Here is a 47067-nt window from a genome sequence, read left to right as displayed (position 1 = left end):
AACAAACGGTTACTGGAACGGCTGGGTCATATCCCACCGGCAGAAGCGGAAAAGGCCTGGTACGCTTCCATCGGGAATAAGGATCTGGCAGCCTGAGTTCACAGACAAAACACTCTCCCGGAAAACCGGGGCGGTTCACTCCTTGAGATAGAGGGCATCTTCTGCGGAGCCTGGGTTTGAAGCACCCAAAAGCAAACCAACATTGAGATTGCTGCTGTCTATCTCGCTGGCTCGCTTGATAGCAACTTTTGATTCACTCATGTAGCGAGGCTGGCTAAACATAACCAGATAAACGGTAAGCAACGCCATCGGGGCTATCACAATAATTTTGCCCAAATGGTGCTGAATAACAGCCAGCTTGAGCCGTGGCAGGCGTTTTGAGGCAAGGGATAACCAGGTTTTTATTTTCTTAATCAACATACAGCTATCGTCACTTACAGAAATGGTATCGGCCCTTTGAGGGGCAATGGTCATCGTCGCTGTGATTTTTGTCAGAGTCGCTCAGCGCTTAGTCAAAAATACGCACCAGCCCTAACACCGCCTGGCCACTTTCTTCCGTCACCAGAATTGCGGAAATACGGCGCTGGTGCATGAGTGCTTCCGCATCTACCAGCATCGTCGAGGCTGGAATTGTCAGGGGCTGGCACACCATCATTTGCTCGGCAATTGCGGTCTGGCAGTCGGCATGTTTTTCCATATAGCGCCTGAGATCGCCGTCGGTAATAATGCCCGCAAGCAGGCCGTCTTTTGTGACCATTACCATGCCCTGGCGGCCACTCGTTATCTCCTGGATAACGCGACGGAAATCAGCCTTAACATCGACTTGTGGAACCTGAAGATTCATCACGTCACTGACGCGGGTAAGCAGGCGGCGGCCAAGTGAGCCGCCTGGGTGATAGCGCGCAAAGTCGTCTGGTTTGAATTTTCGCTTTTGCATGAGTGCGAGTGCCAGCGCGTCGCCTATTGCCAGCGTTAAGGTGGTGGACGTCGTGGGTGCCAGATTATTAGGGCAGCATTCACTGATCATATGCAGTTCCAATACTGCATCAGCATGCTTAGCCAGCGTTGACTGCCCGTTATTGGTTATTGCAATAATCTTGTTACCAAAGCTTTTTAATGAAGGGATCAGTTTTAGTATTTCATCGGTCTCACCGCTCGCCGAGATGAGCAGCAACAGGTCTGAAGGCGTGATCATGCCTAAATCGCCGTGGAAGGCCTCTGCCGGATGAATAAAGAAGCTGGGTGTGCCCGTTGACGCCATCGTGGCAGAGATCTTTCTGCAAATGTGCCCCGATTTCCCCATCCCAGATGTAATAACGTGCCCTCTGCATTCCTGCATCAGGTGAAGCGCTGCGGCATACTGTATTGGCTCGAACTGCTGTGCGATGTGTAATAGCGCCTGCCCCTGTTGAATAAGCGTATCACGTACCACTTTAATGAACGTTGACTGCATTAAGTCCAAAGAGGTTGCAGCCTGATTATATTCCGTCATTTACATTCCTTTGAGTGATGTTTTTCCGTTAAGCATGTAGCAGAGCAATAAATTAATAACGAAACGGGTCACCTTTCTAACGGTGTTTCTCTATGCAATAAACAAGCGTAAATACTAAATAAAGCCATTCCCCCTTGATGGGGGGATTCATCCACCAGAGCATTGAGGGTTAATTAAAGTTATGAGGGGTTTGTATAAGATAATTTTTAACATGGTTTTACTTTTAACACAAATCATTGAGGCTAAAATTTAATTGAATTCATTATATTTACACCGTGAATGTTTGGTGGGGTGTTATTTGCGTATTTTATTTTCTCGGTTATATCGAGGTGGCTTTATGAGAATAATCGCCTAAATATAATGTTTCGTTTTTATCTTGGTGGGGTATTTAATCGCGTGCCAAAAGTGGACGTACCGATAAATAAAAAGCCCGTTCTGGCGGACGGGCTTTTTAACACGGAGTGGGAAATTACCACCAAACCTCGGCCTGTACCCCGGCCATAAACTCGTTTTTGCTGTTTTCGTTAAAGCGGAAGTCAGACAGCTCGTTATCCAGGATATTCAGGTACGTGCCGTAGAAACGAATCTCAGGACGCGAGCCGAGCAGGCTTGGGCCAACCTTCAGAGCATGATAGAGCGTGGTTTTGTAGCCAGACTCTTTCAGGTTCACGCCCTGCTCGGTTTTGTTTTTCTGGGTAAACCAGCTCAGCTCCAGGCCGGTCTGGTTCCAGGTATCCCAAATCCACGCCGGGCGAATAACGGCTCGAATGCTGCTGAAGTCGCTGTGGGCGCCGCTCTCATAGCTGTAGACATCGCTACCCTGGGAGTAAACCAGCGCGTTCGCCATGATGATTCTGTCCGCGAGGTACATTTCGCCCTGCGAAATCAAACGCCACGCCACGCCGTCAGTCTGGTCGCCATAGTAATAACGGCCCGGTGCCATTGAGTTGCTGGCCCCCGAGAAGTTCGCGAAGCTGCTGGCATAAGAGTTATTGGCCACCTGCAGGGTGAACTCGTTGAAGGTGTCACGCGGCAGATCCTGACGCACAATGGCCGTCGCCATCCAGGTATCCTTCAGCTTAAAGAAGGAGCCGTTATTTTCGTTGTCTTTCTGGTCGTCGGTTTTATTGGCAAAGGCGTATTTGCCCATCAGCGACAGCGAGCCTTTTTCCCACAGCGGAATGTTGCGGTAGCGCAGGTCAACCGAGTTGGTGTTCATCTGCGTGGTGTGGCTGAAGTCGCGGGAATAAACGTCGACGTCATTACGGCTGAGAGAGGCGTCAAGCTGGCCCACGCCAAGGTTCCAGTTCTGGATACCCACGGCGGCGGCCACCTGGGTCGTTAATGACTTCCAGTCGAGCATCTGGATTTCGTATTCTGGCAGCTTGTGTTTACCCACCCAGAAGTCAGCTTCCGGCGCAAACGGCAGGAAACCTCTGGTGGTCAGGAAAATATCGCTGAACTGCATGATATTTTCGTTGCCGTTGTTATCGCCAAACCAGGCGTCGTTATACTGCTCGCCGACGTTACCATCGTAGGTCACGATGGCGTTGGCGGTCTTGCCGTCTTGGTTGTAGACGCGTTGGTTCAGCGTTAAGTCGAACCAGCCGCTCATCTCGTTCCCGAAACGCCCGAGCGACCCGGCGGCGTAGGTTTGCGCTGACCCGTGGTTTGCCGCCGCCCAGCCGGAGCGGAAGTAGCCTTCGTAGCTAAAGCCAATATCGTCTTTAATGTATTTGCTGATGTCTTTCAGGGTGACGTTTTGTACGCTGGTTTTGCCGCCTTCATTATTTACAACGGCCACTTTCTGCGTGCCTTTAACCGGCGTTGGTGGCGATTTGGTGTCGAGATGATTATTTTCATTCTCGATGTTGTCTGCTACCGGAGAATAGACCGTCGGGTTAACCTGCGCCGTTGTGGACTGAACGTTGTTGCCGGTTGGCTGCAGTTGAGCGACCTTGTCTTTATATACGGCTAACTCTTTCTGCGTTTTATTTAATTCGGATTTGTTCTCTGATAATTGTCTTTCAAGCAATTCCAGACGCTGCTCAACCGTTAATTTTGCCGCCATTACGCTGGTTGAGGATAACGCCAGAAGGATGGATGAAGACAATAAGCTAACCTTCAATAAACTTGAATTCATAGAATGTCCCAGAAGTATAATTATTATTTGCCTCCGGTTTGAATAACCGGAGGCGGGTGAAAATTACATTGCTATCATCGGTAGATGTTTACTGCGCCGCCTGCGCTGCATTTACCTTATTGGCGGCAATAACGAACGGTAAATAGATTAACGTGGAGATGGCCAGACACAGCAGCCCGACAAACAGCGCCATCCAGTTCCCCCCGGTGCCGAAGAAGGCGATGAGCGGCCCCGGTGTTGTCCACGGAACGGCGTAGGCAATCGGCGGAATAATCTCCAGCGTCACGAAGGTGTAGCCAACCAGCGAGTTTACGAACGGCACCATAATAAATGGAATTATCAGAATCGGGTTCAGGACGATTGGCAGGCCAAAAATCACCGGTTCGTTGATGTTAAACAGGCCGGGCACGAAGGCCATTTTTGCCAAATCGCGATAGTCGGCGCGGCGGGAGGCGATAAAAATAGCCAGCAGCAGGCCGAGCGTCATCCCCGAGCCGCCGTAGTTGGCGAAGGCGTCGTTGATGCTACCCCAGGTAATAGGGTATGGCGCACCCCACGTGGTACCGTTGGAGGCGGCGAAAGAGAGGTTTTCGAGGTTAGCTTCGGAGAAAATAGTCTCACGAATAGCTGCCGTGGTGTTCGGTCCGTGAATACCCAGCACCCACAGGAAGTTGGTGACCAGGCCAAGCACCAGCACCGCGACGATATTGGTGCCCATGTTTTTCAGCGGCGCCTGAATCAGGGTATAAATCAGCTCGTTCAGGCCGTTAGGGGAGATTTTCGTCAGGCAGTAGTTCAGCACCGAGAAGAAAATCATCACGAAGAAGATAGGAATCAGTACTTTAAAGGAGCGGGCAACCGCCGGCGGTACGGCGTCCGGCATGGTGATAGTAATTTTTGGGTTGCGCGCCAGACGGCAGAAAATTTCCCCGGTAATCAGCGCGACAATCACCGCAACAAACAGTCCCTGAGGCCCCAGATACTGGGTCGTCAGGTATGCCTGTCCGCCCATCATTTGATACGGGGTATAGACCACAAAGAACGCGCCGATAGCGGTCAGACCGCACAGCAGGTCGTCCTGCTGATAGCTGATGGCGATATTACGTGCGACCAGGAAGGCTATCATTATCGACATAATATTCACCGACCCGTTCATCACCGGGGAGAATATCTTTTGAGCTTCGGCTAAATTAGGAAACAGAGTTCCAAGATGAAGCAGTGAGGCAATAAAACCATCCGGAGAAAGAATGGCAAAGTTAATCAGCACGATCAGCGAACTGGCCATGACGATCGGGAACGACAAAATAAAAGCATCACGGATGGCCGAGACGTGTATCTGAGAGTTTAATTTAATCGCAATAGGAACAAGAAGTTTTTCCATACCGCGTTCAAAGGCATTCATTATACTCATGATGCGCCCTTTATAATTAGAGAGATATTGACTGGTGATTTAAATTTATCGATAAAAAACCTTCCTCTAATCAGGAGGCGTGACGATAAACCTAATCAATTAATCAGTGAGTTATTATTTCGACCAGAAAGAATTAATGGCCGCCAAGCAGAGTTAACGCAGTATCCAGAACGGACTTTCCGTCCATTTGCCCATAATGCTTCATATCGATTACCGACACAGGAATTTTTCCCTGAGCAATTTCCTCGATTTCGCTTTTTTGAAAACGAACCTGAGGGCCCAGCAGGACCACATCCGCTTCATTTTTCTTTATTCTTTCTTTCGCTTCAGCAATCGCCAGTGCGTTAATATTGACCGAAATATTTCCCGCTGCAGCATGATCCTGCATTCTTTTAACCAGCATGCTGGTGGACATCCCAGCCGCGCAAACCAATAATATGTTCTTCATTTTTACCCTTAACTATTTTGTCGATAATCAGTCAGCGGCTAACTTAATGAATATCAATTTATTCATCTGCCATTTCGATCACAGTTAGTGAGCACCGAGTGGTGCAAAAAACAGAATGAAAATGAACCTGTGTTGAACTTTCGGCACTAATGAGATAGTAATTGATTGTTTTTAAATGAATTAAGGAGGTTCAAAAGTGGTTTATAAAGATGTTGTTAACTTACTAAAAAGCCGAATCAGTAGCCCAACCTGCAATATCGGCGACAGCCTCCCGTCCGAAAAAGAGCTGGCTGAATTCTACAACGTGTCGCGCAATACGCTGCGCAAAGCCTTGAGGGTGCTGGAAGATGAATCTCTGATCGAGCGCAGGCACGGCTCCGGTACCTACGTGAGAAACAAGCACTTTCAGGCCTCGGTAACTCACCTGGATAGCTTTACGGAAATTGCTAAAAGTGAAGGTAAAAAACCCTCCAGCCAGGTGCTGAGATTTGAGCTGCAGCAAGCCTCCGAGGAGATAGCCAGCCGCCTGCAGCTGGCCATCGGCGAGCCGGTGTATTACGCCAAAAGGCTGCGCCATATCGACAATGTCCCTATGCAGGTGGAGGAAACCTGGCTGTCCGTTAATCGCTTCCCGGATCTGACGGTTAACCACATGAAGCGATCGAAATTTTCCTACATCGAGGATGAGTGTGGCGTAGAAATTCATGGCTGCTATGAGTCATTCCAGCCGCTGCTGCCGCCGGCCGACATTGCTAAATTACTGCATATCAGCGTACGCGATCCGATTATTCGTATGGAAACTCAGTCGGTTGACGAAACTCACAGTCCTATTGATTATTCTATCCTCTACACCAACGTGTTTGAATTTCAGGTGAAGTATTATCTGCCGCGTAAGGCGGGTCACAGTTCTACGCAAAAAAGAGGTTCATTAATCATCTGATAAATAAACCTGTTCCCCGAGTACTGTTAAAAATCTGTTTAACTCTATGTAAATAATGCATTTAAACAGGTTCAAAAGTTGTTCAATTCGTGTTTTCTCCCTGCTTGCCTGACAGGCTTTCGATTGATTAAGCTTTGAATCATTGTCGGCAAGAAATACGCCATCGCGAGAATAGCTGGGAGAAAGTAACGTATGAATATCGCCGCATTTGATATCGGTGGTACCGCCTTAAAAATGGGGATCGTCAGCTCACAGGGCGAGATCCTGGCCAAGGGCAAAGAGACGATTAACGACAGCGACGGCGAGCAAATCTTACAGGCTATTCTGGCGTGGATAACCGCTCACCCCGGCTGCGAAGGCGTGGCGATCAGCGCGCCTGGCTATGTGAACCCGCATACCGGATTTATCGAAATGGGCGGCGCTATCCGCCGTTTTGACAATTTCGCCATCAAAGCGTGGCTGGAAGAGCGCACGCAGCTGCCTGTCGCCATCGAAAATGACGCCAACTGCGTACTGCTGGCCGAACGCTGGCAGGGCAAAGCGGCAGAGATGAGCAATTTTCTTGTGCTCACCATTGGCACCGGCATCGGCGGCGCAATTTTCTGTAATAACCAGCTGGTACACGGCGCACGCTTCCGGGCGGGAGAGTTTGGCTACATGCTGACCGAGCGCCCAGGCCCGCGCGATGTTCGCCGCTACACCATGAACGATACCTGCACGCTGAGAACCTTACGCAAAGACTACGCTGAGTACGTCGGCAAGCCGCTTGAAGAAGTCAGTGGGGAAGAGATTTTCGACCGCTTTGATGCGGGCGACGTGGCCTGCCAGCGCATGGTGACCGCGTTCTTCAACGACCTCGGCACCGGCCTGTATAACCTCGTCAATCTGTTCGACCCGGAAAAAATTCTGCTCGGCGGCGGCATTGTGGAACGCCCTGGCTTCCTTGAGCTGCTGCGCGAACACCTGGCCTGGTTCACCATCGACGACTATATCGACACCGTCAGCCACGGCAACGATGCCGGGCTCATTGGCGCGGTCTACCATTTTAATCAGCACTATCGGTCGCAGCATGCGATCTCTAATTAAGGGAGAGAATATGTCTGGATTTAAAGAAGGTTTTCTGTGGGGCGGCGCGGTTGCGGCGCATCAATTGGAAGGCGGCTGGAAGGAAGGCGGCAAAGGCATTAGCGTTGCCGATGTGATGACGGCCGGCGCCCACGGCGTCCCGCGTGAAATTACCGACGGCGTGCTGCAGGGTAAAAATTACCCCAACCATGAAGCGATCGATTTCTACCACCGCTATAAAGAAGACATCCAGCTGTTTGCCGAGATGGGCTTCAAATGCTTCCGCACCTCCATCGCCTGGACGCGTATTTTCCCGCTGGGTGACGAGCTGGAGCCGAACGAAGCCGGCCTGCAGTTCTACGACGACCTGTTCGACGAGTGCCTGAAGCACGGCATCGAGCCGGTGATTACGCTGTCGCACTTCGAAATGCCTTACCACCTGGTGACCGAGTACGGCGGCTGGCGCAACCGTAAGCTGATTGATTTCTTCCTGCGCTTCTCAAAAGTGGTCTTCACCCGCTACCAGCATAAGGTGAAGTACTGGATGACCTTTAACGAGATCAATAACCAGGCGAACTACCACGAAGATTTCGCGCCGTTCACCAACTCGGGCCTCAAGTATCAGCCGGGCGAAGACCGTGAGCCGGTGATGTACCAGGCGTCTCACTATGAGCTGGTTGCCAGCGCCCTGGCGGTTCGCGCCGCTCGTGAAATCAACCCAGCGCTGCAGGTAGGCTGCATGATTGCCATGTGCCCAATCTACCCGCTGACCTGTGCGCCGGGCGACATGATGATGGCGATGAACGCGATGCACCGCCGCTACTGGTTCACCGACGTGCACGTGCGCGGCAAGTATCCGCAGCACCTGCTGAACTACTTCGAGCGCCGTGGTTTTGAGCTGGATATCACCGACGAAGATCTGGCCGCGCTTGCCGAAGGCTGCGTCGATTACATCGGCTTCAGCTACTACATGTCGTTTGCCACCAAGGCCAGCGCCGACAACCCGCAGTTCGACTACGACGAATCGAAGAGCCTGGTCTCTAACCCGTACGTGCAGAAGTCAGACTGGGGCTGGCAGATTGACCCGGTGGGCCTGCGTTACTCCCTGAACTGGTTCTGGGACCACTATCAGCTGCCGCTGTTCATCGTAGAAAACGGCTTCGGGGCGATTGACGTTGCGCAGGATGACGGCTTCGTGGATGACCAGTACCGCATCGACTATCTGTCTGCTCACGTCGCGGAAATGAAAAAAGCGGTGGTGGAAGACGGCGTGGACCTGATGGGCTACACCCCTTGGGGCTGCATTGACCTGGTCTCCGCCGGAACGGGCGAGATGAAAAAACGCTACGGCTTTATCTATGTTGATAAAGACAACGAAGGCCACGGTAGCCTGAGCCGCAGCCGCAAAAAGTCCTTCAAATGGTATAAGGACGTTATCGAGAGCAACGGCGAAAAGCTCTGATAACACGCGTGGTTACCTGAATGAGCGCTGGCTTAAAAACCAGCGTAGAGTCTGGGCAAAGTTCATTGTACTATCAGAGCCTGAACCTCGGTCTAATAAAAACAATGGATTATGTTCTCTGGTTTGCCCCAAACAGTCGAAAACCACGTTTTTCGACTGTTTGTCATCAATCTTACGCTGGCTTAAAAACCAGCGTTTTTTTATTTCAGCTTCGCCAGCAATTCGCCGGAGTTGACCACAAAACCGAAGCACTGCTGTACGTTATATAAGGTGGCATCCACGCAATATTCCGGCGACGTGGTGGCACTGCAATCCTCCAGCAGCAGGCAGTCGTAGCCGTGGAAGTTGGCGTCCTGCAGCGTGCACAGCACGCACTGATCAACGTTCACGCCCGCAAACAGCAGCGTGGTTACGCCCAAATTTCTCAGCACGCTGTCCAGCACGGTGTCCTGAAAGCCGGACATTCGGTATTTATCGATGCGAATATCGCTCGGGACGGGAGCAAGTTCCTCCACGATATCTGCCGCCCAGCTTCCTGCCTGGAGTACAGGCGCGCCGGACTCAGGCAGCGGGTCGCCCAGGCCCGTTTGGGTGCCGTCCGGGTTATAAACATGCAGCAGCGCGGGGCTAAGGTTGAGCCTGTCCGGGCGGTTGCCCCAGTTAAGCCAAATCACCGGCACATCGGCCGCACGTGCCGACGGCAGCAGCCTACGCAGCGGATCAATTGGTGCGCGGGCGGGCGTGACGTCCACGCCAATATGCGCCAGCCAGCCTCCCGGATGGCAAAAGTCATTTTGCATATCAATGACGATCAGTGCGCTATGTTCCAGATCGAGCGTGATCTCGCGCCCACGGCTTTCCAGAGATACCGGCCGTGAAGGGCGGCCCGCACGAACCATGTTCACGCTTTGCGGTGTCACCAGCCACTGATTGCGCCGGGCGCTGCCGAGGGGATAACCAGCCATTACTCTGCTTCTCCTTGCAGCACCAGGAGATCTTCTTCGTCCAGCGAGACCGGGCTCCCGCGGCGGATCAATTCGGCGAAGCCTTCGTTTGGCGTCATTACCGTTAACGTATACAGCTTGCCCTTGCCGGTATTGCGGATGGCGTGTTCATTGCCCGGATGCAGCAGCAGGGCATCGCCTTTACGAATTGCCGTCTCCTCATCGTTACAGCGCGCGATACCCTCCCCCGCGAGGACATAGAAAAATTCATGCGCTTCGGCATGCACATTAGGAGGTGTGGCGCCGCCGGGGGTAAATATTTCAACCACAAACACGTTTTCGATATCGTCCTGATGTTTGTCGAACAGCACGGCAAAGTAGTTGCTGTCCGTTGGGCTGATGCGAAAAGCTTGGGCGCTGGACACGTCGGTAAGGCGGAAATGTTTCATCGATTATGACTCCTTGCGATAAGGCTGCGTCAGGGCGCGGGGCTGGAGGGTTCGCCCCACCACGCCGGACATCGCCAGAATAGTTAACAGGTACGGCAGCGCCAGCAGAACCTGCGGCGGCAGCGAGCTTTCGAAGACTTGCAAAGAGAGCTGCAGCGCATCGGCAGCGCCAAAAATAAAGGCGGCCAGCAGGGCTTTTAGCGGGCTCCAGCGGCCAAAAATCACGATAGCCAAGGCGATAAACCCCTGGCCGCTGACCACGTTGTCGCGGAACAGGCCGATTTGCGCGGTAACCAGATAGCCGCCGGCAAGCCCGGCCCCGAGACAGGAAAACAGCACGCCCCAGGTACGCAGTTTCAGCACGCTAAGCCCGGCGGCATGGGCCGCTTTGGGGTTTTCACCCACGGCGCGTAGCGCCAGGCCAAAGCGGGTATGGAACAGGCCAAAGTGAGCGATAAACACCAGAGCCAGGGTGAGATAGAGCGGCCAGGGCTGGGTAAAAAGTACCGGGCCGATAAACGGCAGGGATGACAGCAGCGGCACGGGCCAGGCAGCAAACATCGGGATCGCCGCCGTTCCGCTGGTGCCCATTGCCAGGGAATAAATCCAGGAGGCCAGGCCCGCCGCAAGAATGTTAAAGACAATGCCGATCACAATCTGGCTGGCGTGGGCGCGTAAATAAAGCGCGGCCAGCAACACGCCAACGAGCAGCCCGCCTGCGCCGCCGGCAAAAAAGCCGAGCAGCGTCGAGCCGGTATACGCGGCCGCAAGATAGCTGCTGAGCGCCCCCAGCAAAATAGTGCCTTCCAGCCCGATGTTGAGCACACCTGCGCGTTCGGCGTAGATCTCGCCGAGGGCGGCAAGTAAGACCGGGCCTGCAAGGCGGATGGCCGCTGCCAGCCAGCCGATGAAAAAGGCGGCATCCAGATGGGTCATTGCGCTCATGATTTTTTCTCCACTAAAGCATCCTGCACGACTGTCCGGGCTGGCAGGCGCAGGCGGTAATAACGCAGCACGTCTCCTGCCAGAATCATCATGACCACCAGGCTTTGTAATATCAGCACCACCGAAGTTGGCAGGCCGGTTTCACGCTGCATGGCACCGCCGCCAACCTGCAGCCCGCCGTACATAATGGCGGTAGGGATCACCAGCAGCGGGTTCAGCCGCGCCAGCAGCGCCACAACTACGCCGATAAAGCCAACGCCGCCGGAAATGCCGTCCATTAATCGGTGCTGTACGCCAAGCACCGCGCACAGCCCGGCGAGAGCCGCAAAGCCGCCGCCCAGGTAAACCGCGCTCATTTGGCGACGGGCAACATCCACGCCGCCGTAGCGTGCTGCTTTCGGATTCAGCCCCGCCAGGTTGATTTCGTAGCCTGCAGGCGTGCTGCGTATCAGCCAGCAGGTGAACAGCGTGGCGATGAGCGCGATAGCGATACCCCAGTGCGTTTTTATGCCGCTGAGAACTATCGGCAGCCAGGTTTCCTGCGGCAGGCGGGGCGTTTGCGGCAGATCTCCCGGCGCACGCATCGGCCCAGAAACTAGGTACTGAACTAAAAAGATGGCGACATAATTCGCCATCAGAGAAGTCAGGACGTCGTTGCCGCCAAAGCGCACGCGCAGGGCGCCTACCCAACCAGCCCAGAGCGCGCCGGCGATAAACGTCACCAACAGCACTATCGGCCAGTAAAGTTCGGCCGGCAGCTTCCACGGCAGGCCCTGCGGCGTGCCGGAAAGCGCTATCCAGCTTGCCGTTGCCGCGCCAACCAGGAAGCAGCCTTCAAAGCCGATATAGCCCAGTCCCGCGCGCCAAATGACCAGCGTTGCCAGCGCGATAAGCATCAGCGGCGTGGCCTGCACCAGGCTAAGGCCAAACCCGCGAGCGGAGCCAAAAGCCTCGCTGAACAGAAAGCCATAAGCAGTTAAAGGGTTCGCGCCGAAGGGTAAAAACAGCAGCCCACCGACGATAAATGCGCCGAGAATGCCGCCGAAGCTGGTCAGCGCCAACGCTGAGGGCGACTGTGCCGGGGAGAGGCGTCGTTCAAGCCACTTTGTCATGCTGCTGTTCCGCGTGAGTCGGGCTGCCACCGGCCATCAGTTCAGAAAGGAGGGTCGGCGTGGCGTGTGCCGTCTCCATCTCGCCCGCGATCTGGCCGTTGTACATCACGGCAATGCGGTCCGAGAGGTTGAGAATTTCTTCGAGTTCAGCGGAGATAAGCACGATGGCGCAGCCGCTGTCTCGTGCCGCCAGCAGGCCCGCCCAAACGGCCTCAACCGCGCCCACGTCCAGCCCGCGAGTGGGTTGCTCAACGATCAGTAATTTCGGGTTCTGCGCGACTTCGCGCCCGAGGATCAGTTTTTGCAGATTGCCGCCTGAAAGCTTGCCGGCTTCGAACTGAGCGTCCGGGGCACGAACGTCAAAACGCGCAATGATCTCTTTGGCATGGCGGGCTATTTTCAGGCGATCCAGCAGCCAGCCTTTGGCTTTGGTGAAGCTGCTCTGGGAGCCGAGCATGGCGTTTTCTTCCAGCGAAAGGGTGACGAATGAGCCGACTTCCCGGCGGTCTGCGGGAATAAAACCGATGCCTTTCTGGCGACGCTGAGCGGGCGTAGCATCCGAAATATCTTTCCCTTCCAGCAGAATACGGCCGGCTTCTATCGGCATCAGGTTGAGCAGGGCGCTTGCCAGCTCCGACTGGCCGTTACCTTCCACGCCGGCGATGCCAAGGATTTCGCCCGCCGCGACCTTAAGCGAAGCACGCCAAATTTTTTGCTGGCCGGTTTCGTCGCGCAGGGCAATGCTGTCCACGTGCAGCACGTTGCGGCCAGGCCTGCTGGGCGTTTTGTCGACCCGCAATACAACATCACGGCCAACCATGCGGCGAGCCAGATCGGTTTCGGAGGTGTCAGACACCGCCACGGTTTCCACCATTTTTCCGGCCCGCATGACGGACACCCGGCGAGCGATCGCCATGATTTCATAAAGCTTATGGGTGACGATCACCACGGATCGTCCTTCGGCGCAGAGCGACTTCAGCGTGGCAAACAGGCCTTCTTTCTCTTTCGGCGTGAGCACCGCCGTGGGCTCATCCAGGATCAGAACCTGCGCGTCACGATAGAGCAGCTTGAGGATCTCAACCCGCTGTTGAACGCCAACGGAAAGGTGCTGTACTCGCGCCCAGGGATCGATGGCCAGGCCATGTTTGTCCGACAGCGCCTTCAGCCGGGCGGCCGCGGCCTTCAGGTTGAGCACGCCGCTGGCATTCTCTTTCAGGCCGAGCACCACGTTTTCGACGACCGTCATCGGCTGCACCAGCATAAATTCCTGATGAACCATGCCGATTCCGCAGGCGATGGCGTCGCTCGGGTCGCGAAACTTCACGCTTTTACCCGCTACCACAATATCGCCTTCATCGGCCTGATAAAGGCCGTAGAGAATTTGCATCAGGGTACTTTTTCCTGCGCCGTTTTCGCCCAGTAGAGCGTGGATCTCACCGGCTTCAATGGTCATCGAGACGTTGTCGTTGGCGGTGACGCGGGCAAATCTTTTGGTGATGCGATTCAACGCTACACGCGGCAAAGGCGCAGCTATGTTCATCTGTTAACTCCCGGTCAGGCGGTGGCGGATAACGCGCCGGTATCAAGCTGCTGCCAGATTTTCTGGAAGGCTTGCCAGGCGCCGTCGCTCACCAGGCTGGCGTTGTGGGATGTGCTGCCGTAGATAACCGACCAGGCTTTGGCGACGCTCGGCGACCACTCTTCGCCGCCCTTAAAGGCATGACCTGCCGCCGCGCTGCCCACCTGCTCCACAACCCAGTCCAGGTTTTGCTTAAAGCTGCAGGCGATGTGGCTGGGGGAGACCTCTTTCTGATCGGTGTAGCAGCCAATGGCTTTGACGTTCGCGGCAATCGCACCCTGAAGCGCCCCGAGGCCGGTGACGTCGGCGGCATGCCAGATAACGTCTGCGCCGTTGGTTATCATGGCCGTGGCGGCCTCACGCCCTTTTGCCGCGTTGCCGTAGTCGCCGGTGACGACGCCAAGGCCCTTAATGCCCGAGCGCGTTTTTTCCGCCCCGAGGATAAAGGCGCGCATCATGCCCTGCTGGGTCGGGTTATCGCCGCCGCCCACAAAGCCCACGGCTTTGCCTTTGTCGGAAATCAGTGCGGCCAGCGCGCCTGCGGCATACGCGGCCTGAATGTAGGCCAGATTGATGTATTCCACGTTTTTCGGTGCCGCTTCCGCAGGTTTAAACGTGGAGGCGAAAAAGTCGGTATCCGGGTAGTCCGGCGCGATTTCGGTGAACGCCGCGCCGTACTCAAAGCTGTGGCCGATAATCAGGTTGTAGCCATCGTCCGCGTAGCCGCGAATCGACTGTTCCATCTGTGCCTGCGGCACGCTTTCGCTCCAGGCCACCTTAATGCCGGATTTTTTCAGGCTTTGCAGGCCCTGATACGCCAGCGTATTCCAGCCGCCGTCGGAAATGGTCCCCGGCAGCAGCAGCGCCACCTTAAACTCTTTCGTTGCCGCCAGAGCAGAGCGTGACATTACGGGGGCAAGCGCGGGGAGTACCACGGCGCCTGCCAGCATTTTTGCGAAGTTTCTGCGGGTGATGCCTGCCATCTTTTCTCTCCCAGGATTGTGGATGGAGGATGATTGATGGCTTCAGTTATGCCGCGCTTAGCGATATCTTAAAAGCACGTATTTTCGTACTGACCGATGCCTTTTAGGCAACGCAGGAGCCCCAATGCTGAAATATCGTTTACTGGTTTATCTTGATGAGGTGGCGCGCAGTGGTTCGATCCGTAAGGCCGCGGAACGCCTGCATATTTCCGCTTCGGCGATCAACCGCCAACTGCTGGCGCTGGAGGAAGAGCTGGGCACGCCTTTATTCCAGCGTTTGCCGCGTAAAATGATCCTCACCGCCGCGGGTGAAACGCTGATTCACCACGTGCGCCAGAGCTTTAAAGAGCTGGAATGGGCGCAGATTAAAATTGAGGAGCTAAAAGGACTGCGGCGTGGGGAAGTGACGGTGGCAATGATGAGCGGGCTGGCGGCTAACCTGATCCCGAGGGCGGCAGCTGATTTCCGCCGTGCCAACCCACGGGTAAAGCTGCATCTGCAGCAGATGACACGCGGCGAGGATATCACCAGCGCGGTGGCTTCCGGCGACGTGGATTTGGGGATTGGTTTTGATTTTGAAATGCGCTCAGCGCTGCGCAGCATTGCCAGCGTGACGGGCAGGCTGGGCGCGGTCGTTGCGCCGGGGCATCCGCTGGCAGACAAAAGCAGCCTGCGCCTGAGCGACTGTATGCCGCATCCTATGGTCATCGCCGATGATTCCACGGTGATTCGCCCCTACCTGAACGATGTATTCGCTCGGGCGATGGTGGCGCTGCAGCCGGCTATCGAAACCAACTCCATCGAGGTGATGCGCCAGTCGGCGATGATGGACCAGGCGCTGACGTTCCTGACGCCGTTTGATATCGAAACCGACCTGAGGAGCGGGCGGCTGGTTTATATTCCGGTGCGGGAGCTGGGCCAGCAAACGCAAACCCTGATGCTGATAGGCCACGATCGCGGCACCAGCGCCATCGGCAGCGTGTTGGCCGAAACGCTTAAAGGCATGATGCTGCAGATGGAGTAGCGCCCGGCGGGAAGTCGGGCGGAGTATTCAGCGACTAAAAGCGGTGTGTGGGGTCAGCAGGCTGAGGTCGGCTTTACTGACCTCTTCTATTAGCTGCAGCAGGGCGCGGGCGGCGCGTTCGACCTCAATTTCACCTCTTTCGGCATCGGCGGCCGCAGCATTCCCCGTTGTGCCCGAAGGATGGAGATCCTGAGCCATCCAGCCAAAGCTGACGCCGCCTTCCGGTGTGAGGATACCTCCTTTGGCTTCCATCGCTACCGAAGCCGAGACAAAATTCTCCGCATGCTGCATGTGCACTAACTCCGGGTGGAGGTGCAGCATCACGCTGGTTTCTGATTCCCCGCCGTGAATGCCGTGCTGACGTTCCGCTTCGCTGTAAAGATCGGAAGTATCAATGGTGCGGAACCAGCTGGCGCCAACGGCCAGCATATCCAGCTCCACGCGCAGCTTGCGACACACCATTTCCATCAGCTGCGGCTGCCCGCCGTGCGAGTTCCAGAACACTATCTTGCGGATACCTGCCCGCCAGGCGCTTTTGGCCACTTCAAACCACACCTGACCGAGCACTTCGTAAGGCAGCGTGAGCGTACCCGGATAGGCGAGATGTTCGTCAGACTTACCGATGGGCAAAGCGGGCATAAATAGCACGGGCAGTCCAGCGGGGCGATGTTCTACCGCTCGCTGGATAATTCCGGCATTGATAGCGGCATCGACCCGCACCGGCAGGTGGGGGCCATGCTGCTCCACGGCGCCAACGGGCAGCACCGCGACAATATTGTGCATCTCCAGCTCGCTGAATTCGCGGGTGGAAAGATCCCACCACCAGGGGGAAGAGGGCAGTTTCATAGGGTGTCTCCTTTTCCTTCAAGCTGCCATACCCGGCGGCATCGTTAAAGCAGCAAAAATGGTGCATTGCGTTGCCTTTTTGAGAACGGACTCGTTGCTGAACGAATCAGGCGAATAACGTTTATCCCTGGCCATAAGCCAAATTCTGGTTATCACTGCCTGTATTTAGTTTATTTGGTTCTCAGTCATTCTTTTTTAGCTTAACGATAAGTGAGTTTGTGCTCGACTTAAATTAATGGTGGCGAAGAGAATCCCTTTTTAGGGCTGAATTATTTTCTTTATTTATATTTAATTTATTAACTAAATAAACTTGTGTTGTAAGCTGTTGACGAAATTCATCGCCTCTGATGTACTAATCCGACATTTATTTCTTAACCTCGCGATCTGTTACTCAGAGTATCTCTGGGTGAAATTAACTCTGGACATTATCATGAAAAAAATAACACGACTTCTGCTGGCGACCGCAGGTTTGTTGATGGCAATGGTTGGGCATGCAGAAGAGCCTAAAAAAGGCATTAGCGAGCACCGTATTCCAGCCGTGAAACTGATTAACACCGCGAATAATCACTCTGCATTTGTAAAAGGCTCAATTCCTTCCCTGGCAAAACTTTCTTCCGAGAATCTCTACTTCAGTAATACTTTTGAAGAGTGGCAGAAAGGCGTGCATCCGGCGCCGAAAAAACAGTACGTGGTGACCCTTAAAGGCAGGCTGAAGTTTAAGGTCAGCGACGGCTCAACTTTCATCATCGAGCCAGGTACGGTGCTGCTTGCGGCCGATACGGCGGGTGAAGGGCATAGCTGGGATATCATCGACGGGAAGGAGTGGGTTCGCGTTTATATCCCGGTAGGCGATGACGACCACTTTATTGCGGATAAATAATTATTCTGCCAGGGACTCATCAATTTCAGCTCCGTTAACCATAAAGTGGGGCGGGGCTGCCCCTCCTAAATATAGTAGTTTTAATTTTATCAAAAATATAAGTAGTGACCATCTGTTGTCATCTTTCTGTCATTGTTTCTTGTTGTAAGTTCCTGGTGAATATTAGCTAAAGAAGTCTCATAAGCTGCCGATAAAAATCCAATAATTCAAAATATACTGTCGCAACTGTTGATGTGATTTCTACCGATTACCTCCTCTTATTGCCTGCGATATAACCATAAAAGCTCAGAGGGATTTATGAACAAACTGAAAAATATGCGGCTCAGCACTATGCTTGGGGCTGGCTTTGCGCTGGTCATCGCCATTGGATTCTTTGTCGCATTATTTGCCAGAATGCAGTTGGTTTCTGTTGGAAATAACCTTAATTACGCAGCGAATGTCCGCCTGGTGAATTTACTGCTGATCGTAAAAATTAAGGACAATATTACGGACAACGCCCACGATATTCGTGATATGGCGTTGTTCACGACGCTGCCGCATACCGAAGCAGAGAGCCGGGACTACATTACAAAAACCAACCTGGTACTGGAAAAGCGCATCACCGATAACAATACCCTTTTAAAACAGCTGGATAAGGCGCTAAAACTTAAACGTTCTCGTGAGCTGTTCGACAATCTGAATAGCGTTCGCCCGGCCTATTCCCAGGCGCTGCGCAAGGTGATGAGCGTTAGCGCGGCAGGGCAGTACGATGCGGCTCGATCGCTGGTTATCAATGAAGTGGTTGGCCCGCAGGCCAGGGTACTGGACGCGCTGAGTGAGATGATTGGCGATCACTCCGGTACCACGGTGGCAATGTCGCGCAATTATGTCGATGAAGCGCACTTCTCGGGCAACCTGCTGCTGCTTATTACTATCATCAGCGCGGTGATTGGCTCTTTGATTGCCTGGGGCATCGGGCGAGCGGTTAAAGGCCAGCTTGGCGGTGAGCCAGCTTATGCCGTGTCCGTTGCCAAACAAGTTTCTGAGGGGCAGCTCAATACGGCCGTCGAGCTGAGGAACGGTGATACCCGAAGCCTGCTTGCCGCCATGGACGATATGCGCAACCGCCTTTTAGGCATCGTCCGTGAAGTGCGTGATAGCAGCCATTCTATCTCTGTTGGTGCCAGCGAAATTGCGGCCGGCAGCACCGATCTTAGCCAGCGTACCGAAGAGCAGGCGGCCAGCCTGCAGGAAACGGCGGCCTCGATGGAACAAATGAGCCAGACTATTCAGCAGAATGCCGAGACGGTACGCACCGCGACTCGCCTGGCAAACTCGGCAAGCGAAACGGCGACCCAAAGCGGCAATGCTGTGAATAACCTGGTGCTGACGATGCAGGAGATTAGCGACAGTTCGCGGAAAATTGGCGATATTATCGGCGTTATCGACGGTATTGCCTTCCAGACAAACATTCTGGCGTTAAATGCCGCCGTTGAGGCCGCCCGTGCGGGAGAGTCCGGACGCGGTTTTGCGGTCGTCGCCGGGGAAGTGCGTTCTCTGGCACAGCGTTCAGCTTCTGCGGCCAGTGAGATCAAAACCCTGATTGAGGACAGTATGCGAACAGTGACAAAAGGATCGGATATGGTTAACTCTGCCGGTACGACGATCGATGACCTGGTACAGCAGTCCCACCGCGTGGCCGGGCTGATCTCTGAGATTGGCGTGACCACGGAAGAGCAGGGACAGGGCATCGTCCAAATCAACGTCGCTATCACTCAGTTGGATCAGGTGACGCAGCAGAACGCTGCGCTGGTGGAGGAGTCAGCCAGCGCCGCCGAGAGCCTCCGCGATCAGGCCACCAGGCTTGTGCAACTGATGAGTATTTTCAATACCGGGCAGGCTATAGCGGCCGCTAACGCGCGGCTGATTCAGGCTGCACCCGTTTTAGCGACGCGTAAAACCGCGCTTGCCGTGAGCGGCGGGAGCTCAGATAACTGGGAGAAGTTCTAATCTTCAGCGGCTGCCTGCCGGGTGCAGAGCAGCCGCATCCAGATACTGATAAGGCGTCAGAGGCTTTAAACGTGACTGACCCTGAAAAAATGAAGTTTGATTAATGGTACATTTGATCTCGCGTGTCACAGTCTTATTTATTAAGCGGTTGATTTTAAGGATAAATTATGACAACAGCGATTGATAAAGCATTAGACTTCATTGGTGGTATGAACACCTCGGCATCCGTGCCACATCCTATGGACGAAAGTACAGCGAAGGGAATGTTTAGGTACCTGAAGCAGCTGGGCGTCCCGGCTAGCGCAGCTGAAGTCACCGCACGAGGCGTTCAGGAGGGATGGAACGCCGATTTCACGAAAAAAGTAGCCGAATGGGCGGAGAGAATCGAGTCCGGCGGCCGCGTGATTATTAAAAACCCTGAATACTTCTCTACCTATATGAAGGAAGAGCTCCGGGCGCTGGTGTGAGCTGAATACCCGTAATCTACAAAACAAAAGGGCTGACGAGAAATCGTCAGCCCTTTTTGTATTTGGTGGCCCCTGCTGGACTTGAACCAGCGACCAAGCGATTATGAGAAGCATGTACCAGCCTTATAAAACAATAACTTACTTTGTTTTCAGCAGCTTGTAAAACGAATGCTATCGGGTTTTATTGGTTGTTTGAGTCCTGAGGGGGCAGAAAGGGGGCACTTTTTGCCAGGGGGTTAAGCTCTATGGCCTCGTTAAAATGGTTAGGCGCGAAATGCGCATAACGCATTGTCATCTTAATATCTGTGTGGCCAAGTATGCGCTGCAAAACCAAAATGTTCCCGCCGTTCATCATAAAGTGTGATGCGAAAGTGTGGCGTAACACGTGCGAAAGTTGGCCGTCTGGCAGCTCAATATCAGCACGCTCTACCGCTTTGCGGAACGCCGAATAACATGACTTAAAGAGCCGCCCTGGTTTTTCTGGTTTCGGTAGCGCGTCATAAAATGCTTTGCTGATTGGTACCGTGCGGTTTCTGTTGCCTTTGGTCTTGAAGAAACTAACCTTGAGGTTTTTGATCTGCTTTGTCGTCAGTGACTCCGCTTCATCCCATCGTGCGCCGGTGGCCAGACAGACGCAGGCCACCCAGAATGTGCTTTCGTTACGGCTGGCTTTGCATTGTTCCAAAAGGCTGCTGATCTCGTCTTGCTCAAGATAAGCCAGCTCCGCTTCTTCAGACTTAAAGGCGCGAACCCCGGAGAGCGGGTTATCAAGCTTCCAGTGGCCGAGGCGTTTTAGTTCATTGAATACGGCGCGGAAATAGGCCAGCTCAAGGTTCATTGTCCTGGGTGATACTTGTTTGACGCGGGTGGTTCGGACGATCTCACCGGACAGGCGCTTTTTTCGGTACAGGGAAAACATGGTTGCATCAAACTCATGCGCCAGCGGTTCCCCCATGCTTGCACAGGCAAACTCCATCGCCCCTTTTCGCTTCTCGCCATCGTCCAGGGTTACGCCGTGTTCGTCGAACCACTGGCCTACCAGCTGGCGCAGAGTGCGCCGATCTTCTTTGCCGTCCAGCCACGGTTTAACGTGTATGTTTTCAAGGGTGTGGTTCTGGTATGCCAGCGCCTCGCCTTTAGTCGAAAACGTCTTACGAATGCGTTTGCTGGGCTTGCCCTTCGGTTTCCCCTCCGGGTAAAAGTCCAGTAACCACTTGCCGTCCGGCTGTTTTCTTATGCTCATATGCTTAGTTGGTAATCGTCATAACAACGCGGCCAATAACCTCTATATCATCAAGGCTGCAATCAAAAGCCATCACCACGTCACTCACGCGAACTTTTTTGATAGGGATGCGGGTTAGTGTCCGGACGCTGGTTTTACCTTCTATCACCACGAGCCATTCCCCGTCGTACACCTCTGCGAATGTCTGATCGATGATGTACTGGGCTTTCTCATCTTCCACGCATAAAGGATTTGCCGGGAGGGGAACGCCAGCCCGGAAAAAAACCTTGTCGAACATCACACGGCCCGAGTCGTAAAGCTGGCCATCCACCAATTTTTTGCGCGCAAATTTCATTATGTCCAGTTCGTCACTTTCAAACTTTTTGCCGCTTCCAGTTGCCAGCCATTCGAGGCTTACCCCAGTTTCAGCCATGCATTTAAGCATGATATCTGCGGGTAGCCCGCCGCGCTTGTACCGCGAAGAAAGCGAGCTTGCAGCCATATCAAGGTGCTCCGCTAGCTGCATCTTCTGGGTGAAGCCGTAAGCCTCAATGACTCTATCTAAAACTGGGGCGCTATCAGTGCCTGGGTCAATTCGGAATCGTGCCATTTGCGATCTTGGTAATTAGAAATTGTCTTAGTGGTGTTGACACGTAGAAAATATCTAAGTAACCTAGCTCCTGTTGTTTGCTAATTGCGAATACTGATGAACTTTGCCGAGTTCAAACGAATTGAGGAGTTTGCCTTATGCGTCCTAACATTACAATCACCATCCCTACGCCTTACCTACCTATTGATGAGTACTGCCGCCTGACCGGAACCCCTATGGGAACCGCCCGCGATATTAACCATTTGCCGTCTGGCTGCTTTCTTATGCTCATGCGCTTAGTTGGTTATCGTCATTACGACGCGGCCAATAACCTCAATATCATCAAGGCCGCAGTCAAAAGCCATCCCCACGCCACTTACGCGCACTTTTTTGATAGGGATGCGGGTTAGTGTTCGGACGCTGGTTTTACCTTCTATCACCACGAGCCATTCCCCATCGTACACCTCTGTGAATGTCTGATCGATGATGTACTGGGCTTTCTCATCTTCCACGCATAGAGGATTTGCCGGGAGGGGAACGCCAGCCCGGAAAAAAACCTTATCGAACATCACACTGCCCGAGTCGTAAAGCTGGCCATCTACCAGTTTTTTTCGAGCAAATTTCATTATGTCCAGTTCGTCACTTTCAAACTTTTTGCCGCTGCCAGTTGCCAGCCACTCTAGGCTAGCTCCTGTTTCAGACATGCATTGAACGACTAGATCAGCGGGAAAAACGCCCCTCTTGTAACGGGAGGATAACGAGCTTGCTGCCATGTTCAGATGTGCTGCAAGTTGCATTTTTTGGGTGAATCCGTACGCCTCAATAATCCGATCAAGTACAGGGGTGCCATCAACAGTTAGCTCAATTTTGAATCGTGCCATAGCTAATAGGGGTTTCTGCAATTCTAATTTAAATTGACAATTAAGATTGCGAGAATTAACCTATCTCCGTTAGTTAGAGTTAAGTGAATATCAATGAGCATTGCCGTGCTCAACTGAACAAAGGAGTTTGCCTGATGCGTCCTAACATTACAATCACCATCCTAACGCCTTACCTTCCTATTGATGAGTACTGCCGCCTGACCGGCACCGCTATGGGAACCGCTCGCGATATGGTTCGTGATGGTCGTCTTCCAATCCGTGGCAAAGGGGATAAACCCCGCGCCCGCGTCGAAATCAACATGGCCGCGCTGACCGTTCAGGCGCTGAGTGAATGCAACATCGCGTTGCAGGCCTGAGTTCATCCTAGCGATCACGTTGGAGATAACCATGTTTTATTATCAGACCTCCATACATTCCCACTTTGATGCAGCTTGCCGGGCATTCGCGCAAGCTAACAACCTGGAAGATGTGGCGTATGCCGTTGGTATGCGCGTTCAGGTACTTCGCAACAAATTAAACCCAGCCCAACCGCACCGCATGACTGTGGATGAACTGCTGGCCATTACCGATTACACCGAGGATGCCCGCCTTTTGGATGGGATGCTGGCGCAGATTAACTGCTTGCCTTCGGTGCCGGTGAACAATACTACGGAAAACAACATGCAGCTATGTGCGCTGACCGCCAGCGCCAGCGTTGGGGCGATTGCCGGGGAAGCTGTATCGCCTGAGAAAATGACCGCTGCGCGTAAAAACGCCATCCTTGACCGTGCAAACGAAGCCATCCGCAGTATTTCAATGCTGGTTTACACCGTTGAAGCCCGTTTTCAATCCGCCCCCGTGCTGGCTGCTGCTGTGGATCTCGTCACAGGCAACGCCGCTGGTCTCATGTGAGGGAAAACCATGCACAACAAACCTTTCGTTACTTACCTCAAAAACCAGTCGCCAACGCCGCAGTTTAATGCGCATGGCCACGGCTGGATTGAACTACCGAATGGCCAACTGTGGAACCCGGCTACCCGGTTCAATTTCGTAGCTAACAAAGCCCGCCGCCCTGGCTGGCGCGCATTCCTGAATCGGATCGGAGGGCTTTGCCGTGGCTGACCATAAAAAATGGCTGGCCACGCTACGCCAGCAGGTAACAGACCATCACAGCCGCGCCCGCGATGTGTGGAACGGCTTAACAAAAGAGCGTCGCGGCGTGGTGCTTCATGCTGCCGGGCTGGGGGGACGTTATTGCTCTTACTCCTGGTCTGAGTTTGATAACCGCGAATTGCTTCGCTTAAAGCGTGGTATTCAACGTCTGGATGCCCTGGTTAGTGCTTTTGGGGCAATTGGGGATCTGGACTTCGTACAGCCGGTAAAACTGGCAGCACCATCGGCAGTAAAACCGGGTGGCGACACCTCAAAGGCTTCGGATGTTGTGCAGGCAATACTTGAAGCCCGCGCCACGCTCAGGAATAACGTTGCTGAACGCAGACACTAAGGAGCAGTTGATGAAAATTATCTCAGTAGAAAAGCAGGGGTTGTTAGCGGATATGCAGAGCTGGGGCGTGAGCCCAAATTACGTTCACAAGTTCCTGACCAAAAACAACGATACCGGCCAGCACGTAGAGCTGACCGCGTTCCAGTTCAACGACACCGCGCACCTGAACAACCCGCAGCAGTGGCTTTCCGCTTATGCCGCTTTCTGGTGCCGGGTTTACCGGGAGGCCGAAGCGGTAGCCGATCAGGCGCAGGCCCTGGGGGCTATTCAGTCTCTTAATGTTGTGGCCGGGATGCTGGGGCAAAGCGCTGTTGTGCTCATGATTCACAGGTGGTGGGAACTGTCCCTGCCGCTTCACGCGCTGCCAGCGCCAAACGCTCGCTTTACCCCTGGAATGGCCACCGCCGCCATTCACTAACTCAAAAATTACGCAAAACCTTACGGCTCCCCTTCGGTGGCCGGGGGCTCACTTTTTCTAAATCTGGAGAAATACCCATGAAAATGGTTCGTCAAAACATCCCGACAGCAAGCAGTGCAGACCTGCCGCAACTACTGAGAAGAGCTACTGAAGCTGGCAAACGCGCCGCCGCAGACCTGTGCTCTACCCGTCTGGATTTGCTGGCCACTTACGCCGCCAGCAAAGAATTAAGCCCGGTTGAGATTATCGAACTTATTCGCCAGGAATCCGAAAACCTGAGTGGCAATGGTGGTGCTGTATGGAACTGAAAAATAAGGAATTAAAGTTGTCAGAGGCACAGGTGGATTTCATGCGCCGCGTGGCCGATGTGAAAGGTGGCTATGCCCTGCAATCTCCCTCCTGTCGCACGGGTACTGCGTTGGTTAAAAAAGGACTGGTGATGTTTCACTGGGGGGTTAACCGCTGGGCTTTAACCTTTGAGGGGGGGCAGTTTCTGAAAGATATGAAATCTCCGGGGAGGGTGAATAGATGACCATTAAAACCCCACTGAAATGGGCAGGTAACAAAACCTCCCTTATGCCGCAGCTGCTGGAGCACTTGCCGAAAGGTAAACGTCTGGTGGAGCCGTTCGGCGGTTCCTGTGCCGTAATGATGAACACTGATTATGACGAGTATCTGATCGCTGATGTGAACCCGGATTTAATCCATCTTTGCAAATATATCCAGATGGACGCCGGGCAATTCATAGCCGATTCAAAACCCTTCTTTGAGCGGTCAAACGAAGAACATCTGTACTATGACCTGCGCTTATCTTTCAATATTGAACCAGAATGGCAGTGGCGCGCTACGGTGTTCCTGTACCTGAACCGCCATGGTTACCGTGGCTTGTGCCGCTACAATCAGCGCGGCCATTTCAACATACCTTATGGCCATTATAAAAAGCCGTATTTCCCCGAAGCTGAGATCCGGGCTTTTGCTGAGAAGGCAAAACGAACAACGTTTATTTGCGCCGATTTTGAGGAAACATTGCGTATGGTGCGCCCTGGCGATGTTGTGTACTGTGATCCCCCTTACATCCCGGAAAGCGCTACAGCCTGCTTTACCCAATACCACACCGATGGCTTCACATCTGATAACCAGCTGCATCTGGCGCATTCGCTCTACAGGCTATCGCTGGAGGGGTATCCAGTTGCTGCCTCTAATAGCGATACCCAGGAAACCCGCAGCCTTTATGGCCGCTTTAATATTCATAAACTAACCGCGCCTCGCCGTATCGGCGCGGGTAAGGGTGGCGCTTCTTTAGCACCTGAATTGCTGGCGGTGCTCAAATGACAACTGGATTCCTGATTGGTGGGCACCTGCTGGGTGCAGCTGTGGCTTTGGCTGTCTCTCTTTGGATTGTAAGTAACGAAGAAGAGCGCCCGGATATCTTTGATGCTGTCATGATCGCTATTACCTCCGCTTTGTGGCCGGTAACGCTGGTAGTCATTGCTTCCAGCTTCGCTTTGGATTGCTGGAAAAAATGGGTAAGCCGTGGCTGAGCTATTGGCTAATGGCCTGCATCACGCCGTTGATATCTGGCGGCGTGAGCATTTTGCACCTGGCCTCCCAAAAGATGTAACGCTGACAGAGCGGAAGTTGTGGCAGGTAAACCCTGCGGATCATGACTTCCGCTCTCAGTACATCCACGAAATCCCCGACTGGCTGGCCGGATACTTTGGCCAGCGTTACGAAAAACTGTTTAACGCCCCACGCGGTGGGCGTCGTCGTGCCAATACTTTTTTACGCCAGACCATTGGAAAGAACGTATTGCCACGTCTGCGCAAAGTATCTGGCCGCTACAGGCTGGCCAGTGATGTAGACGATTTGCCATTCGGCAAAGCCATGCAACGCCTTCCTGCGCTTGACCGGCTGGAGATTAAAAAGCTATCCCGGCGCGTGGCCATGTGGCTGGCTGAGTCCTTTTATTCCTTCACTGATACCGCTTTCGACGAAGCCACCGGGGACCCCGACGAACTACATCGCCGCACGATGGAGAGTTACCGCCATTTGTGCGGGCTGTCTTTGATGTTGGGGAATCATCCGCCTTACTGGGCAACGTACAACGCGAATGGTGGTCAGCTGGCTAACCGTAAAGCGGAATCTGGTTTGCTGCGCATGATGGCGCCGGAATGGTGGCAGGGCCGGTTGAAGCGTATGCGTGATGTTCAGCGCGAGCATCTGGCCATCGCCGTGGGGCAGGTGCAAAAGGCAGCAACGGCTTATGTGTCACGCGGCACCCTGGGTGAATGGCTGGAGCAGAAGAAGCGCAACGCGGAATTTTTTAAAAAGTTCGATCTGATTAATAAAGAAGGTGACCGTATCGACATGGCGGATAAGGTCTACGGGAGCGTGGCGAATCCGGCGATACGTCGCGCTGAACTAATGGTAAGAATGAGAGGATTTGAAGATATGGCCAACGAAGAGCAACTGGCGGGAGAGTTCTACACAATAACCGCGCCATCACGTTATCACGCTGTTCATAGCAGCGGCGGTTTTGTTTCTCAATGGAACGGGAGCAACCCGCAGGACACGCAAAAATACTTGTGCAGCGTCTGGGCAAAAGTCCGCGCCGCGCTTTCACGTGCGGGCATCCACGTTTTTGGCTTCCGCGTTGTTGAGCCCCACCACGATGGAACCCCGCACTGGCATATGTTGCTGTTTATGCACCCACATGATGTAGATACGGTGCGCGATATTATGTGCTATTACGCCCGTATTACCGATTCGGAAGAGCTTCAAACCCCTGATGCGTTAAAAGCACGTTTCCATGTTGAAGCTATCGATCCGGCCAAAGGTTCCGCAACGGGCTACATTGCCAAATACATTTCCAAGAATATCGACGGTTACGCCCTGGACGGTGAGAAAGACGACGAAACCGGCGAAAACTTGCGCGAGATGGCTAAAGCCGTTTCTGCCTGGGCATCACGCTGGCGTATTCGCCAGTTTCAGCAAATCGGTGGGGCGCCGGTAACCGTATACCGTGAGCTGCGACGCCTGCGCGATCAGAAACTGCCAGACAAACGCATGGATGCTGTGCTGGCTGCGGCTGATGTTGGGTGCTGGGCGTCTTATACGCAAGCCCAGGGCGGTGCGCTGGTTTCTCGCAAGGATTTGATCGTGCGCCTCGCATACGAAATCACCGAGCAGGGCAATGAGTACGCGGAGGACGTGCAGCGTGTCCAGGGTATCTACTCGCCGCATGTGTCCGATTCTGAAATCGTCACGCGCCTGGTTAAGTGGGACAGGGTGCCGAAGTTGGCCGAAGCGCAAGCGGAGGCTGCTTTTGACCCTGACCTTAATCACCCTTGGAGTTCTGTCAATAACTGTACGGAGGGAACCCGGAGGCGGTTAACACTGGAACTAAATCGACGGGGTTTCCAGGCCACAGATGAACAAATAGCCATTCTTATGCGCGGCAGTGGGTTGGTTATGAGTCCGGGGGCATCGTTGTGTTATCGGAATGGGCGACTGGATGAGAAACGACTTCGGGCGGAGGATGAGGGCTGGCCGGGCTGGTCTTAACCACTGTGCCATTGGCCAGGTAAAAAATTGCATCTGGTCAGGGAGTTAAGTAGTATTGCGGCGGGTGCCTGAGACTGTCTGTTTCAGGCATATTATGAAGCGGACAGAAAAAGGCCCCAGACGACTAAAAATCAATCTGAGGCCCCCTATGCATCAACAACATAAGGTTAGCCTCTTACAGACCGGCAGGTCAAGGAGAAGTTAGCCATGAAGCAGCAAAAGGCGAAGTTAATCGCCACCATCGTAATCTGTATTACCGTGCTTGTCGCGGTGCTGGTAACGAGGAAGAGCCTCTGTGAGGTCCGACTACGAACCGGCCAGACGGAGGTGTCTGTTTCCATGGCTTACGAACCCGGGTAAGAGCACCGGTGGGGAGTAATCCCCACCACTCTTTTTAGTGTTGAGCGTAACGTCAGGCACCCGTTCCCTCCTGGCTTTTTCTTCCACCAGATTGACATTCGTAAATCCACGGGGCTATAGTCACCGTGCATCAGCAAAATCTGATGTCGGGATTGATACCCCGGAAATCTAAGAGGCGCATGGCCGCGTTTGCGGTTTTTTTATGCGTTAAGCACAGCCACATTCGCATTATGGTGGGGCGTGCAGGGCAGCTTTAGGGCTGGCCGGTTCCTCTTAGCCGGTAGTATCAACCCTGTACGTCTCACCACCCGATGATTGATACCAGACGGTGGTGATTACCCTTCATAAGAGGAAATTACCATGAATGTTCAACTAATCCCTGTTTTTAGCGGCACAATTTCTGGAGAAACTATGCTGCTTTGTAATGCTCGCGAATTGCATGCCTTTCTCGCTGTGGGTAAACGCTTTGCTTCATGGATTGCTGAACGCCTGGCTGAATATCAATTTGTTGAAAACCAGGACTATTTGATTGCTTCCCAAAATCGGGAAGCAAAAATTCGTGGAGGCCACAACCGCAAGGACTATCATCTTACACTCGATACAGCCAAGGAGTTGGCGATGGTGGAGCGTAACGACAGAGGGCGTCAGATCCGCCGTTACTTTATCGAATGTGAGAAACGCCGCTACGATAAGCACCAGCCCGATGCACAGACTGTGGTTACTCTGCCTGAACCAAAGCGGATTTTACATCCGACTTCGCTGGATTTTGACATCCCCGAACCCGTTGTTATCGTGGAAGGCAACGCGGTATCTCAGCTCAACGCACTGTTTGGTACAGTAGAATTTCTGGAGGCTGAAATGTGGCCACACCTGCAGGCTCTCTTCCCGGGGTTAGGGAAGCAGTATTCCAGCACATTTGATACGGCGGGGCTGTTGTTATCTTTGTTGAAGAATACGCGATATTCCTGTGAGGACGCAGCTCTCAGGCGTTGAGCAAAAAAAAGCCCTCTCATTCAAGGCAATGAGAGGGCTGGCTAAGCGGCCAGCAACGTTAGGGAAATGTCGAAGTGAGACTATACCAAGGTATGGTTTCAATAAACACAGGTTTGATCAAAAATACCCCTTCCTGGTTATTTGTCCGGGCACAGGTCTGCCCCCTCTGATTTTTACGTCTGCTCCCTGAGCATTTTAATCATCTGACATATCAGCATCTTCGCCTCATCGGACAGTGCCGTAAACTCATCATAAGCGGATAAATCATCCGTTATCCCCAGTGCCTTATAGATGGCATCCAGGTCAGACAGCGTCAGCGACTGGGCTGACCATATGTTCAGGCTGCGTTTGAGTCTGGCCTCGTGGATACCTGTTTTTTCCGCCAGCGTCCTGTAGCCGACGGCTTTTTTCTGCATGGTTTGCTTTATCTTTCGGGTAATACGCTGTTCTGTTGACATCATAGGACACACTGAATGTGTTATTTTATTGTTGACGACACAGTGAGTGTGTTGTTGCAATGTTGTGTGATTAAAATCACATCATCATTTTATCCGGGGGCGCTACTATGAAGATATAAGGCGTGCCATACAATATTGATGCAGATATTTAGTTTTTTCTGGACAGTATGTCCAGGGTTCTTTATATGATTTGACCGTTTTCGCCAGCACCAGGGAATATTATCTTTTTAACAAAAAGGAATATTCATTATGCGAAGAACGTTATTTTTGATAATAACAGCGAACTGGTTTTCCTCCGTTTTAATGCATATTCATAAAATGGAGAAAACACAATGAGCGATTTATTCTGGGAAACTATCCAGGCAAAACGTATCGATTTAATGGCGCGCCTTATTACCACGGCGCAAAGTAAGGAGCAGGAAGATCAGTCAATCGCCCTGGACTGGATTGCTGATATTGCAGGGGAGTTGCGCCAGAAGCTGGAAACATATGTTCATCCCTCACGATCGCATGATGACCCTGTATCAGAGAGGAGAGGCAGCGGTCCCCCGCAGTAAATCGAGCATCATCTGTTTTTGCTGTAGATTCATATTGCAGATAACGGTTTTCAGAAGCTGATCGCCGGTTCTGCCGCTGGGGCTGAGAGTGTGGGAAAACGTCAGATTCAGGACAAACGTATGACCACACTCCACATCCTGACAGGCACAATAAATATCGGCAATATGGCGGTGCTTGCGGTTTGTTTTGCGAATAACAGCTTGAGAGCCGCACTCCGGGCATTCGATTTTTAATACGCGCATATTCCATGCTCCTGCTGTCAAATAATGCCTGGATTTTAGCCGTTTTTGCCTCATTTTGCACCCTCACCCGTTGATTCATAATCAAAATTCAGGTGAAGGCGTTCTGGCACTTCAGGGTCACTGTTGATGGCGGTGGCGATGCGTCGCTGGATGGGGACCACTTCCGTTTTGAAATAGGTCGCCCGTGATTTTTCAGGGTCGCCCAGGCCAGCGGTGTTTTGTGGGACAATACCTGCAAGGCCAGCCGGGAAGCGGTGAGCGTTCAGAACGTCCTGGGCGCTGATGTTTTTAACACTGGCAAATTCATCTTTGGCGGAAATATCGCCCATTTCAATAAATTTGATGGCGTCGCCATCGCCACCGGGTATGTTCACCAGAATGGTGGAGAAGTTACCGATCCCCTTGCTGTCGCGCAGCTGCTGTTCAATCTCTTCTTCCATTTCATCGGTCATGCTGGGGTCACGGGTGTAGAGAATACCGCCCGTGTGTGCGCCGTTGTGGTAGTAGCGGCGGCGGAAAATCACCGCTTCACTGTTGAGTAATGCGGAGTGAATGCCGCCGATGTAGTCCGGCAGGCCATAGATGTGCTGCTGCGGGTCGTACATCTTGATGAAGATAATATCTTCGGGCGCATAAACCAGCGGTTTTCCATGCTGAAGTACCACAAAATCACCAGGCACATTCTTTTCGTTTTCACGTTCTTTGCGGCGGCGCAGGTACAGGCCTGGAAGTGGCTCAAGTCCGATCACATCCCCCCAGCCATTGCGAATTTTATTTATGGCCAGATCGCCAAACGTCAAAAAGTCATAAGAGGCAGCGTCCAGTTCATCGAACGACAGCCCGCCGCCCTGATAGCTCGAAATGACCATGTTTTTGCGGGCATGGATAATGCCGCCGTGCTGGCCATTGAGGTTAATCAGCTGCGCCAGTGCCAGCCGATCAATGGGCAGCGTGAAGTGACCGGCGGTGTTGTCATACCAGACTTCAGCATAATCCGTGCCGGTGGTCAGCACGGGTTCAGGTTTACCAAAGGTGATGATGCTCATTTTTTTGGCTTGCTGCACCTGCGCTTTTTGGTTGATGTATTTTTTCTTTTTCAAGCTGCCTTCTTCTTTGTTCCCCAGTGGGATTTTGGTTTGTTCTCATAGTTCAACGGCTCGTTATGCAGCGCGTGCATTATTGCCCACGCGGATTCCGCGTGACCGGTTTCCGGGCTGCGGTCTGCAACAAACGTCATGGCCGCACCGCTGTTTGTTGTTGTGCGGCGGATGGACATGAAGCTTGCCGGGATTTCCTTGAGCTCCTGATCCCATTCGATGCGCTGGCTTTCCACGACGTCAGCGGCTTTTAAAACCAGCTGGTTTTTGGTGTTCCGGTCATAGCGAATTGCCTCAATGACGCGCAGCGCGAAATGCTGAATGTTGTCAAATACGCCCTGGCCGATGCCGGTAACATCAACGCCCAGGTAGCTGAAGTTGTACTGGCCGAAAAGCTTCTCTATCTGCTTTGCCTGCCAGCGAAAGTTCATTCCCTTCCAGTTAAAAATTCGCAGTACCCGGAATTTTTCAACGGCCAGAACAGGCGGCGCGATAATCACAAAACACGACAGGTCGCCGGAGCGGGCGGGGTCGAAGCCACCCCAGACAGGACGATCGCCAAATGGCCGCACCTTGCCGGAGTCATGGTCTTGCCACTCGCTAACATCAACGCCGCACTGCTCCAGATCTGAGAAGGAAAAGACGGAGTCTTTACTGTCCACAAATACGCACATATAGAGCATGTTGAATGTGTCAGTGTTGTAGCGGTTGCGCAGTTTCCCGATACTGGCGCGATTGAAGCCACCGGCAATGGCATCTTCCATTGTAATGACGTAGCGCCACTGGTCATCCGGGCAGACTCTGCCGCCGTCGCGCATCTGGTTAAAGTTGGGAAACTCCACGGCACTGCGTTTTTTGCTGCCCCGCTTCCATTCTTCCCCTGTCCAGAACGGGTAAGCCTGGTGCGTTTTGGCTGAAGGCGTGGAAAAGTAGGTGGTGCGCCATTTATCGTGTGTGGCCATTGCGCTGGCCACTTCGTTAAGGCGGGCAAAGTTCGGTACCCAAAAATATTCATCACAATACAGGTGGCCGCTGTATGACTGCGCCGTGTTCTTGTTGGTGGACAGAAAGCGCAGCTCTGCACCGTTCGATAAGCGGATCGGGTTGCCTGTCAGCGTGATGCCGAAATACAGCTCCGCAATATTGACGATATAAGACCGGAACAATTCCGCCTGGGATTTGGACGCTGACAGGAAAATTTGTGGGTCGCCGGTCAGTACGGCGTTTTCAAACGCCTCAAAGGCAAAATACCAGGTGGCACCAATCTGGCGGGACTTCAGGATGTTGCGGATCTGCCGACCAATGTTGTTGCGCAGGTGTTTTTGATAACCAAAAAGGTGCTTGTCCACCCAGGTGTCGAAATCGTCCTGTGTCAGTGAAGAGATATCATTCTTTTTCGGCTTGCCTTTACTGCGGCGTTCTTTGTGGCCTGCTGGTGCGTCGGATTCATCTTCACTACGTGGGTAAGCGCCAGCCGTGGCAAGCTTCTCTTTGTGCTTATTGCTTTGCGCCCGCAGCTTGCAGGCGTGGGCAATCAGCATTTCCATTTCTTTAAGTTCAGTTTCGTTCTTATCATCGCGGCTGGTCAGCAGCTGATAGCGGCGTTCAATGGCTTCTTCCGTGCTTTCATGGTTGAGCAAATCCGCCCAGCTGTATTTTTCCGCCCAGTAGTAAACGATCCGCGCATTGGGCAGATTTAATTCACTGGCAATTTCCTTTGGTGTGCAGCGTCTTAAGTAAAGAGAGCGGGCTACACCTTTCAGTTCTTCTGAGTATCTGGCCATGCGTCCGGGATGATCGCCTTTCAATATTTCTTTCGGGTTGATGGATATTGTGCCAGCAAGATGGCGAAATATTATTTTTACGGTTCGGGATGGTTCCGTTATGGCTTATATCCGAATTAACCCGAACTAATGAAGGTGCGGGGCTGTGGGTAATCGTTAATAATTCATTTCGCAATATCACTGCGGCATCAGGAAATATATGTCACATCTGAAAACAGACTGGCTGTGTGTTGCCACTGAAGGGGATACGGTAGACGGCAGGGTTATTAAGCGTCAGTGGTTAATTGATATGGGGGATACCTATGATTTTAACCTTTGGGCAGCATTAATCTGGCCAGAGCATGAGGGCGAAGGCGATAACCTTGGCGAAGTGCTCGATGCCATGTGGCAGGAGGGGGATGACGGAAAGGTACGGCTTTTTGTTTCCATCTGCCCGAATATGCGCCTGATTTATGCGAATAACGAAGGACAATTGCTTTTCTTCTCTGTCGAGCCGGAAGAAAACTGGCGAGGCTCCGGGCGGACTTATCTTACCGGCCTTGCGGTTACCGATCATCCGGCCAGTGTGGGTACTACACGGCTGCGCTTCAGTCGGCGCAAAAAGTTAAATAAGCAGGGTTATTACAGCTGTGTAATTACCCGTGATGGCAAAATTGAACAGGAACGTGAAATGAAAAACTGGCAGAAATTATTTGGTATTAAGCCAAAGTTTGAAGAAGAAGTGTCGGGCAATGAAGGTGGTCAGGGGGGCGACAAATTACAGGCACTGGCGAATGCAGTTAATGAGCTGGAAGGCCGCGTTGCTGCCATCGAAAATACACTGAGTGGTGTAAAAGAAGATGTGGATACCATCGCGGAAGTTGTCGATACGGAGGAGTTTGCAGCAATTCGTGATAACGCCCCGGAAATCGTTAAGCGTTTTTCTGATTTAGGTGCAAAAAACCAACGCCAGCAGCGTAGCGTTCAGGATAAAGATAAGAAATTTAATTACCTGTAATTTACAGCTTTCTACCTGAATAAAAATTAACTGAATTAATCGCGTTAACGCGAGGGAGTTTTATGCATCTTAATAACCGTGCGCGGGATTTACTGGATAAATATTCGGCGGGGATGGCGCAGCATTTCGGTGCGCGTGATACCAGTCGTTATTTTTCCCTGAATGATCCGCAGGAAAATGCGTTACGCCTGGCACTTCTGGAATCAGTGGAATTCCTGAACATGATCACCTGCATGGATGTAGACCAGCTGAGCGGCCAGGTCATTTCTGTCGGCTCTTCGGTTCTGCATACCGGACGCAGTGAAGAGGGGCGCTTTACCCGCCGTGTGGGTGTGGACGGCAACGACTACTCACTGGTTGAAACAGACAGCTGCGCCGCACTGCGCTGGGATCTGCTTTCCGTGTGGGCGAACGCCGGTAAGGAAGAAAATGAGTTCTTTAACCTCGTTCAGACTTTCTCAACCCAGGCTTTCGCACTCGATATGCTGCGCATCGGCTTCAACGGTAAGAGCCGCGCCAAAACCACTAACCCAACGGAAAACCCGAACGGCGAAGATGTGAACATTGGCTGGCATGAGCGTATGCGTACCCTCCTGGGTGGCAATCAGATCATGACTGACCCTGTCACGCTGGATGAGGCGGGCGATTACAAATCACTGGATGCGATGGCATCGGATTTGATTAACGCCAAAATCGCCCCGCAATTCCGCAACGATCCCCGCCTTGTTGTGCTGGTCGGCGCTGATTTAGTGGCAGCTGAACAGTACCGACTCTATCAGGCCGCAGACCGTCCAACGGAGAAGATTGCCGCGCAGATGCTGGGCAGCACCATCGCCGGACGTCAGGCAATTATCCCGCCGTTTATGCCGGGTAAACGCATGGTGGTGACGCCGCTGAGCAACCTTCACATCTACACCCAGCGCAATACGCGTATGCGTAAGTCTGAGTTTGTTGAAGATCGTAAGCAGTTCGAAAACAAGTATCTGCGCAATGAAGGTTACGCCGTGGAAGTGCCGGAGCTGTACGCGGCAATCGATGAAAGTGCCGTGACCATCGGCAAGCCGGAAGAGCCGAAGGAGGGCTAAAACATGGTGCTTTCCCCGGCTCAACGCCATAGCCAGCGCATCAGGATGCAGCAGCAGCTTGCGCAGCAGATGGCGGTAACAACCTCGGACAGTTTGCACATTCAGATTGCCGAGCTGAATCGCGATCTGGAAGCCCTTCAACGCTTCACGTTGAGGGTTGACAAAATCGCCCATAAGCGTGATGTGCTGCTGCCGCGCTGGAAACCTACGGTGGAAGCGTATCTGGCCAGCGGCCAGGCGTACCCAAACCCGGTTTTTGCCTGGTGCATTATCTGGCTGTTTGACGTGGGCGATCTCGATACTGCGCTGGCGTGGGCTGATATTGCGATTGCACAGCAGCAGGCCACGCCAGACCGGTTACGCAGCAACTTTCCTACGTTTGTGGCGGATACCGTGCTGGCCTGGGCGCAGGAGTCTGCGGGGCGCGGGGAAAGTGTTGAACCCTATTTTTCAGCCACGTTTGACCGCGTGGCCACTTCATGGCGTTTGCATGAGCAGGTGACGGCTAAGTGGTTCAAGTTTGCCGGACAGCAGATGTTACGCAGCGATGATGGCCGGGTGAATCCGGCCAGCGTGGACAGCGCCGACGTGCTGGAAAAGGCCGATCAGCTACTGGCAACGGCAGAGCAGCATTACGCAAAAATTGGCGTGGGAACCACGCGCCAGCAGGTTGCAGCCCGACGCAGGAAACTGTTGCAGCCTTAACGACTACCGCAGGCCAGGCGGGCGCGGTGGAGGGCAGAGCACAGTAAGTGCACCTGCGCCGTGGAAACCGGCCAGCCCGCCTTTTTACGGAGTGAACATGTTTAGCGGAACACCGATTGATTATCAGGATGAGCCGCTGGAGAACAACGGATTCTGGCCAGATTTGAATCTGAAGGATTTTCAGAGCCAGCGCACCCTCCCCGCAGATATCGACGCGGACACCATCGGCCAGGCGCTTATCGCAGCGGTGGCGGAGGTTAACGCGGAGCTGGAGGCGACGGAGGCAAAGCACCGGGCAAATGGCTATGAAACGGCAGACAAGGTGCCAGGGGTGAAGCTGAAAGGGAAAAACGCCCTTTGCGCCCAGTACACGAAAGCTGTTTTTGCCAGGGCAAAAGCGGATCTGATGGGGGAGTTTGCTTCCGTTGGCCGACACGATACCCAGCCGGGGCAGGAGAGCGCGGAAACCCGCAATGGATTGCTGGCTGAATCGTCAGTGGTTATCCGGCGAATGAAGGGGCTGAAACGGGCAACGGTGAGAATGGTATGAGTCAGACGCAGCTTGAATCACTCACCGCGCTTTTCCGGGAGAACGTGCCAGCGCGGGTGATGCAGGGGTTTAGCAGTTTCCTTGACGAAATGAAGTTTATTCCCGCCACCAGGGATATGGGGTTGGGGCAATACCGGCAGGCAATCATCCGCTATGACGCGTTGTTGACCTGGGAGCGCTTCCCGTTCCGGCTGGTTCCGCCTCAGTTGCTTATGTCACTGCTGGCTGCGTGGCTGGATGAGGCCAGTCAGTCACTGCTTGATGATATCGGGCAAAGCGAATCAGAACCTGACTGGGATGTGTCGGTGGAGACTGAAGAAACCGCCACCATTGTTTTAACAGTGCCGATGGCTGAAGAGCTGGTGATTAAGCGGGATAAAAACGGGGCGATCCCCTGGCAGGGTGAGCGCTGGTCACTGGTTGAGCCTGAAGTATGGACAGCCATCACGGCGCAGGTGTTCGGTGTGGATGAAGCCGGTGCGCCGATTGGGAGTGCGTGATGTTCGTCGGCGGTGAGCTTAACAAAAAGCAGCTGGCCACGCTGCGCCAGAGTCTGGCCAACATGGATTTGCCGCCCAGGAAGCGCCAGCGCCTTATCTGGCGTCTGGCCAAATACGGGCTGATTGCCGCGGCAAAACGTAACGTTCGCAATCAGCAAAGCCCGGATGGCCAGCCGTGGGCGGCAAGGAAAACCCGGCGCAAGGGAAAGATGCTGCGTAATTTGCCAAAGCTGCTTCATATCAGGGAAATGCCGGAAATTCAGGCCGTGCGTGTCTACTTGCAGGGCGGTGGATACCGGAACGGCGAAACGCCGGTACCTGCTGGCACCGTGGGGTTTGCGCAGCAAAACGGGATGCGTGCCCGGGTAAGCCGAAAGGGGAAAACCGGCAGCGTCCCGGCAGGCAAGATGGCCACGGCGGCGCAGGCCAAAAAGTTACGCGTCCTGGGCTACCGGGTGAAAAGAGGCACGCGCTGGAAGAAACCCACGTACCGGGAGCTTATGGACGCGATGCCCTACAGCCAGGCCGGTTTGCTTATCAGGAAGCTGAGCGGCAGGGCGGTGAAAACCAGCTGGACGGTTGATTTGCCCGCCCGTGAGTTTCTGGGCATGAGTGACGACGATTTTAATAAAGCGCTTGCGCGACAGCTTCAGGCCATCGGCTTTGGCTGGGACGTTTACGCGCAGGATATGAAGGGGAAAAAATGACCTGGCCAAATGTGACGGTAAATCAGGTAAACCAGCTTCTGGGTGAAACCAACGAAGTGGAACGTGCCGTGCTGTTTGTCGGTACGGGTAGCACGAATGCAGGTAAAACGCTGGCGGTGAATGCCCAGAGTGATTTTGATTCGCTTCTGGGTACTAAAGCCAGCCAGCTGAAAAGTGATGTGATGGCCGCGCAGGCGAATGCTGGCACGAACTGGTGGGGCTTTGTTCATGTTCTGCCAGAGGACAGTGAATCGGGGGCCTGGGTGGATGCTGTGCTGGCGGCGCAGGGCGTGTGTTCAGTTGAAGGCGTCGTACTTTGTGATGATGTCAGCGCGAAGGCGGAGATTAATCAGGCCATCACGCTGCGCAGCAATCTGATCGCTAAATTCGGGCGCTGGGTGTGGTTTCTGCTGGCCGTCGAGGGGATGCAGGACGCAGAAACGCAGGCCGATTATCTGGCACGGCTGTCAACGCTACAGGACGGCATGGCAGAAAAAGCCGTTCAGCTGGTTCCGCGTATCTGGGGGAATGAGCCAGGGGCGCTGGCGGGGCGGCTATGCTCCCGTGCTGTAACCATTGCTGACAGTCCGGCGCGGGTAAAAACAGGCGCACTGTTACGCCTGGGTAGCGATAAAACGCCGGTGGATGGCGCTGGTATGCCGCTTGAGCTGGCAACGCTTCAGGCGCTGGAAGCGCAGCGCTTCAGTGTGCCGATGTGGTACCCGGACTTTGACGGGATTTACTGGGCTGACGGGCGCACCCTCGATGTTGAAGGCGGTGATTATCAGAGTATCGAAACGCTGCGCATTGCGGATAAAGCTGCCCGCCGTGTGCGTCTGATGGCCATCAGCAAAATTGCGGATCGCTCGCTGAACAGCACGCCGTCCAGCATTGCCGCGCATGAGCAGCTTTTTGCGAAGCCGCTGCGTGAAATGTCTGTCAATTCTGCAATCAACGGCGTGACGTTCCCCGGTGAGGTTAAGCCGCCGCAGGATGGTGATGTATCCATTGTCTGGAAAACCAAAAAGGCCGTGGAAATTTACATTGTGGTGCGCACGTATGAAGTGCCGCTGCAAATCACCATCAGTCTGTTACTGGATGCCAGCCTGGAGGCCGCAGCATGACTAAACGTATCTCGGGTATGTCGTTTGATACCCACATGGGTGGCCAGCTGGTCAACATTGAAAAAATCAGTCTGGATATCACGGATAACAGCGCCGCCGCGCAAACCCGTGGTGTACCCGATGGCCACGTTGATGGGGATGTGTCGGCAGAGGGCGAGATTGAACTGAGCACTAAAGCGCTGGGCATTCTTACCGGCCTTGCGCGTAGCGCCGGCTCATGGCGCGGCATTGATACCCAGGATTTTCTTTTTTATGCCAGAGCGGGCAATGAAGAAATCAGGGTTGAAGCCTTTGGCTGCAAGCTGATGCTGAACAACGTGCTGGATATCGATCCGAAGGGGGGCAGCGTTACCACGCACAAAATCAAATACTTCGTGAGCAGCCCGGAGTTCGTGAAAATTAACGGTATTCCGTATCTGGAAGCGGAAGCCACAGCAAACCTGACGGGTTAAGGGGAAGGGATGCAGGAATACGAAAAGTGGGGTGTCTCGCTGGCCATTCTGGGGGCGTTGATAGCCCTGGGCAAAATGCTGGACAGCGGCGAACCTGTCACGGTGCGTCTGGTGGCGGGTCGCGTGATTGTCGGCAGCGCCCTGGCGCTGATGGCAGGCTCGGTGCTTTATCTGCGTCCGGATACCCATCCGCTGGCCATTGTGGGGCTGGCCTCCGCGCTGGGGATTACTGGTCATAGCCTGGTTGAAGCATGGCTGAAGAAGAAGGCGAAGCAGAGTTTAAAAAGGGAGGGAAAGTGACACTGAGTGAAAAACAGCAGCTGTTTGCCGTGAAAATTGCGCAGCTGATTTTATGGGCAGATGAATGCGGGCTGCGTGTAACGTTTGGTGAAGCATACCGAACCCCGGAACAGGCTGCACTGAATGCGAAAAAGGGCAGCGGTATTGCAAACAGCCTTCACACGCAGCGCCTGGCTGTGGATCTGAATCTGTTTGTGAATGGCCAGTACAAAACCCGCACCGAAGATTACCGGGTGCTGGGCGAATACTGGGAGTCTATCGGCGGCAGCTGGGGCGGGCGCTTTAAATCAAACCCGGACGGGAACCACTTCAGCCTTGAGCATAACGGGGGGCGCTGATGAGCCGTGCCGCTGTGATGATTCTGGCCGCGCTGGCGCTGGCATTTGGTGCAGGCTGGAAAGTGGCAGTATTGCAGCGTGACAGCATCGATCTGGTTATTGAACGGAGCGCTACCGCTGCCGGTAAAGAAGGCCAGCGCATTGCCAGCGAATCGGCCAGGAAACTGGAAGGACAACTGGATGAGATACGGAACGCGCCGCCCCGTGAAATCCGCACGGAGCTGGTTAAGCCGGTGTTTACTAGCCGCTGTCTGTCTGATGAATTTGTCAGCATGTACAACGACGCCACCACTAAAATTGAAGGTGCCTTATCAGGAAAGCCTCAAGGTGCTTTGCCCCGTGCAGCTACCGCGCCTGACGGGAGCGCAGGGAAATAACGCAGCGGATTTGTTACTAATTTATTTAGAACTGTATGGCCAGTGCGCCGCACGGCATAACCAGTTAATTACTGAAATCAATCAACGTGAGAAAATGAATGATGAGTGAAAAAATTGTATTTACCGTTAAAGGTAAAGATATTGCTTTTGAGCCAAATCAGGTTGCTTACAACAAAATGATTAACGAAATGACGATGGAAAATAAAGTTGCCCCGTCGCATAACTATTTAACGCGTATTGTTACGCCGGAAACTAAAGAGGCGCTGGAAGAAATTCTGAAACTTCCGGGGGCGGCTATTCAGCTGGCGGGCAAAGTTAATGAAATCTACGTGCCTGATCTGGAAATCGAAGTAAAAAACTAACCGCCCGGGTCCGTGCGATTGAAAACAACGGACTCGAACAATATCTGATTTTACGCCGCCATTATTTACCCCACGGGGAAGATAATCAGGATGATATTGCTGCTGCTATCTGGCTGGATAATCGTCACTGGGAATTTATGAGGGCGGCGGTAGCCAATGGAATTGGACTGGCATTTAAAGGCAGCGAATGAAACAGCTTGAATTTACATTAAGCCTTATCGACAAATTAACGCGCCCGCTGAAACAAGCGCAGGGCAGTGTCAGCAGCTTTGCCGATAAATCAAAAGATGCCTTTAAACAGATTGGTGGTGGCCTGCTGGCGGCGGCGGGGGTTGGCATGGCCATTAAAGGCGCGTTATCCCCGGCTGTTGAGATGTACGACGCGCTTAATGAGGCATCGGCACGGGGCGTTGACAGTACGGCATTAAAAACCGTGCAGCGTGATGCCCTGCGCTTCAGCACTACTTATGGCGCAAGTGCGGTTGAGTTTGTGAACTCCACACACTCTATTAATGCCGCCATCGCCGGGCTGACTGGCGAGGAACTGCCAAAGGTCACGACTGTAGCCAATACCCTGGCGTTTGCGATGAAGTCCACTGCCACCGATACCAGCGAGTTTATGGGGCAGATGTTCGGCAACTTCCGCAGTGAAGCGGATGCGCTGGGCAAAGTGCAGTTTGCTGAGCAACTGGCCGGAAAAATGGTGTACATGCGCCAGACGTTCGGCACAGAAATGTCACAAATCAAAGACCTGATGGAAGGTGCTCGCGGCGTTGGCAGCAACTACGATATCGGACTGGATGAGCAGCTGGCCGTATTGGGTGAGCTTCAGCGAACGCTGGGAACGGAGGCCAGCAGCGCCTACGAAGGATTTATAACAGGTGCCATTGATGGTGCTAAAAAACTGGGGCTGTCGTTCACGGATGTAAACGGCAAAATGTTGTCTATGCCGGAAATGCTGACAAAGCTTCAGGGTAAGTATGGCAAGAGCCTGCAAGGAAACCTTAAAGCACAGGCTGAGCTTGATGCGGCGTTTGGTGACAGTGCCGCCGTGGTGAAGCAGCTTTACGGCAACGTCGCGTTGCTTCAGCGTAATATCACGGAGCTGGGCGGTTCGGATGGGCTGAAGCGCACACAAGAGATGGCTGCAAAGCTGGTTAAGCCATGGGAGCGTTTTGTCGAAATCCTGAAAGCCATTCGTACCGTGACTGGACTAACGCTTATCCCAATACTGTACCCGCTACTTAATCAACTTGCGGATATGGGACAGACTTTCGTCCGCTGGATGCAGATGTTTCCGAATATTGCCCGTGCGGTGGGATGGCTTTCAGCGGCATTACTGAGTTTCGCCCTGGTCGGGGCGACGGCAAATATTGTGATGGGGGTGTCTAAGTTCATCATGATTGGGTGGAAGGCCGTCTGGAAATCACTTGTGATGGTCGTGAAATCCTACACACTGGTTGTCTGGCTTGCGCAAAAGGCGGTGATTGCCTGGAACGTTGTGCTGAGAACGCTGCGGGGTGTATTGCTGGCTGTGCGCATGGCGGCGATTACTGCGGGGATTGGCATCAACCTGATGAGCTGGCCGGTGCTTCTGATTATTGGGGCAATAGCCTTGTTGGTTGCCGGTTGTTATCTGCTGGTTAAGCACTGGGATGCGATTAAAGCCGCAGTGATGGACAGCACCGCGTTTAAAGCGGCGGCGGAGGTGGTTCAGTGGCTGGCGGGGATCTTCAGTTCTGCATGGCAATGGATTGCAGCGGGCTGGAATAACTTCATTGCTTTGCTTGCCGGATTTTCACCATCCGATGCACTGGCCGGAATGGTCAGCGGTATTGTGTCCATGTTTGATAATGCCCAGGAAAGTATCAAATCCAGCTTCTTAAATTCATGGAACTGGATTGTAGAAAAACTGAATAAGCTACCGGGGGTAAATATTTCACTTGCCGGAAATAATCAGGGATCACCGTTAAAAGAGAATAGGTTATCAACCGGTGGCACAGTTGCGGATATTGAACACGGCGGGATAAGTAAAACGATCTCCAGCAACTCACGAACGGTAACGGATAACAGTAAACGTATCGGCACCGTGAATATTTATCCTGAAGAGGTCATGACGCCCGGTCAGCTTATGGAGTGGCAGGAGTTACATTCATGAGTGATTTGCTTTATATCGACCTGATGATTAATCAGGGAACGTTCAGCCTTAATTCTGGCAGGGAGCCTGAGTTGTGTAATAACCGCCAGAGCATTGGGCAGGATGTTATTCACGCGATTTTAGAAAGCGGTCTTGCCACTGAATTAATTGCGGAGCGCAGCCCAACACTGCGGGCGGATATCTTCACGCAAATGGAATTGCTGATTGAAAGTGATGAGCGGATTGTGCCGGGTACCGTGGTTATCCATGAGGAAACCCCGGCGCGGCTATGGATAACGGCGGATACCGATTTCGGCGCGCTGTCAGTGAGGGCTGAGCTATGACGGATAAACCTCAGGTTGATTTTGAAGAAATCATTAAAGACAGCGGGATGCCAGGCACGGAAGAAGAGGTGCGTAGCCGGTTTAATGCCATCGTTCAGGAAGAAGGGCTGATCACGAATACGTCGCGCATGTCGCCGTTCTGGCGGCTGATTACCGCGATTGTGACCGCGCCGGTTATGTGGCTGAAAGACGCCATGGTAACCGTTGTGCTGGCCAATATGTTTGTGGCCACGGCGGGTGGCAAGATGCTGCGCCTGCAGGCCTGGGCGGTGAACCTGACGGCAAAGCCCGCCAGCGCAGCCGAAGGCGTGATCCGCTTTTACAAAGAAGATGCAAAAGAGGCCGTGACCGTAAAGGCCGGAACGCTTATCCAGACTGAGCGAATTAATGGCGTTGTTTATGAGCTGGCCGTCACCCTGGACACCCTCATTGCCGCTGGCATTGCCAGTGCGCCGGTACCGGTTAAAGCCACCGGCCCGGGCGCGGGTTACAACCTTGCGCCGGGCTATTACCGCATATTGCCGGTGGCCGTTTCCGGCATCAGCCATGTGGAAAGTGAAGAGGACTGGTTAACAACGCCGGGGGCTGATGAAGAAGGTGATGATGAGCTACGCGAACGTTGCCGCAATCAGTTCAATCTTGTGGGGAATTACCACACGGATGCGGTTTACCGCTCAATGATTGCCGGTGTGGCCGGGTTAAGCGTTGATCGCATTTTCTTTCAGCATGATGCACCACGTGGGCCTGGTACGGCGAATGCTTATCTGCTGCTGGATTCCGGCGCCACGTCTGCGCCCTTTATTGATGCGGTGAACGACTACATCAACAACCAGGGGCATCACGGGCATGGCGATGATATGCAGTGCTTTGCCATGCCGGAGACGCGCCACCGGCTTGATGTGAAGGTGTTTGTGCTTAACCCGGACAACATGACGGAGGAAGGCAGGGCGTTGCTGCTGACGGGGGTGGAGAACCTGATCCGCTGCGCCTTCAGGGAAAACAGCAATTTCGACGTGAAGAAAACATGGCCGTACTCGCGTTTTTCGTTTTCGAATCTTGGGCGAGAAATACACCGGCAGTTTGCTGTTGTGGATTCACTGGCGTTTTCCCTGGGCGATATCGTGAGTGAACTTGCCGTGCCGCGTCTTGATGAATTGAGTGTGGAGATTAACCATGATTGATTTCATGAAAAAACTGGCCTCAATGGCGCTGCCGTTCTGGATGAGTAAAGGCGAACCGGCAACGCTGCTTAAAGCCGCCCGCCGATTCTGGGGGCAGGCTTACGGCTGGGTAACCTGGCCGCTTCAGCAGTTTGATCCGCTGACGTGTACAGCGCCGTTGTTAAATCTGCTGGCCTGTGACCGGGATATCAGCCGGTTTAACGGTGAGCCACTGGCGTTGTTTCGCAAACGTGTGGCGTACGCCTTCGTTAACGCCGCCGATGCCGGATCGGTTGAAGGGTTCATTGCCATTTTTGAGCGTCTGGGTATCGGGTACGTGGAGCTGCTGGAGCGTCAGCCAGATATTGACTGGGATGTGATAACCGTAAAGGTGACGGACAGCCAGATTGCAGAAAACCCCGATCTGATGCTTCAGATCATCAGGCAGTACGGGAGAGCGTGCCGCCGCTACCGGTTTGAAGTGATGACAGCGCAGGGCTTTGCCCTCCGTGCCGGGTGGTACCAGGGCGAATATATTTGCTATGCGGCTGCGCTGCCGCTGAGTGAAACACCATCAACGTATAGCGCAAAAATGTAGGAAAAGGATATGTCACAGACTGCTATCACAATTGCATTTGAACAGTGGAAAGCACAGCAGGGCGCGGAAAACGTTGATGTGGTGCTGGATGAGTTTGTTTTCGCAAACGTCCCGGGGCTTGATCCCGAAAAGCCGGTTGACCGACAGGAAACTATTCCGGTGGCCAGTATTGTTCACCGGCAGGCCGTGAGTAAAACCGGCGTGGTGAATGAAAATGCCGTTGTGTACTCCGTTGTGCTGGGCGCGGAAGTGGGCGACTTTGATTTTAACTGGATAGGACTCGTTAATAAGGCGAGCGGCATCCTGGCCATGGTGGTTCATGCCCCTGTGCAAAAGAAGGTGGCCACCGCCGCTGGCCAGCAGGGCAATGTGCTGACGCGTTCATTTTTGATGGAATACAGCGGTGCAGCCACTGAAACCCAAATTAATACACCGGCAGAAACGTGGCAGATTGACTTTACCGCCCGACTGGCCGCGATGGATGAGCGCCAGCGAATGGAGAATGTTGATATTTATGGGGCGGGCGCGTTCTTCGGGGATGGCTGGCGGGTTGTGCGAAACGGCAACCAGTACAGCGTGCAGAAGGGGGCCGGATACGTTGGTGGTCTGCGTGCTGAGCTGGCTGTAACACAGCCGATCACCGTTGGGGTGAAGCCCGCCAAAATCTGGCTGGATGTGTGCTGGAAAGGCACGTTAACCAGTGTATGGGGCGTTCAGCATAAATTGGTTGCTGCGGAAGCTTTGCAGGATTACCAGTCAGAGGGTGTTCAGCATTATGTGTTTGCGCTGGCCAGTATTGACGCCAGCGGCGTTGTTACCGATTTACGCCCCAAAGGCACTCTGGGCGATCAGCAGGGAAACAGCGACTTTGTACGCAAAGACCAGAATCTTGCTGATTTAAACGATGCAGCCGCCGCGCGTAAAAATATTGGCCTGGGCGATATCGCAACCCATGACGCAAAAGAGTTTGTGTCAGCCACTGGTGGTGATGTCGGCTGGCTTGATAACGCGAACCACTATGCAACAAAAGAGGGGGCGTGGCCGGGTGGCGGGGCCTTTCAGAGCCAGTTGGCTGACAGGCGTGCCCTGTTTTATTCCGCCGGTTACAGCGCCAGCGGGAACGTATATTTACCCATGACCAAAGCGACCGTGCAGACGGCGGGTACCGGGTATCAGGTCGCCATCAGCTACGGGGTGCTGGTCTCCGGAAAAAATGATTTCCCCTCTGGCTGTATTCATATTCTCGATGACCAGGGGCGCGACCATATCTGGACGTTTAACCCCAACGATAACTCCTTTACCGCGAACGGGTCCATTCGCGCAGGTGCTAGCGTGTACGCCGGAGGGGCAATTTTCGAGCCTGGCGGTAATATCAATGGCGAAATCTGGGGCGGCTGGCTGAGCACATGGCTCGCTAATCAGTTTACCGCGCGGGATAACAACATCAATACCCGTGCCACATGGGACTGGGCAAATGGTCAGCTTGCCGCGCGGGATGACAAT

Annotated in this window: 57 protein-coding genes and 1 pseudogene; 39 read left to right on the top strand and 19 right to left on the bottom strand. The window is 53.4% G+C overall.

Annotated features, from left to right (window positions below; genetic code table 11):
• Positions 1 to 138: 138 nt before the first annotated feature.
• From VGM55_RS01855 to VGM55_RS01835, 5 genes and pseudogenes are all read right to left on the bottom strand, one after another.
• Positions 139 to 417, bottom strand: a pseudogene (locus tag VGM55_RS01855) (capsule biosynthesis protein); the annotation flags it as partial.
• A 91-nt stretch (positions 418 to 508) separates the two neighbouring features.
• Positions 509 to 1492 (bottom strand): KpsF/GutQ family sugar-phosphate isomerase, encoded by a 984-nt coding sequence (locus VGM55_RS01850; RefSeq protein ID WP_154187040.1) that lies wholly within the window; start codon positions 1490 to 1492, stop codon positions 509 to 511.
• Positions 1493 to 1961: 469 nt separating this feature from the next.
• On the bottom strand, positions 1962 to 3635 hold the full coding sequence (locus tag VGM55_RS01845) for a carbohydrate porin (protein ID WP_038475932.1): 1674 nt from the start codon (positions 3633 to 3635) through the stop codon (positions 1962 to 1964).
• A gap of 88 nt (positions 3636 to 3723) precedes the next feature.
• Positions 3724 to 5046 (bottom strand): PTS sugar transporter subunit IIC, encoded by a 1323-nt coding sequence (locus VGM55_RS01840; protein ID WP_154187042.1) that lies wholly within the window; start codon positions 5044 to 5046, stop codon positions 3724 to 3726.
• 133 nt (positions 5047 to 5179) lie between these two features.
• Positions 5180 to 5494 (bottom strand): PTS sugar transporter subunit IIB, encoded by a 315-nt coding sequence (locus tag VGM55_RS01835; protein WP_038475928.1) that lies wholly within the window; start codon positions 5492 to 5494, stop codon positions 5180 to 5182.
• Positions 5495 to 5690: 196 nt separating this feature from the next.
• On the opposite strand from VGM55_RS01835, the gene VGM55_RS01830 reads away from it, so the two are divergent.
• The 3 genes from VGM55_RS01830 to VGM55_RS01820 all read left to right on the top strand — a co-directional run bounded on the left by VGM55_RS01830 (position 5691) and on the right by VGM55_RS01820 (position 8961).
• The gene (locus VGM55_RS01830; protein WP_331634408.1) at positions 5691 to 6434 is read left to right on the top strand and encodes a GntR family transcriptional regulator; all 744 of its coding nucleotides are present in this window, start codon (positions 5691 to 5693) and stop codon (positions 6432 to 6434) included.
• A 192-nt stretch (positions 6435 to 6626) separates the two neighbouring features.
• Entirely contained in the window at positions 6627 to 7520 is an 894-nt protein-coding gene (bglK, locus tag VGM55_RS01825) for a beta-glucoside kinase BglK (RefSeq protein WP_154187043.1), read from the top strand.
• 10 nt (positions 7521 to 7530) lie between these two features.
• Positions 7531 to 8961 carry a 6-phospho-beta-glucosidase gene (locus VGM55_RS01820; protein ID WP_154187044.1) on the top strand — a complete coding sequence of 477 codons (1431 nt, stop codon included), beginning with the start codon at positions 7531 to 7533 and terminating at the stop codon, positions 8959 to 8961.
• Positions 8962 to 9161: 200 nt separating this feature from the next.
• On the opposite strand, the gene VGM55_RS01815 is transcribed toward VGM55_RS01820, so the two are convergent.
• From VGM55_RS01815 to VGM55_RS01790, 6 genes are read right to left on the bottom strand one after another with little or no spacing between them, the layout of a single operon-like run.
• On the bottom strand, positions 9162 to 9926 hold the full coding sequence (locus VGM55_RS01815) for a cysteine hydrolase family protein (protein WP_154187045.1): 765 nt from the start codon (positions 9924 to 9926) through the stop codon (positions 9162 to 9164).
• Positions 9926 to 10354, bottom strand: coding sequence for a cupin domain-containing protein (locus VGM55_RS01810; protein ID WP_154187046.1), 429 nt, complete (start codon positions 10352 to 10354; stop codon positions 9926 to 9928). The genes VGM55_RS01815 and VGM55_RS01810 overlap by 1 nt, the downstream gene beginning before the upstream one ends.
• 3 nt (positions 10355 to 10357) lie before the next feature.
• A complete protein-coding gene (locus VGM55_RS01805; RefSeq protein ID WP_331634407.1) occupies positions 10358 to 11299 on the bottom strand; it encodes an ABC transporter permease in 942 nt (313 codons plus the stop codon).
• The gene (locus VGM55_RS01800) at positions 11296 to 12411 is read right to left on the bottom strand and encodes an ABC transporter permease (protein WP_331634406.1); all 1116 of its coding nucleotides are present in this window, start codon (positions 12409 to 12411) and stop codon (positions 11296 to 11298) included. Before VGM55_RS01800 ends, VGM55_RS01805 begins: the two co-directional genes overlap by 4 nt.
• Positions 12395 to 13951, bottom strand: a complete 1557-nt coding sequence (locus tag VGM55_RS01795) for an ABC transporter ATP-binding protein (protein ID WP_331634405.1) — start codon at positions 13949 to 13951, stop codon at positions 12395 to 12397. Before VGM55_RS01795 ends, VGM55_RS01800 begins: the two co-directional genes overlap by 17 nt.
• A 14-nt stretch (positions 13952 to 13965) precedes the next feature.
• Positions 13966 to 14973 carry a BMP family protein gene (locus tag VGM55_RS01790; RefSeq protein ID WP_331634404.1) on the bottom strand — a complete coding sequence of 336 codons (1008 nt, stop codon included), beginning with the start codon at positions 14971 to 14973 and terminating at the stop codon, positions 13966 to 13968.
• Positions 14974 to 15097: 124 nt separating this feature from the next.
• Between VGM55_RS01790 and VGM55_RS01785 the strand changes: the two genes are divergently transcribed.
• A complete protein-coding gene (locus VGM55_RS01785) occupies positions 15098 to 15997 on the top strand; it encodes a LysR family transcriptional regulator (protein WP_331634403.1) in 900 nt (299 codons plus the stop codon).
• Between the two features lie 27 nt (positions 15998 to 16024).
• Here VGM55_RS01785 and VGM55_RS01780 read toward each other — a convergent pair whose 3' ends face one another.
• Positions 16025 to 16843, bottom strand: a complete 819-nt coding sequence (locus VGM55_RS01780; protein WP_331634402.1) for a creatininase family protein — start codon at positions 16841 to 16843, stop codon at positions 16025 to 16027.
• 430 nt (positions 16844 to 17273) lie between these two features.
• Between VGM55_RS01780 and VGM55_RS01775 the strand changes: the two genes are divergently transcribed.
• The 3 genes from VGM55_RS01775 to VGM55_RS01765 all read left to right on the top strand — a co-directional run bounded on the left by VGM55_RS01775 (position 17274) and on the right by VGM55_RS01765 (position 20179).
• Entirely contained in the window at positions 17274 to 17723 is a 450-nt protein-coding gene (locus VGM55_RS01775) for a hypothetical protein (protein ID WP_038475901.1), read from the top strand.
• A gap of 297 nt (positions 17724 to 18020) precedes the next feature.
• Positions 18021 to 19712 carry a methyl-accepting chemotaxis protein gene (locus tag VGM55_RS01770; RefSeq protein WP_331634399.1) on the top strand — a complete coding sequence of 564 codons (1692 nt, stop codon included), beginning with the start codon at positions 18021 to 18023 and terminating at the stop codon, positions 19710 to 19712.
• Positions 19713 to 19879: 167 nt separating this feature from the next.
• Positions 19880 to 20179 carry a DUF1889 family protein gene (locus VGM55_RS01765; RefSeq protein WP_154187054.1) on the top strand — a complete coding sequence of 100 codons (300 nt, stop codon included), beginning with the start codon at positions 19880 to 19882 and terminating at the stop codon, positions 20177 to 20179.
• 181 nt (positions 20180 to 20360) lie between these two features.
• Here VGM55_RS01765 and VGM55_RS01760 read toward each other — a convergent pair whose 3' ends face one another.
• The 3 genes from VGM55_RS01760 to VGM55_RS01745 form a co-directional block, all read right to left on the bottom strand.
• On the bottom strand, positions 20361 to 21422 hold the full coding sequence (locus VGM55_RS01760) for a phage integrase (protein ID WP_331634398.1): 1062 nt from the start codon (positions 21420 to 21422) through the stop codon (positions 20361 to 20363).
• Between the two features lie 4 nt (positions 21423 to 21426).
• Positions 21427 to 22011 (bottom strand): phage repressor protein CI, encoded by a 585-nt coding sequence (locus VGM55_RS01755; protein ID WP_331634397.1) that lies wholly within the window; start codon positions 22009 to 22011, stop codon positions 21427 to 21429.
• A 275-nt stretch (positions 22012 to 22286) separates the two neighbouring features.
• Complete coding sequence (locus VGM55_RS01745) at positions 22287 to 22871, bottom strand: phage repressor protein CI (protein WP_331634395.1); 585 nt, start codon at positions 22869 to 22871, stop codon at positions 22287 to 22289.
• A 134-nt stretch (positions 22872 to 23005) separates the two neighbouring features.
• On the opposite strand from VGM55_RS01745, the gene VGM55_RS01740 reads away from it, so the two are divergent.
• The 12 genes from VGM55_RS01740 to VGM55_RS01685 all read left to right on the top strand — a co-directional run bounded on the left by VGM55_RS01740 (position 23006) and on the right by VGM55_RS01685 (position 29689).
• Positions 23006 to 23227, top strand: a complete 222-nt coding sequence (locus VGM55_RS01740; RefSeq protein ID WP_331634394.1) for a regulator — start codon at positions 23006 to 23008, stop codon at positions 23225 to 23227.
• 31 nt (positions 23228 to 23258) lie between these two features.
• The gene (locus VGM55_RS01735) at positions 23259 to 23762 is read left to right on the top strand and encodes a phage regulatory CII family protein (RefSeq protein WP_331634393.1); all 504 of its coding nucleotides are present in this window, start codon (positions 23259 to 23261) and stop codon (positions 23760 to 23762) included.
• A 9-nt stretch (positions 23763 to 23771) separates the two neighbouring features.
• Positions 23772 to 23972, top strand: coding sequence for a phage filamentation protein Fil family protein (locus tag VGM55_RS01730; protein WP_331634392.1), 201 nt, complete (start codon positions 23772 to 23774; stop codon positions 23970 to 23972).
• Positions 23965 to 24354, top strand: coding sequence for a hypothetical protein (locus tag VGM55_RS01725; RefSeq protein ID WP_331634391.1), 390 nt, complete (start codon positions 23965 to 23967; stop codon positions 24352 to 24354). Before VGM55_RS01730 ends, VGM55_RS01725 begins: the two co-directional genes overlap by 8 nt.
• Before the next feature lie 10 nt (positions 24355 to 24364).
• Positions 24365 to 24772, top strand: coding sequence for a hypothetical protein (locus VGM55_RS01720; protein ID WP_331634390.1), 408 nt, complete (start codon positions 24365 to 24367; stop codon positions 24770 to 24772).
• A gap of 77 nt (positions 24773 to 24849) precedes the next feature.
• Complete coding sequence (locus tag VGM55_RS01715) at positions 24850 to 25080, top strand: DUF2732 family protein (RefSeq protein ID WP_331634389.1); 231 nt, start codon at positions 24850 to 24852, stop codon at positions 25078 to 25080.
• A complete protein-coding gene (locus VGM55_RS01710; protein ID WP_331634388.1) occupies positions 25071 to 25304 on the top strand; it encodes a hypothetical protein in 234 nt (77 codons plus the stop codon). The genes VGM55_RS01715 and VGM55_RS01710 overlap by 10 nt, the downstream gene beginning before the upstream one ends.
• Before the next feature lie 2 nt (positions 25305 to 25306).
• Positions 25307 to 26104 carry a DNA adenine methylase gene (locus tag VGM55_RS01705; RefSeq protein ID WP_331634412.1) on the top strand — a complete coding sequence of 266 codons (798 nt, stop codon included), beginning with the start codon at positions 25307 to 25309 and terminating at the stop codon, positions 26102 to 26104.
• Positions 26101 to 26313: a hypothetical protein gene (locus VGM55_RS01700; protein WP_331634387.1), complete on the top strand. Its 213-nt coding sequence runs from the start codon at positions 26101 to 26103 to the stop codon at positions 26311 to 26313. The genes VGM55_RS01705 and VGM55_RS01700 overlap by 4 nt, the downstream gene beginning before the upstream one ends.
• The gene (locus VGM55_RS01695; RefSeq protein WP_331634386.1) at positions 26306 to 28336 is read left to right on the top strand and encodes a replication endonuclease; all 2031 of its coding nucleotides are present in this window, start codon (positions 26306 to 26308) and stop codon (positions 28334 to 28336) included. Before VGM55_RS01700 ends, VGM55_RS01695 begins: the two co-directional genes overlap by 8 nt.
• A gap of 207 nt (positions 28337 to 28543) precedes the next feature.
• Positions 28544 to 28696 (top strand): Hok/Gef family protein, encoded by a 153-nt coding sequence (locus tag VGM55_RS01690; RefSeq protein ID WP_331634385.1) that lies wholly within the window; start codon positions 28544 to 28546, stop codon positions 28694 to 28696.
• 360 nt (positions 28697 to 29056) lie between these two features.
• The gene (locus VGM55_RS01685) at positions 29057 to 29689 is read left to right on the top strand and encodes an antA/AntB antirepressor family protein (RefSeq protein ID WP_331634383.1); all 633 of its coding nucleotides are present in this window, start codon (positions 29057 to 29059) and stop codon (positions 29687 to 29689) included.
• A 173-nt stretch (positions 29690 to 29862) separates the two neighbouring features.
• Here the strand turns inward: VGM55_RS01685 and VGM55_RS01680 are convergent, their stop codons facing one another.
• Positions 29863 to 30150 (bottom strand): helix-turn-helix domain-containing protein, encoded by a 288-nt coding sequence (locus VGM55_RS01680; RefSeq protein ID WP_331634382.1) that lies wholly within the window; start codon positions 30148 to 30150, stop codon positions 29863 to 29865.
• Positions 30151 to 30479: 329 nt separating this feature from the next.
• On the opposite strand from VGM55_RS01680, the gene VGM55_RS01675 reads away from it, so the two are divergent.
• Positions 30480 to 30704 (top strand): hypothetical protein, encoded by a 225-nt coding sequence (locus VGM55_RS01675; protein ID WP_331634380.1) that lies wholly within the window; start codon positions 30480 to 30482, stop codon positions 30702 to 30704.
• Here the strand turns inward: VGM55_RS01675 and VGM55_RS01670 are convergent.
• The 3 genes from VGM55_RS01670 to VGM55_RS01660 are packed head-to-tail and all read right to left on the bottom strand — an operon-like array spanning position 30672 to position 33828.
• The gene (locus VGM55_RS01670) at positions 30672 to 31001 is read right to left on the bottom strand and encodes an ogr/Delta-like zinc finger family protein (protein ID WP_331634379.1); all 330 of its coding nucleotides are present in this window, start codon (positions 30999 to 31001) and stop codon (positions 30672 to 30674) included. The genes VGM55_RS01675 and VGM55_RS01670 overlap by 33 nt on opposite strands.
• Positions 30998 to 31993, bottom strand: coding sequence for a phage portal protein (locus VGM55_RS01665; protein WP_331634411.1), 996 nt, complete (start codon positions 31991 to 31993; stop codon positions 30998 to 31000). Before VGM55_RS01665 ends, VGM55_RS01670 begins: the two co-directional genes overlap by 4 nt.
• 50 nt (positions 31994 to 32043) lie before the next feature.
• Positions 32044 to 33828: a terminase large subunit domain-containing protein gene (locus VGM55_RS01660; protein WP_331634378.1), complete on the bottom strand. Its 1785-nt coding sequence runs from the start codon at positions 33826 to 33828 to the stop codon at positions 32044 to 32046.
• A gap of 199 nt (positions 33829 to 34027) precedes the next feature.
• On the opposite strand from VGM55_RS01660, the gene VGM55_RS01655 reads away from it, so the two are divergent.
• The 19 genes from VGM55_RS01655 to VGM55_RS01570 all read left to right on the top strand — a co-directional run.
• A complete protein-coding gene (locus VGM55_RS01655) occupies positions 34028 to 34825 on the top strand; it encodes a GPO family capsid scaffolding protein (RefSeq protein ID WP_331634377.1) in 798 nt (265 codons plus the stop codon).
• Between the two features lie 62 nt (positions 34826 to 34887).
• Entirely contained in the window at positions 34888 to 35910 is a 1023-nt protein-coding gene (locus VGM55_RS01650; RefSeq protein ID WP_331634376.1) for a phage major capsid protein, P2 family, read from the top strand.
• 3 nt (positions 35911 to 35913) lie between these two features.
• Positions 35914 to 36615: a phage terminase small subunit gene (gene gpM, locus VGM55_RS01645; protein WP_331634375.1), complete on the top strand. Its 702-nt coding sequence runs from the start codon at positions 35914 to 35916 to the stop codon at positions 36613 to 36615.
• Positions 36616 to 36712: 97 nt separating this feature from the next.
• The gene (locus VGM55_RS01640) at positions 36713 to 37165 is read left to right on the top strand and encodes a head completion/stabilization protein (protein WP_331634373.1); all 453 of its coding nucleotides are present in this window, start codon (positions 36713 to 36715) and stop codon (positions 37163 to 37165) included.
• Complete coding sequence (locus tag VGM55_RS01635) at positions 37162 to 37665, top strand: phage tail protein (protein WP_331634372.1); 504 nt, start codon at positions 37162 to 37164, stop codon at positions 37663 to 37665. Before VGM55_RS01640 ends, VGM55_RS01635 begins: the two co-directional genes overlap by 4 nt.
• Positions 37665 to 38372, top strand: a complete 708-nt coding sequence (locus VGM55_RS01630; RefSeq protein ID WP_331634371.1) for a phage virion morphogenesis protein — start codon at positions 37665 to 37667, stop codon at positions 38370 to 38372. The genes VGM55_RS01635 and VGM55_RS01630 overlap by 1 nt, the downstream gene beginning before the upstream one ends.
• The gene (locus VGM55_RS01625) at positions 38369 to 39496 is read left to right on the top strand and encodes a DUF2586 domain-containing protein (RefSeq protein WP_331634370.1); all 1128 of its coding nucleotides are present in this window, start codon (positions 38369 to 38371) and stop codon (positions 39494 to 39496) included. Before VGM55_RS01630 ends, VGM55_RS01625 begins: the two co-directional genes overlap by 4 nt.
• The gene (locus VGM55_RS01620) at positions 39493 to 39948 is read left to right on the top strand and encodes a phage protein (protein ID WP_331634369.1); all 456 of its coding nucleotides are present in this window, start codon (positions 39493 to 39495) and stop codon (positions 39946 to 39948) included. The genes VGM55_RS01625 and VGM55_RS01620 overlap by 4 nt, the downstream gene beginning before the upstream one ends.
• Positions 39949 to 39957: 9 nt before the next feature.
• Positions 39958 to 40248 carry a phage holin family protein gene (locus VGM55_RS01615; RefSeq protein WP_331634368.1) on the top strand — a complete coding sequence of 97 codons (291 nt, stop codon included), beginning with the start codon at positions 39958 to 39960 and terminating at the stop codon, positions 40246 to 40248.
• On the top strand, positions 40245 to 40586 hold the full coding sequence (locus VGM55_RS01610) for a M15 family metallopeptidase (protein WP_331634410.1): 342 nt from the start codon (positions 40245 to 40247) through the stop codon (positions 40584 to 40586). The genes VGM55_RS01615 and VGM55_RS01610 overlap by 4 nt, the downstream gene beginning before the upstream one ends.
• Positions 40586 to 40963 (top strand): hypothetical protein, encoded by a 378-nt coding sequence (locus tag VGM55_RS01605; protein ID WP_331634367.1) that lies wholly within the window; start codon positions 40586 to 40588, stop codon positions 40961 to 40963. Before VGM55_RS01610 ends, VGM55_RS01605 begins: the two co-directional genes overlap by 1 nt.
• Positions 40890 to 41072: a hypothetical protein gene (locus VGM55_RS01600; RefSeq protein ID WP_331634366.1), complete on the top strand. Its 183-nt coding sequence runs from the start codon at positions 40890 to 40892 to the stop codon at positions 41070 to 41072. Before VGM55_RS01605 ends, VGM55_RS01600 begins: the two co-directional genes overlap by 74 nt.
• Positions 41062 to 41325 carry a putative phage tail assembly chaperone gene (locus VGM55_RS01595; protein ID WP_414648176.1) on the top strand — a complete coding sequence of 88 codons (264 nt, stop codon included), beginning with the start codon at positions 41062 to 41064 and terminating at the stop codon, positions 41323 to 41325. Before VGM55_RS01600 ends, VGM55_RS01595 begins: the two co-directional genes overlap by 11 nt.
• Before the next feature lie 17 nt (positions 41326 to 41342).
• Complete coding sequence (locus tag VGM55_RS27460) at positions 41343 to 41516, top strand: DUF6890 family protein (protein ID WP_414648177.1); 174 nt, start codon at positions 41343 to 41345, stop codon at positions 41514 to 41516.
• Positions 41513 to 43483, top strand: coding sequence for a phage tail tape measure protein (locus VGM55_RS01590; RefSeq protein WP_331634365.1), 1971 nt, complete (start codon positions 41513 to 41515; stop codon positions 43481 to 43483). The genes VGM55_RS27460 and VGM55_RS01590 overlap by 4 nt, the downstream gene beginning before the upstream one ends.
• Positions 43480 to 43806 (top strand): DUF2590 family protein, encoded by a 327-nt coding sequence (locus tag VGM55_RS01585; RefSeq protein ID WP_331634364.1) that lies wholly within the window; start codon positions 43480 to 43482, stop codon positions 43804 to 43806. The genes VGM55_RS01590 and VGM55_RS01585 overlap by 4 nt, the downstream gene beginning before the upstream one ends.
• Entirely contained in the window at positions 43803 to 44987 is a 1185-nt protein-coding gene (locus VGM55_RS01580; RefSeq protein WP_331634363.1) for a baseplate J/gp47 family protein, read from the top strand. Before VGM55_RS01585 ends, VGM55_RS01580 begins: the two co-directional genes overlap by 4 nt.
• The gene (locus tag VGM55_RS01575) at positions 44980 to 45564 is read left to right on the top strand and encodes a hypothetical protein (RefSeq protein ID WP_331634362.1); all 585 of its coding nucleotides are present in this window, start codon (positions 44980 to 44982) and stop codon (positions 45562 to 45564) included. Before VGM55_RS01580 ends, VGM55_RS01575 begins: the two co-directional genes overlap by 8 nt.
• A gap of 9 nt (positions 45565 to 45573) precedes the next feature.
• Positions 45574 to 47067, top strand: a 1494-nt coding sequence (locus VGM55_RS01570) for a phage tail protein (protein WP_331634360.1), incomplete at its 3' end; no start/stop codon positions are given.

The organism is Cedecea sp. (genome assembly GCF_036500665.1).
In the GTDB taxonomy this organism is placed as follows: domain Bacteria; phylum Pseudomonadota; class Gammaproteobacteria; order Enterobacterales; family Enterobacteriaceae; genus Cedecea.
The sequence above is the reverse complement of the archived record's forward strand: the minus strand, read 5'-3'. Positions and strand labels throughout refer to the sequence as shown.

Excerpts from the sequence above, each read along its gene's own strand:
- VGM55_RS01850 (WP_154187040.1), bottom strand. The coding sequence starts at position 1,492 with ATGACGGAATATAATCAGGCTGCAACCTCTTTGGACTTAATGCAGTCA.
- VGM55_RS01845 (WP_038475932.1), bottom strand. The coding sequence starts at position 3,635 with ATGAATTCAAGTTTATTGAAGGTTAGCTTATTGTCTTCATCCATCCTT.
- VGM55_RS01840 (WP_154187042.1), bottom strand. The coding sequence starts at position 5,046 with ATGAGTATAATGAATGCCTTTGAACGCGGTATGGAAAAACTTCTTGTT.
- VGM55_RS01835 (WP_038475928.1), bottom strand. The coding sequence starts at position 5,494 with ATGAAGAACATATTATTGGTTTGCGCGGCTGGGATGTCCACCAGCATG.
- bglK (WP_154187043.1), top strand. The coding sequence starts at position 6,627 with ATGAATATCGCCGCATTTGATATCGGTGGTACCGCCTTAAAAATGGGG.
- VGM55_RS01820 (WP_154187044.1), top strand. The coding sequence starts at position 7,531 with ATGTCTGGATTTAAAGAAGGTTTTCTGTGGGGCGGCGCGGTTGCGGCG.
- VGM55_RS01815 (WP_154187045.1), bottom strand. The coding sequence starts at position 9,926 with ATGGCTGGTTATCCCCTCGGCAGCGCCCGGCGCAATCAGTGGCTGGTG.
- VGM55_RS01810 (WP_154187046.1), bottom strand. The coding sequence starts at position 10,354 with ATGAAACATTTCCGCCTTACCGACGTGTCCAGCGCCCAAGCTTTTCGC.
- VGM55_RS01805 (WP_331634407.1), bottom strand. The coding sequence starts at position 11,299 with ATGAGCGCAATGACCCATCTGGATGCCGCCTTTTTCATCGGCTGGCTG.
- VGM55_RS01800 (WP_331634406.1), bottom strand. The coding sequence starts at position 12,411 with ATGACAAAGTGGCTTGAACGACGCCTCTCCCCGGCACAGTCGCCCTCA.
- VGM55_RS01795 (WP_331634405.1), bottom strand. The coding sequence starts at position 13,951 with ATGAACATAGCTGCGCCTTTGCCGCGTGTAGCGTTGAATCGCATCACC.
- VGM55_RS01790 (WP_331634404.1), bottom strand. The coding sequence starts at position 14,973 with ATGGCAGGCATCACCCGCAGAAACTTCGCAAAAATGCTGGCAGGCGCC.
- VGM55_RS01785 (WP_331634403.1), top strand. The coding sequence starts at position 15,098 with ATGCTGAAATATCGTTTACTGGTTTATCTTGATGAGGTGGCGCGCAGT.
- VGM55_RS01780 (WP_331634402.1), bottom strand. The coding sequence starts at position 16,843 with ATGAAACTGCCCTCTTCCCCCTGGTGGTGGGATCTTTCCACCCGCGAA.
- VGM55_RS01775 (WP_038475901.1), top strand. The coding sequence starts at position 17,274 with ATGAAAAAAATAACACGACTTCTGCTGGCGACCGCAGGTTTGTTGATG.
- VGM55_RS01770 (WP_331634399.1), top strand. The coding sequence starts at position 18,021 with ATGAACAAACTGAAAAATATGCGGCTCAGCACTATGCTTGGGGCTGGC.
- VGM55_RS01765 (WP_154187054.1), top strand. The coding sequence starts at position 19,880 with ATGACAACAGCGATTGATAAAGCATTAGACTTCATTGGTGGTATGAAC.
- VGM55_RS01760 (WP_331634398.1), bottom strand. The coding sequence starts at position 21,422 with ATGAGCATAAGAAAACAGCCGGACGGCAAGTGGTTACTGGACTTTTAC.
- VGM55_RS01755 (WP_331634397.1), bottom strand. The coding sequence starts at position 22,011 with ATGGCACGATTCCGAATTGACCCAGGCACTGATAGCGCCCCAGTTTTA.
- VGM55_RS01745 (WP_331634395.1), bottom strand. The coding sequence starts at position 22,871 with ATGGCACGATTCAAAATTGAGCTAACTGTTGATGGCACCCCTGTACTT.
- VGM55_RS01740 (WP_331634394.1), top strand. The coding sequence starts at position 23,006 with ATGCGTCCTAACATTACAATCACCATCCTAACGCCTTACCTTCCTATT.
- VGM55_RS01735 (WP_331634393.1), top strand. The coding sequence starts at position 23,259 with ATGTTTTATTATCAGACCTCCATACATTCCCACTTTGATGCAGCTTGC.
- VGM55_RS01730 (WP_331634392.1), top strand. The coding sequence starts at position 23,772 with ATGCACAACAAACCTTTCGTTACTTACCTCAAAAACCAGTCGCCAACG.
- VGM55_RS01720 (WP_331634390.1), top strand. The coding sequence starts at position 24,365 with ATGAAAATTATCTCAGTAGAAAAGCAGGGGTTGTTAGCGGATATGCAG.
- VGM55_RS01715 (WP_331634389.1), top strand. The coding sequence starts at position 24,850 with ATGAAAATGGTTCGTCAAAACATCCCGACAGCAAGCAGTGCAGACCTG.
- VGM55_RS01710 (WP_331634388.1), top strand. The coding sequence starts at position 25,071 with ATGGAACTGAAAAATAAGGAATTAAAGTTGTCAGAGGCACAGGTGGAT.
- VGM55_RS01700 (WP_331634387.1), top strand. The coding sequence starts at position 26,101 with ATGACAACTGGATTCCTGATTGGTGGGCACCTGCTGGGTGCAGCTGTG.
- VGM55_RS01690 (WP_331634385.1), top strand. The coding sequence starts at position 28,544 with ATGAAGCAGCAAAAGGCGAAGTTAATCGCCACCATCGTAATCTGTATT.
- VGM55_RS01685 (WP_331634383.1), top strand. The coding sequence starts at position 29,057 with ATGAATGTTCAACTAATCCCTGTTTTTAGCGGCACAATTTCTGGAGAA.
- VGM55_RS01680 (WP_331634382.1), bottom strand. The coding sequence starts at position 30,150 with ATGATGTCAACAGAACAGCGTATTACCCGAAAGATAAAGCAAACCATG.
- VGM55_RS01675 (WP_331634380.1), top strand. The coding sequence starts at position 30,480 with ATGAGCGATTTATTCTGGGAAACTATCCAGGCAAAACGTATCGATTTA.
- VGM55_RS01670 (WP_331634379.1), bottom strand. The coding sequence starts at position 31,001 with ATGAGGCAAAAACGGCTAAAATCCAGGCATTATTTGACAGCAGGAGCA.
- VGM55_RS01665 (WP_331634411.1), bottom strand. The coding sequence starts at position 31,993 with ATGAGCATCATCACCTTTGGTAAACCTGAACCCGTGCTGACCACCGGC.
- VGM55_RS01660 (WP_331634378.1), bottom strand. The coding sequence starts at position 33,828 with ATGGCCAGATACTCAGAAGAACTGAAAGGTGTAGCCCGCTCTCTTTAC.
- VGM55_RS01655 (WP_331634377.1), top strand. The coding sequence starts at position 34,028 with ATGTCACATCTGAAAACAGACTGGCTGTGTGTTGCCACTGAAGGGGAT.
- VGM55_RS01650 (WP_331634376.1), top strand. The coding sequence starts at position 34,888 with ATGCATCTTAATAACCGTGCGCGGGATTTACTGGATAAATATTCGGCG.
- gpM (WP_331634375.1), top strand. The coding sequence starts at position 35,914 with ATGGTGCTTTCCCCGGCTCAACGCCATAGCCAGCGCATCAGGATGCAG.
- VGM55_RS01640 (WP_331634373.1), top strand. The coding sequence starts at position 36,713 with ATGTTTAGCGGAACACCGATTGATTATCAGGATGAGCCGCTGGAGAAC.
- VGM55_RS01635 (WP_331634372.1), top strand. The coding sequence starts at position 37,162 with ATGAGTCAGACGCAGCTTGAATCACTCACCGCGCTTTTCCGGGAGAAC.
- VGM55_RS01630 (WP_331634371.1), top strand. The coding sequence starts at position 37,665 with ATGTTCGTCGGCGGTGAGCTTAACAAAAAGCAGCTGGCCACGCTGCGC.
- VGM55_RS01625 (WP_331634370.1), top strand. The coding sequence starts at position 38,369 with ATGACCTGGCCAAATGTGACGGTAAATCAGGTAAACCAGCTTCTGGGT.
- VGM55_RS01620 (WP_331634369.1), top strand. The coding sequence starts at position 39,493 with ATGACTAAACGTATCTCGGGTATGTCGTTTGATACCCACATGGGTGGC.
- VGM55_RS01615 (WP_331634368.1), top strand. The coding sequence starts at position 39,958 with ATGCAGGAATACGAAAAGTGGGGTGTCTCGCTGGCCATTCTGGGGGCG.
- VGM55_RS01605 (WP_331634367.1), top strand. The coding sequence starts at position 40,586 with ATGAGCCGTGCCGCTGTGATGATTCTGGCCGCGCTGGCGCTGGCATTT.
- VGM55_RS01595 (WP_414648176.1), top strand. The coding sequence starts at position 41,062 with ATGATGAGTGAAAAAATTGTATTTACCGTTAAAGGTAAAGATATTGCT.
- VGM55_RS01590 (WP_331634365.1), top strand. The coding sequence starts at position 41,513 with ATGAAACAGCTTGAATTTACATTAAGCCTTATCGACAAATTAACGCGC.
- VGM55_RS01585 (WP_331634364.1), top strand. The coding sequence starts at position 43,480 with ATGAGTGATTTGCTTTATATCGACCTGATGATTAATCAGGGAACGTTC.
- VGM55_RS01580 (WP_331634363.1), top strand. The coding sequence starts at position 43,803 with ATGACGGATAAACCTCAGGTTGATTTTGAAGAAATCATTAAAGACAGC.
- VGM55_RS01575 (WP_331634362.1), top strand. The coding sequence starts at position 44,980 with ATGATTGATTTCATGAAAAAACTGGCCTCAATGGCGCTGCCGTTCTGG.